At 60.8% G+C, this 47,863-nt stretch carries 44 protein-coding genes, 1 tRNA gene and 2 pseudogenes (1 of these 47 only partly in view); 18 read left to right on the top strand and 29 right to left on the bottom strand.

Translation table 11 applies throughout. The annotated features are described in order from the left end of the window. Positions 1-265 (bottom strand): annotated as a pseudogene (locus BP38_RS0113155) (IS481 family transposase); the annotation flags it as partial. Between the two features lie 199 nt (positions 266-464). On the opposite strand from BP38_RS0113155, the gene soxC reads away from it, so the two are divergent. Then, positions 465-1,847 carry a sulfite dehydrogenase gene (gene soxC / locus BP38_RS0113150; RefSeq protein WP_322098959.1) on the top strand — a complete coding sequence of 461 codons (1,383 nt, stop codon included), beginning with the start codon at positions 465-467 and terminating at the stop codon, positions 1,845-1,847. After that, a complete protein-coding gene (locus tag BP38_RS0113145; protein ID WP_211250317.1) occupies positions 1,834-2,523 on the top strand; it encodes a c-type cytochrome in 690 nt (229 codons plus the stop codon). Before soxC ends, BP38_RS0113145 begins: the two co-directional genes overlap by 14 nt. A gap of 212 nt (positions 2,524-2,735) precedes the next feature. Here the strand turns inward: BP38_RS0113145 and BP38_RS22315 are convergent, their stop codons facing one another. The 10 genes from BP38_RS22315 to BP38_RS0113100 form a co-directional block, all read right to left on the bottom strand. After that, a complete protein-coding gene (locus BP38_RS22315) occupies positions 2,736-3,653 on the bottom strand; it encodes an NAD-dependent epimerase/dehydratase family protein (protein ID WP_081816667.1) in 918 nt (305 codons plus the stop codon). Between the two features lie 156 nt (positions 3,654-3,809). Further along, on the bottom strand, positions 3,810-3,998 hold the full coding sequence (locus tag BP38_RS23340; RefSeq protein WP_281174418.1) for an oligopeptide/dipeptide ABC transporter ATP-binding protein: 189 nt from the start codon (positions 3,996-3,998) through the stop codon (positions 3,810-3,812). A gap of 633 nt (positions 3,999-4,631) precedes the next feature. After that, entirely contained in the window at positions 4,632-4,994 is a 363-nt protein-coding gene (locus tag BP38_RS0113135; protein ID WP_026988098.1) for a DUF5368 family protein, read from the bottom strand. Positions 4,995-5,009: 15 nt separating this feature from the next. Beyond that, the gene (locus tag BP38_RS0113130; RefSeq protein WP_026988097.1) at positions 5,010-6,305 is read right to left on the bottom strand and encodes an NAD(P)/FAD-dependent oxidoreductase; all 1,296 of its coding nucleotides are present in this window, start codon (positions 6,303-6,305) and stop codon (positions 5,010-5,012) included. Positions 6,306-6,483: 178 nt separating this feature from the next. Beyond that, positions 6,484-6,606: a cytochrome bd-I oxidase subunit CydX gene (gene cydX, locus BP38_RS22305; RefSeq protein WP_026988096.1), complete on the bottom strand. Its 123-nt coding sequence runs from the start codon at positions 6,604-6,606 to the stop codon at positions 6,484-6,486. Between the two features lie 21 nt (positions 6,607-6,627). Beyond that, the gene (cydB, locus tag BP38_RS0113120; protein WP_026988095.1) at positions 6,628-7,782 is read right to left on the bottom strand and encodes a cytochrome d ubiquinol oxidase subunit II; all 1,155 of its coding nucleotides are present in this window, start codon (positions 7,780-7,782) and stop codon (positions 6,628-6,630) included. 5 nt (positions 7,783-7,787) lie between these two features. Beyond that, positions 7,788-9,365: a cytochrome ubiquinol oxidase subunit I gene (locus BP38_RS0113115; protein ID WP_026988094.1), complete on the bottom strand. Its 1,578-nt coding sequence runs from the start codon at positions 9,363-9,365 to the stop codon at positions 7,788-7,790. Positions 9,366-9,448: 83 nt separating this feature from the next. Then, entirely contained in the window at positions 9,449-11,146 is a 1,698-nt protein-coding gene (gene cydC / locus BP38_RS0113110; protein WP_026988093.1) for a thiol reductant ABC exporter subunit CydC, read from the bottom strand. Next, complete coding sequence (cydD, locus tag BP38_RS0113105) at positions 11,143-12,834, bottom strand: thiol reductant ABC exporter subunit CydD (RefSeq protein ID WP_026988092.1); 1,692 nt, start codon at positions 12,832-12,834, stop codon at positions 11,143-11,145. The genes cydC and cydD overlap by 4 nt, the downstream gene beginning before the upstream one ends. Positions 12,835-13,110: 276 nt before the next feature. Beyond that, complete coding sequence (locus tag BP38_RS0113100; protein WP_051609346.1) at positions 13,111-13,431, bottom strand: hypothetical protein; 321 nt, start codon at positions 13,429-13,431, stop codon at positions 13,111-13,113. A 285-nt stretch (positions 13,432-13,716) separates the two neighbouring features. Here BP38_RS0113100 and BP38_RS0113090 point away from each other — a divergent pair, with 285 nt between their 5' ends. The 3 genes from BP38_RS0113090 to BP38_RS0113080 are packed head-to-tail and all read left to right on the top strand — an operon-like array spanning position 13,717 to position 18,695. Next, entirely contained in the window at positions 13,717-14,790 is a 1,074-nt protein-coding gene (locus BP38_RS0113090) for an HlyD family secretion protein (RefSeq protein ID WP_026988090.1), read from the top strand. Further along, positions 14,787-17,579, top strand: a complete 2,793-nt coding sequence (gene rbbA, locus BP38_RS0113085) for a ribosome-associated ATPase/putative transporter RbbA (RefSeq protein WP_051609345.1) — start codon at positions 14,787-14,789, stop codon at positions 17,577-17,579. The genes BP38_RS0113090 and rbbA overlap by 4 nt, the downstream gene beginning before the upstream one ends. A 3-nt stretch (positions 17,580-17,582) precedes the next feature. Further along, entirely contained in the window at positions 17,583-18,695 is a 1,113-nt protein-coding gene (locus BP38_RS0113080) for an ABC transporter permease (protein ID WP_026988088.1), read from the top strand. Positions 18,696-18,720: 25 nt separating this feature from the next. Here BP38_RS0113080 and ftsH read toward each other — a convergent pair whose 3' ends face one another. From ftsH to BP38_RS0113055, 5 genes are all read right to left on the bottom strand, one after another. Beyond that, a complete protein-coding gene (ftsH, locus tag BP38_RS20665) occupies positions 18,721-20,634 on the bottom strand; it encodes an ATP-dependent zinc metalloprotease FtsH (RefSeq protein WP_081816664.1) in 1,914 nt (637 codons plus the stop codon). A gap of 129 nt (positions 20,635-20,763) precedes the next feature. Next, positions 20,764-21,678: a carbamate kinase gene (gene arcC / locus BP38_RS0113070; RefSeq protein WP_026988087.1), complete on the bottom strand. Its 915-nt coding sequence runs from the start codon at positions 21,676-21,678 to the stop codon at positions 20,764-20,766. Positions 21,679-21,685: 7 nt separating this feature from the next. Beyond that, on the bottom strand, positions 21,686-22,687 hold the full coding sequence (argF, locus tag BP38_RS0113065) for an ornithine carbamoyltransferase (protein ID WP_026988086.1): 1,002 nt from the start codon (positions 22,685-22,687) through the stop codon (positions 21,686-21,688). 20 nt (positions 22,688-22,707) lie between these two features. Next, positions 22,708-23,937 carry an arginine deiminase gene (locus BP38_RS0113060; RefSeq protein WP_026988085.1) on the bottom strand — a complete coding sequence of 410 codons (1,230 nt, stop codon included), beginning with the start codon at positions 23,935-23,937 and terminating at the stop codon, positions 22,708-22,710. Between the two features lie 21 nt (positions 23,938-23,958). After that, complete coding sequence (locus BP38_RS0113055; RefSeq protein WP_026988084.1) at positions 23,959-25,425, bottom strand: YfcC family protein; 1,467 nt, start codon at positions 25,423-25,425, stop codon at positions 23,959-23,961. A gap of 309 nt (positions 25,426-25,734) precedes the next feature. Here BP38_RS0113055 and ectA point away from each other — a divergent pair, with 309 nt between their 5' ends. The 3 genes from ectA to BP38_RS0113040 all read left to right on the top strand — a co-directional run bounded on the left by ectA (position 25,735) and on the right by BP38_RS0113040 (position 29,111). Then, positions 25,735-26,307: a diaminobutyrate acetyltransferase gene (gene ectA, locus BP38_RS0113050; protein WP_051609353.1), complete on the top strand. Its 573-nt coding sequence runs from the start codon at positions 25,735-25,737 to the stop codon at positions 26,305-26,307. Positions 26,308-26,344: 37 nt separating this feature from the next. Next, positions 26,345-27,604 (top strand): diaminobutyrate--2-oxoglutarate transaminase, encoded by a 1,260-nt coding sequence (gene ectB / locus BP38_RS0113045; protein ID WP_026988082.1) that lies wholly within the window; start codon positions 26,345-26,347, stop codon positions 27,602-27,604. 73 nt (positions 27,605-27,677) lie between these two features. Beyond that, on the top strand, positions 27,678-29,111 hold the full coding sequence (locus BP38_RS0113040) for an aspartate kinase (protein WP_026988081.1): 1,434 nt from the start codon (positions 27,678-27,680) through the stop codon (positions 29,109-29,111). 673 nt (positions 29,112-29,784) lie between these two features. On the opposite strand, the gene BP38_RS0113035 is transcribed toward BP38_RS0113040, so the two are convergent. Genes BP38_RS0113035 through BP38_RS0113025 form a run of 3 tightly spaced genes read right to left on the bottom strand, consistent with a single transcriptional unit; the run spans position 29,785 to position 31,387 of the window. Continuing rightward, positions 29,785-30,021: a thioredoxin family protein gene (locus BP38_RS0113035; protein WP_026988080.1), complete on the bottom strand. Its 237-nt coding sequence runs from the start codon at positions 30,019-30,021 to the stop codon at positions 29,785-29,787. A gap of 11 nt (positions 30,022-30,032) precedes the next feature. Beyond that, on the bottom strand, positions 30,033-31,097 hold the full coding sequence (locus BP38_RS0113030) for a permease (RefSeq protein ID WP_026988079.1): 1,065 nt from the start codon (positions 31,095-31,097) through the stop codon (positions 30,033-30,035). Beyond that, on the bottom strand, positions 31,094-31,387 hold the full coding sequence (locus BP38_RS0113025; protein WP_035725179.1) for an ArsR/SmtB family transcription factor: 294 nt from the start codon (positions 31,385-31,387) through the stop codon (positions 31,094-31,096). The genes BP38_RS0113030 and BP38_RS0113025 overlap by 4 nt, the downstream gene beginning before the upstream one ends. A gap of 101 nt (positions 31,388-31,488) precedes the next feature. Here BP38_RS0113025 and BP38_RS20660 point away from each other — a divergent pair. After that, positions 31,489-32,199 (top strand): annotated as a pseudogene (locus BP38_RS20660) (ISL3 family transposase); the annotation flags it as partial. Between the two features lie 40 nt (positions 32,200-32,239). On the opposite strand, the gene BP38_RS0113015 reads toward BP38_RS20660, so the two are convergent. The 7 genes from BP38_RS0113015 to gatC all read right to left on the bottom strand — a co-directional run bounded on the left by BP38_RS0113015 (position 32,240) and on the right by gatC (position 38,805). Beyond that, positions 32,240-32,332, bottom strand: a tRNA-Ser gene (locus tag BP38_RS0113015). Positions 32,333-32,443: 111 nt separating this feature from the next. Then, positions 32,444-33,604: a trans-sulfuration enzyme family protein gene (locus BP38_RS0113010; protein ID WP_026988077.1), complete on the bottom strand. Its 1,161-nt coding sequence runs from the start codon at positions 33,602-33,604 to the stop codon at positions 32,444-32,446. A 32-nt stretch (positions 33,605-33,636) separates the two neighbouring features. After that, on the bottom strand, positions 33,637-34,332 hold the full coding sequence (locus BP38_RS0113005; RefSeq protein ID WP_026988076.1) for a glutathione S-transferase N-terminal domain-containing protein: 696 nt from the start codon (positions 34,330-34,332) through the stop codon (positions 33,637-33,639). Between the two features lie 155 nt (positions 34,333-34,487). Beyond that, a complete protein-coding gene (locus tag BP38_RS0113000; protein ID WP_026988075.1) occupies positions 34,488-35,390 on the bottom strand; it encodes a DMT family transporter in 903 nt (300 codons plus the stop codon). A 176-nt stretch (positions 35,391-35,566) separates the two neighbouring features. Beyond that, the gene (gene gatB, locus BP38_RS0112995) at positions 35,567-37,030 is read right to left on the bottom strand and encodes an Asp-tRNA(Asn)/Glu-tRNA(Gln) amidotransferase subunit GatB (protein WP_026988074.1); all 1,464 of its coding nucleotides are present in this window, start codon (positions 37,028-37,030) and stop codon (positions 35,567-35,569) included. Between the two features lie 12 nt (positions 37,031-37,042). Beyond that, the gene (gatA, locus tag BP38_RS0112990; protein WP_026988073.1) at positions 37,043-38,521 is read right to left on the bottom strand and encodes an Asp-tRNA(Asn)/Glu-tRNA(Gln) amidotransferase subunit GatA; all 1,479 of its coding nucleotides are present in this window, start codon (positions 38,519-38,521) and stop codon (positions 37,043-37,045) included. Further along, positions 38,518-38,805: an Asp-tRNA(Asn)/Glu-tRNA(Gln) amidotransferase subunit GatC gene (gene gatC / locus BP38_RS0112985; protein ID WP_022729524.1), complete on the bottom strand. Its 288-nt coding sequence runs from the start codon at positions 38,803-38,805 to the stop codon at positions 38,518-38,520. The genes gatA and gatC overlap by 4 nt, the downstream gene beginning before the upstream one ends. A gap of 181 nt (positions 38,806-38,986) precedes the next feature. Here gatC and BP38_RS0112980 point away from each other — a divergent pair, with 181 nt between their 5' ends. Continuing rightward, positions 38,987-39,223 carry a type II toxin-antitoxin system ParD family antitoxin gene (locus BP38_RS0112980; RefSeq protein WP_026988072.1) on the top strand — a complete coding sequence of 79 codons (237 nt, stop codon included), beginning with the start codon at positions 38,987-38,989 and terminating at the stop codon, positions 39,221-39,223. A 4-nt stretch (positions 39,224-39,227) separates the two neighbouring features. Further along, a complete protein-coding gene (locus BP38_RS0112975) occupies positions 39,228-39,518 on the top strand; it encodes a type II toxin-antitoxin system RelE/ParE family toxin (protein WP_026988071.1) in 291 nt (96 codons plus the stop codon). Positions 39,519-39,569: 51 nt separating this feature from the next. On the opposite strand, the gene BP38_RS0112970 is transcribed toward BP38_RS0112975, so the two are convergent. Together BP38_RS0112970 and BP38_RS0112965 are read right to left on the bottom strand one after the other, a co-directional pair. After that, positions 39,570-39,989, bottom strand: coding sequence for a type II toxin-antitoxin system VapC family toxin (locus BP38_RS0112970; protein ID WP_026988070.1), 420 nt, complete (start codon positions 39,987-39,989; stop codon positions 39,570-39,572). Continuing rightward, positions 39,986-40,240, bottom strand: a complete 255-nt coding sequence (locus BP38_RS0112965) for a type II toxin-antitoxin system Phd/YefM family antitoxin (RefSeq protein WP_026988069.1) — start codon at positions 40,238-40,240, stop codon at positions 39,986-39,988. The genes BP38_RS0112970 and BP38_RS0112965 overlap by 4 nt, the downstream gene beginning before the upstream one ends. Positions 40,241-40,319: 79 nt before the next feature. On the opposite strand from BP38_RS0112965, the gene ruvX reads away from it, so the two are divergent. From ruvX to BP38_RS20655, 5 genes are all read left to right on the top strand, one after another. After that, positions 40,320-40,817, top strand: a complete 498-nt coding sequence (gene ruvX, locus BP38_RS0112960) for a Holliday junction resolvase RuvX (protein WP_026988068.1) — start codon at positions 40,320-40,322, stop codon at positions 40,815-40,817. Between the two features lie 49 nt (positions 40,818-40,866). Then, the gene (locus BP38_RS0112955; protein WP_026988067.1) at positions 40,867-41,781 is read left to right on the top strand and encodes an AEC family transporter; all 915 of its coding nucleotides are present in this window, start codon (positions 40,867-40,869) and stop codon (positions 41,779-41,781) included. 86 nt (positions 41,782-41,867) lie between these two features. Further along, on the top strand, positions 41,868-43,082 hold the full coding sequence (locus BP38_RS0112950; RefSeq protein ID WP_035725172.1) for a CaiB/BaiF CoA transferase family protein: 1,215 nt from the start codon (positions 41,868-41,870) through the stop codon (positions 43,080-43,082). Positions 43,083-43,138: 56 nt separating this feature from the next. Then, the gene (locus tag BP38_RS0112945; RefSeq protein ID WP_026988065.1) at positions 43,139-44,779 is read left to right on the top strand and encodes an amidohydrolase; all 1,641 of its coding nucleotides are present in this window, start codon (positions 43,139-43,141) and stop codon (positions 44,777-44,779) included. A 16-nt stretch (positions 44,780-44,795) separates the two neighbouring features. Beyond that, complete coding sequence (locus BP38_RS20655; protein WP_051609344.1) at positions 44,796-45,752, top strand: CobW family GTP-binding protein; 957 nt, start codon at positions 44,796-44,798, stop codon at positions 45,750-45,752. Here the strand turns inward: BP38_RS20655 and mtgA are convergent. Beyond that, positions 45,749-46,501: a monofunctional biosynthetic peptidoglycan transglycosylase gene (gene mtgA / locus BP38_RS0112935; RefSeq protein WP_051609343.1), complete on the bottom strand. Its 753-nt coding sequence runs from the start codon at positions 46,499-46,501 to the stop codon at positions 45,749-45,751. The genes BP38_RS20655 and mtgA overlap by 4 nt on opposite strands. 51 nt (positions 46,502-46,552) lie before the next feature. On the opposite strand from mtgA, the gene BP38_RS0112930 reads away from it, so the two are divergent. Both BP38_RS0112930 and pyrC read left to right on the top strand, forming a co-directional pair. After that, the gene (locus tag BP38_RS0112930) at positions 46,553-47,521 is read left to right on the top strand and encodes an aspartate carbamoyltransferase catalytic subunit (protein ID WP_026988063.1); all 969 of its coding nucleotides are present in this window, start codon (positions 46,553-46,555) and stop codon (positions 47,519-47,521) included. Between the two features lie 4 nt (positions 47,522-47,525). After that, on the top strand, positions 47,526-47,863 hold the start of the coding sequence (gene pyrC, locus BP38_RS0112925) for a dihydroorotase (protein WP_026988062.1). Its footprint extends 970 nt past the window's final position; the window shows 338 of its 1,308 coding nt (coding positions 1-338); the start codon lies at positions 47,526-47,528; its stop codon lies beyond the right edge, outside the window.

Here is a 47,863-nt window from a genome sequence, read left to right as displayed (position 1 = left end):
CATAAAGGCAGTCATCCAATGGCAACAGGGTGTGCCGCCGAAAGGCAATGATCACGGCCTCTTCCTCGAGGCTGAGAACGCTTGATGCTGGTTCCTTGGGACCAGTCTGCCTGTCGGTGACCGTCGCCCGCTTGCGCCATTTGAGAACCGTCTTCGGATTGATCCCATAGGTCTGGCTCAACTCCGTGGCCGAAGCTTCCGATCGCTGTATTGCAGCTCTGATGGCGTGCGTGGTCGTGGCGCAGCTGTGTAGAACTTGGCCCATAGTGCCTCCTTCCAGTCCTCGGACAGAATCACACCATCAAAACCTGGGATCAAACATCTAGGCCTCAACGTCAAAGATGCTTCCCCCCAGAGAAGAAGCAAATTTGGGTCATCTATTTACAAGTCAACGAACAAGGGAGCATGGTTCTCGTTGTATGAGAAAGCTTGCCGTAATGATGCAAGCAACTAGGGAGGGAAGAATGCCCAATGATGAAAAATTTCCTGCATCGAGGTATGGACCCGCCGAACGCCACATGGCCGAGAGCCTGGTCGAAATCGAACGCCAGATGTTGGCTGACCCCCAGCAAGAAGACTGCGACTGCAAAGAGGGGATGTTCAATGGCCTGACCCGGCGCGGATTGCTGGCCGGCGGCCTCGCCCTTGGCGGTGGAGCCCTGATGAGCGGTCGCGCAGCGGCCGAGGCACCTCCGGGCGCGGTCGAATACTACGTGCAACCCGACCCCACCAAAGAGCAGGGGCGCCTAATCCTCCAAGACGATGGCTACGGCTCCCGTTCGCAGTTCGAAAGCGAGGTGCGCTGGCGTTATCCGACAGCGAGCATTGAGTCGAGCTGGTCCATGACGCCGCTTGCCTCGGGGCACGGCATCATTACGCCATCGGGCCTTCATTTCGAACGCCACCATGCCGGAATCCCGACGATCGACCCGCGCACCCACGAACTCATCCTGCACGGGATGGTCGATACACCGATGCGATTCACCATGGACGATCTGAAACGTTTGCCGGCCGTCAGCAAGATCCATTTCATTGAATGCTCCGGCAATGGCCTGACCGAATGGGATGAGCCGACGCTCAAGACCGTACAGGGCACCCATGGCCTGACCTCAACTTCGGAATGGACAGGTGTTCGGCTTTCCACGCTATTGGAGATGGCGGGTGTTTCGGATGGTGCGGCCTGGATTCTGGCCGAAGGCGCGGATGCCGCAGTCATGACCCGTTCGGTCCCGATCGACAAGGCAATGGATGACGCCATTCTCGCTTATGCCCAAAACGGTGAAGCGATCCGGCCGGAACAGGGCTATCCACTCCGCCTGCTACTCCCGGGTTACGAGGGCAATACCCATATCAAGTGGCTCCGGCGGCTGGAGGTAAGCGACAAACCCTTCATGACGCGCGAGGAGACGTCCAAATACACTGACCTCATGCCGGACGGCTCGGCGCGTCAATTCAGCCTCGAGATGGAGGCAAAATCTGTCATCACCTTCCCCTCAGGCGCGATGAAGCTGCCGCGTCCGGGTTTCTACGAGGTCACAGGTGTCGCCTGGTCCGGGCGAGGCAAGATAACCAAGGTCGAAGTGTCGGCCGATGGCGGCAAGACCTGGGAGGAGGCATCACTGGAAGGGCCCGTTCTGCCCATATGTCATACGCGCTTCCGTCTTCCGTGGAAATGGACGGGTGAGCAGGCGGTCCTGCAAAGCCGTGCAACTGATGACACCGGGTACGTACAACCCGCCTTGTCGGAACTCGTGGACGTGCGGGGCCTGAACTCCGTGTATCACCTGAATGCCATTCAAAGCTGGCACATTTCAGAGGACGGGGAGGTAACCAATGTTCATGCGTAATTTGACTGTTGTCTGTGCCATTGCACTGGCGACAAGCCCTCTGCTTGCCGAGGACTCAGGTGAAGAGAAAGCAACTGAGCGCACTTCAGCAACACTGCCGGAGAGGCTGGAGGAGACAGGCGAACGCGCGCCCATGGAACCACCAAGATCAAGTGCTGAAGAGGTAGGAGAAATAGACGTCTCGTCCAACGCTTTCGGTGTTGGCCAACCGGCCACGGAAGAGCAGATTTCGGCAATTGATATTGATGTGATGCCGGACGGCCAAGGCTTACCAGAAGGGAGCGGGACCTTTGCGGATGGCAAAACGGCCTATGACCAGGCCTGCGCCGCCTGCCATGGGTCGGACATGGAGGGCGTCAGCGAGCTCGGCGCCCCTGCGCTCCTGGGTGGCCGCGGAACTTTGGCAGATGACAGCCCCGTCAAGACGGTTGAAAGCTACTGGCCTTATGCCAGCACGCTTTACGACTATGTGCACCGCGCCATGCCGCTACAATCCCCTGGTTCCCTGTCACCGGACGAAGTCTACGCGATCAGCGCCTATATCCTGGGGCGGGCTGGCATTATTTCGGATGATCCAGATACCACGCTCGACGCGGACTCCATGGCCGAGATCAAGATGCCAAACGCAGATGGCTTCGTTGAAGACCCGCGTCCGGATGTCGGAGGCAACGAATAACAGATATCACTGACCTGCGATGCCACGCACCTGGAACCGGCAAGGGTCATCTCCGCTGCGTATAGCCGAAGGCTCCGCGGTGATGACCCTTGCACGTCTGCGCACAAGCGCGGTTATCAACCAACGATTCCAGCAGCATCTGGATGAAGCTTTGGGTCACATCACTTGATGCTCATCTTGAGTGGCCCCACAGATGAGAAAATCAGAAATTTTCAGTAGACATGCTCTTTGAGCCAATCGCGATATCGTATGACCCCTTCATACATTGATACTTGCGGCTTGAACTCGAGCTCATTCTTGATCCGCGAGGGGGCCAGTTGGCCCTGGTACTCATCGCCGGTATCCACCCTCTCATCGAGCACGACTTCACTGTCAGGCAAAGCCCTTTGGAGAGTTTTGCAGACATCCCTGAGCTGCAAAGCGCAATCATTGCTCAAGTTATAAACCAGCGACGGCGCGGACTTCACATCAAGAGCGGCGATAATGCCCCTAACAACATCGTCAACATACACGTAATGGCAAGGAAAGTTAGCCGGCCCAGGAATTACGATTTGCTCGCCCCTCAATCCACTCTTGAGGCTTTCACGGATCATGCATGCAGTCCGGCGTCCAGGGCCATAGACCCAACCTATGCGCAAAGCCAGGCCTTCGAGCCCATGCTGATAGCGATAACCCGCAAGCAGATGTTCACCAGCTGCCTTGCTGCCACCATAAACAGATGTGGGAAAGAGCGGGTATTCTTCTGTTATTGGCCCCTCGGAGGTTGGACCATAAGCAGCGATTGAGGAACAGTATATAAAGCGCCGCACTTCATGAATACGTGCCGCTTCCAAAAGATTTGCAGTTCCAGTAATATTAGTTTCACAGATCCAGAATGGATTTTCATTCGATACCATCGGACCGGATATTGCGCCGCAATGTATCAATGCATCAGCGTTACTGGACTTAAGTATTGCATGTGCTCGCGGTATATCAGTTAGCTCGGCAGCATAACTTTGGACGTTACCATGATTAAATTTTATTTCATCACGATCGAGGGCAATTACCCTAAAACCACGATCAACAAGTGTCCATATTAACGGTCTCCCTATCAAACCTCCGGCACCCGTAACTACTACTGTTTTAGTCATTTTTATTACCACTTATTATTAGCTGCGTACTTAGTAAGGGGGAAGCCAAATAAAGGGCTATCCGGCATGTTCCGTATCATGCTTATGACAAGCTCCTCCCCTCCATCAGACAGACACAGACGCTGCGGTCATACGGTGTTACGCGGCGAAAAACGTTTAGGGGCAGCGTGGATAAAATGAACACCCGCTTGGAGTATTCAACGGGCTTGGAACCTCACCAATGATTTCAATCTCCTCTAGTTGCTGCTCAGAATCTAAAGTTGGGGCTGCAAACAAGAGCAACTGAGTATATGGGCGTGCCGTTTGTTCAAAGTGCCTGCCCCCAAAAGAGTTGAGTGATTTCAGTCCCTTGTAATTCCTACGTTGTGCTAAGCAACCGATGGTGCCGCAATATGTAGACTAAACCGCTCGGCTGAAATATGAACGCAGTGTCCTGCGGTATGCAAGTGATGACATCAAATGCCGAATGGACACTGATCGCGCCGCAACTGTCCAAACCGTGCTTTCTTGGGCAGCTGCACGTTACCCCAAGACTTCAGTCAGGTACGACTGGGATCGTTGGTTGATTTGACCTTGCCCTCAAACTTGCGAGCAGGGTCAAAAATCGAGAATTCTCTCATTCCAAACGGTCCGGTTTTCGGGACGCAGGTCACAAGGAAGAGACAAACAATTAGGGGGGATTTGCTCATTCCGAACGCTTCTTCGCTGCAGTGAGAGTCCGCCATGTAATAAGCGCGTGGCAGCTTAAGATTCAGTTTTTCCCTGAGAAACCGGCTTTGTACCTCAAGTCGATATCATAGGGGTCTCTGGTTCAATGCCAGTCGCGCCACCATTGATTTTCCTGCTTTTTTCGCCTTTCCGGTCGGCGCGTTTTGGCGTTCTTCTGCGCTTTAGCGTGAAAATGTCTCATCACAGCCGGCAGCCCTTACGATAGCTGCCTGCACAGTCAGATGAACCCTCGGCTCCGGCCGAGTTTCATTAAAGGCGGCGCCTTCCGGTCGAGATGACGGCCACGAGCAGAAAGGCCAGAGCAGCGGCAGCCGCTCCTGGCACAAGCGCCAATGCGACGGCTGCCACGACATCGACGATGGAGCCCAGCGCCCCCAAGTCGGCATGGGTCCAGGCCGGAGCCAGCAGGGTTGCGATGAAGGTCGTTGTCGCCCCGACTGCGAGGGCGATCAGGACAGGCCGACCAAAAGCCAGGTCCTTGCGACGTATCAGGACGACGCTGGCGATAATACTCACCAGGAGCAGGCACGCCAGAATGACGGCTGGCCAGAACCAGACGCCGAAGCTTTCATAGAGAATGGCGAAGAGGCTAAGGGGGTCGAATTCGCTCATTGTTCCATCCTTCCTTCAGGCGCGCCCGCGCAGCATGGCCAGATAGGCGCCCTTCAGGCCCTTTTCCTCGATCAGCCAGGAGACCCAGCGTTCCTCCAGCGGTTCAATGAAGGGGAAGGACTGGATCAGGTTGCCTTCGTAATCGAACTCGATCAGCATGGCCGTGCCATAGGCCGTCACCATCGGGCAGGAGGTATAGCCGTTGTAAGCCGCCACCGGCTCCTCGCCCCGTGTTTCCGCCACGAAGTTGTCGGCCACCACCGGCACCTGCCATTTCACGCTGGCCGCCGTCTTGCCGCGTGGCACGCCGGCCACGTCCCCTAAGGCAAAGACATTCGGATAGCGGGGATGGCGCAGAGTTTCCCGTTCCGCCTCGATCCAGCCGTCGGCCGCAAGCGGCCCTTCCTGCCAGGGCAAGGGGCTGTTTCGCACCGGGTCGGGTGCCCGCATCGGTGGGACCACATGAATGAAGTCATAGTCCATCGTGACCTCGCCGTCCGCGGTCTCATAGACGGCCTGCCGGCTGCCCGGTTCCAGAGCTTTCAGGACATGTCCATGGTTCACCTTCACGCCACGTTCTGCGAAAAGCGTTTCCACCTTGTCGTTGACGGGCGGGATCGCGAAGACAGTGTCATTGTGGGCGTTATAGACCAACTCCACATTCTCCCTGCGCCCCTGACGCCGCGCCCTGTCCTCGGTGATGAAGGTCATCTTCAACGGTGCGCCGGCACACTTGATCTCCGTAGCCGGGCGTCCGAAGAGGCCTGTGCCGCCGGCCTCGAGGAAGCGATCCATTGCTCTCGATGAAGCCGCCGCGGCCTCTGGCCCGGCGTAGACACTGGCAATGCCCTCCTGGCCGATCAAAGAGGTTTCCATCCCCTCGATCGCGGCATAGTCCAGATTCAGGCCCGTCGTGACGAAGAGGTAATCATAGCCCAGCCGCTGACCGCCACTGGTGGTGATGCTGTTGGACTCGGGATCGAACTCGGCGACAGCCTCTTCCACCCAATCCACATCCCGCGGCATGAAGTCCGCGTTGCTTTCGGTCACGTCATCGGGCTGCCAGAGACCGGCCATGATCAGGGTGAAACCCGGTTGAAAGTAATGTTCACGCTTGGCATCGACGATCGTGATGCGCGCCTTGCTCATCCTGCGGCGCAATCTGGAGGCCAGCGAGAGACCGGCCGCCCCGGCACCAGCAATCACGATGTTGACCGGAGCATCGGAGGTCTGCGCCGTCGTTCCCGACACCCCCAGCGAAAGCGCTGCGAGCGCTGATGTCCCGCCCAGCAGGAATGTCCGTCGATTCATGGCAGCCTCATCCTTTCCAAGGTCCGCATTTCACAGCCACCCAGTGTAACTTACTGTATCCTGGGGATAAGCAGATGAACCTGCGCGAAATGTCGCGATTCAAGGGCACTCTGAAATGGCCACGGACCGAGGCGGGGAACCCGGCTATGCTGTAGCCGGAGTTTCCTGCAACAATACCCTATTGCCGTTTTTCCTCGGCCCGCTTTTCGGCCGCATCTTCCATCAATTCGAACCACATCGCATTGAGGATGGCAAAAGCCGCGGCCAGCGGAAGTCCCAACAACCAGGCGAAATACCACATGATAGGCTCCTTCACGCGCAGTCAGTAGGAATGACTGCTTTCGTTACGAATTTCCTCTTCGTCGACCTTGCCCCACAGGACCTTGTAGACCCAGCTGGTGTAGAGCGCGATGAGGGGCAGGAAGATGGCCGTCGAGATCAGCATGATGAACAGGGTCAAATGACTGGAGGAGGAATCCCACACCGTCAGACTGGCGTTTGGCTGAATCGAGGACGGCAGGATGAAGGGAAACATCGACAGGCCGACCGTCGAGATGACGCCGAAGATCGACAGCTTGCTGAGCAGCAGGGTCAGAACCTCGCGCCCTGCACGCATGGCCAGCAGGGCCCCAAAGGCCCCGAGAAAGCCGAACAGCGGCGCAAGCATCATCCAGGGATGTGCACCATAGTTTGCAAACCAGGCACTCCCGTCACGCACCACCTCTGACATCAATGGATTGGACGGCCCCGTAGTTTCGGGCACGGACACGAAGCGATAGCCATCGACGCCCAGCCAGAGTGCCAAACCGCCCAATGCAAACAGCAGGAGCGTCAGGACGGCCGCGATACTGCCGAACCGCTGGGCACGCGCCGCCACCGGGCCACTCGTCTTGAGGACAAGCCAGGCGGCCCCGTGCATCACCAGCATGGCGACCGACAATAGGCCACAGAGCAGTGCAAAGGGATTGAGCAGCGCAAGGAAACTGCCCTCGTAGAAAATGCGCAGGTCATCATCCAGCCGGAAGGGCACGCCCTGCAACACGTTTCCGACCGCCACGCCGAAGATCAGCGCCGGCACGAACCCACCGATGAACAGGGCCCAGTCCCAACTGCTGCGCCAGCTCGGATCTTCCAGTTTCGAGCGATACTTGAAGCCGACCGGACGCAGGATCAGGGCGGCCAGGATGGCGAACATCGCAAGATAGAAGCCCGAGAAGGAAACCGCGTATAGCTGTGGCCAGGCGGCAAAGATCGCCCCGCCTCCCAGTATCAGCCAGACTTGGTTGCCCTCCCAAACGGGACCGATGGTGTTGATGGCAACACGCCGTTCCACGTCGCTGCGCGCCACAAAGGGAAGCAGCGCACCGACGCCAAGGTCGAAACCGTCGGTGACAGCGAAAGCGATCAGCAGCACCCCCAGCAGCAGCCACCAGATCACGCGCAAGGTCTCGTAATCGATCAATTCATGCAGGATCATGGCTCTTACTCCGCCGGTACGATACGGGAGGAAATCAGTTCGGCTTCAGGCGCGTCGTCCGGATCCGGCCCCTTGCGGATCGCCCGAAGCATCAGTCCCATCTCGATGACAATCAGGACGGTGTAGATCAGCACGAAACCGATGATCGTCATCAGCACGGTCGAAGCCCCCAGGCTGGACACTGCCGCGGCCGTCGGAAGGATGCCCTCGATGATCCAGGGCTGCCGACCGAATTCGGCCACGATCCAGCCCAGCTCGGCCGCAATCCAGGGCAGTGGAATTGCGAAGACGGCTACACGCAGCAGGAAGGGATACCTATCCAGTGCGCGCCGCGCCGAAAGCACGAAGAAGGTGCCTGTCAGCAGGATGAAGAAGAAGCCCAGCCCCACCATGATCCGGAACGACCAGAAAAGCGTCGGGACGTGGGGAACGGTATCCCACGCTGCAGTCTCGATCTGCGAGTCCGTGGCCTCGCGCGGATCGTCGATGTAGCGCTGCAGCAGCAGGGCATAGCCCATGTTGGCGCCATCCTCCTCAAAGGTCTGGCGCACATCCTGGGGCACGTTCTCCATGCTGCCGGCACCACGAATTTCCAGCAACGCCTCATAGCCGCGAATGCCGCTGCGAATGCGTTCCTTGGCATTCTCGACCAGGTTCTCGATGCCCGGAATATCGGTGGTCAGCGAGCGGGTCCCGATCAGGCCCATGACCCAGGGAATCTTGACGGCGAAGTGTGTCTCGCGCGCCTCCTGGTCGGGAAAGCCGATGACGGTGAAGGGGGCCGGGGCCGGCTCGGTTTCCCACATGCCCTCCATGGCCGCGAGCTTCATCTTCTGGTGCTCGGTCGAGAGGTAGCCGCTTTCATCGCCCAGCACCACGACCGAAAGAGAGGCTGCAAGGCCGAACGAAGCAGCCACGGTCATCGAGCGCTTGGCCAGGGCGATATGACGCCCTTTCAGAAGGTACCAGGCCGAAACACCAAGCACGAAGACCGCGGCCGTGACATAGCCCGCGGAGACGGTATGCACAAACTTCGCCTGCGCCACGGGATTGAAGAGCACCTCAAAGAAGTTCGTGACCTCCATGCGCATGGTTTCCGGGTTGAAGGTCGAGCCAATCGGGTTCTGCATCCAGCCGTTGGCAATGAGAATCCACAGCGCCGAGAAGTTCGAACCGAGCGCAACGGCCCAGGTCGTGGCGAGGTGCCCTACCTTCGACAGCTTATCCCACCCGAAGAAGAAAAGACCGACAAAGGTCGCCTCCAGGAAAAAAGCCATCAGGCCTTCAATCGCCAGCGGCGCCCCGAAGATGTCGCCGACATAGTGGCTGTAATAGCTCCAGTTCATGCCGAACTGGAACTCCATCACTATGCCAGTGGCCACCCCGAGCACGAAGTTGATGCCGAACAGCACGCCCCAGAACTTGGTCATCTGTCGCCAGACCTGCCTGCCGGTCATGACATAGACTGTTTCCATGATGGCCAGCAGCATGGACAGGCCCAGCGTCAGCGGAACAAACAGGAAGTGATACAGAGCTGTTATCGCGAATTGCAGGCGAGACAGCGAAACGATATCGAGTTCCATTATTCTACCCCGGCCCTTTCAGGCCTCCTTCAGTTTTGCTCCCGAAAGGGAACAGCCTACATGGACAATCTCAGCAAGCAGCCTCAATCGGGCCGCAAGCCATCCAGTATTCCCGCAAAGGCCGCCGTTCCACGCTCAGCCGTGGCAACAATACGGCCCGCCTCCAGCACAACGAGACGGTCCGCCAGATCGGCCTCGCGCTTGATGTGCGTCGCGATGACAAGGGTTCGACCTTCCGCAGCTGTTCGGATCCGCCCCAAGACATCCCGCGCAGTTTCGCCATCAAGACCCTGGGTCGGTTCATCGAAGAGCCAGACCGACGTTTCGCGAAGCAGGACCCGTGCCAGCGCCAGCCGGCGTGCCTGTCCGCCTGAAAGACCGGCCCCTCCTTCGCCCAGAACCGTATCCAACCCACGCCCGAAAAGCTTATCATCTGCGCCCAACCCGGACTTCATGAGAACCTTTTCCAGACAATTGTCGCTGGCATCCGATTTGGCAAGGTGCAGATTGTCGCGCAAACTGCCGCGAAACAACTCGGTTCGCTGGGGCAGTAAACAGGTATCGCGCGTTTCAAGCTGTCCGTCGCTCGGTTGGAGTTCGCCGGCTATCGCTGCCAGCAGAGTCGATTTACCGGAACCGCTTGCACCCACCAGGGCCACATGCTCGCCCGGCCGAACCGCCAGGGAAACCTCCTCCAGGACAGGTGCACTGCTGCCCGGATGGCACAGCGTCACACCCTCGAGACGTATCGCCGAACCATCGCCGGGAGCGGCAAGCGGAGTATCATTGCTCTGATCTGTTTCCGACAGTCTGGGTGCCAAACGACGCGCAGCAAGCAGGGTCCGACCAAGCTCCACCGCACCGCGACGCAAAGCCGCAAATGGTTCCATGGCGGCAAGGACAACCAGCATGCCCAAGGCGGCCAGCGGGGCGGAAATGGTTCCGGCCTCCACAAGCCAGGCAACGCCCAGCAGCGTTCCTGCAAGCAGCAGGGCTGAGACAGCGCCAAGACCGGCATCAACTGACGTCTCGAGGCGATCCAGGCGGTCATCGGCCAGAGCTGCGTGCTGCTCCGCACGCTGCACTCTTGCGGTTTGCGCCGCAAGCTGTCCCGTCATGAGCAGCTCCGTCTGTCCCGAAAGCAGGTCCACGACACGTCCGCGAAGGCTTTCAAGAGCCTGGGCCCTGCGCTGGGCCGGCCTGAGCGCACGTCCCGCCGTCAGTGCCGGAAGGCCCAGGCCTGCGGTCAGCAACAGGAGTCCAACAGCAATCCCCAACCACGGCGCCATCAACCCCAGTGTGACAGCCGTGGCCAGCGCAGCGATAACGGCGACAGCCGCGGGAACGAGAAGTCGCAGATAAAGGCTGTCGAGCGCATCGACGTCGGATGTCAACCGGAACAGCAGCTTGGCGGGATGTTTCAGCAACAGGCGGGCCGCGCCGGGAGCCGCCCAGCCGCGAAACAGCCGCGTCCGCATGGCCGCGAGAACGCGCAAGGTTGCGTCATGGGTGACTACGCGTTCGCCATAGCGCGCAAAGGTCCGACCCAGCGCAAAGAACCGAATCCCCGCCGAGGGCGCAAAGACATCAAAGGCCAGAGCCGTGGCCATCGACAGGCCGGCGATTGCGGTCGCGGTTATGAACCAGCCCGAAAGCCCAAGCAGGGCAATGCCGAAGAGAACCGTTGCCGCCGCCAGGAGGGCGCCGCCCAAAAGCGCGGCCGGCCGCTCCTTGCGAAAGATGCTCAATACAGTCTTGAGATCCTGCACCCCCGAGCTCATTCGGCGGCCTCCCTTGCGACCAGCAGAGAAGTCAAGTCTACAATACGGTCCATGCGATGTGCCAGCCGTGGGTCATGGGTTGCAACGATCATTGTTCTGCCTTTCGCAAGCGCCATCAGTCCGTCACCGATATCCGCGGCCGTCGCCGCATCCAGATGCGCGGTCGGTTCGTCCGCAAGAACAATCCCAAACTCCGGTGATGCGACAGCGCGTGCCAGCGCCAGCCGCAGAACCTCGCCACCCGACAGGCCGACCCCGGCTTCCCCAAGACTTCCGGCATGGCTGCGTACAACGTCCTCGAGGCTGACGTGCCGAAAGGCTCTGTCGATCTCTGCCTCGCCCACACCGGGACGATCGAGACTGACATTTCGGGCCATGGTCCCTTGAAAGATGTGCGGGCGCTGACCCACCCAGGCCATCCGGCGACGCAAATCATCCGCAGTGCCATCCTCAAGCGGCACGCCGCCAATCAAGATACGGCCATGATCCGGAGCAACAAGACCGGCCATCAGGGCAAGCAGGGTGGATTTCCCGCTCCCGCTGGGCCCAAACAGGGCCAGGTGTTCGCCGGGGGAAACTCGAAGATCCAAGTTTTCGAAGACACGAACACCAGCCGCATGACTGAAATCCAGGCCTTCGATGGCTATACCGGGCGGCATGTCGCTCGTATCGACCTCCCCGCCCCCCCCTTCCTGGCGGGACGCCGGAAAAGTGCGCCCCTGCGTTGCCAGGTCCGCAAGCGCCTCTTCGGCTGCCTGCCCCGCCGCCCTGTCGTGCCAGGTCGCGGAAAGATCCCGCAGCGGTTCAAAGAAGGCCGGTGCAAGCAAAAGGATGAAAAGACCTTCCCCCAGGCTCAACTGTGTTCCCCAGGCACCAAAATTCAGGTGCCCCAACAGATGAAACCCAACGTAGACGGCAACCATCGCAACACCGAGCGCAGCAAAAAGTTCGAGCACGGCCGACGACAGGAAGGCGATGCGGAGTACGGCCATGGTCTTTCGGCGCAGGGTCTTCGCGTCGGCCTGAAACCTATCAGCAGTCTGATCGACTGCATCCAAGGCACGAATGGTCGCGAGGCCGCGCAGTCGATCCAGCAGGAAGGCATTCATGCTGCCCATCTCGTCCAACTGTTCCCGACTGGCCGCCCGGGCACGCCAGCCGATCAGGGCCATGAACAGCGGGATCAACGGCGCCGCCACCAACAGGATAACGGCAGAAATCCAGGAGAATGGCAGGACACAGGCAAGAATCGCCAAAGGGATCACCACAACTCGCAGACGGGTTGGATGATAGCGCGCCAGATAGGGTACCAGGGCCTCGGCCTGCTCGCCCAGAACGCTGGCAGCAGAACCGGAATCCGGACGGTTGATATCGACCGGCGAGCGCGCCGCCAGAACCGACGTTGCGCGTACCCGCATCTCGGACAGAGCCCGGCGCGCATTGCGGAAGGCCAAGCGCCGTCCCAGGGCATTGAGAGCCGCCTTCGCGAAACCCAAAGCCAGGAGAACAAGTGCAGGGACAATGACGGGCTCCAGCGTGCCCTCGCGGGCCAAATGATCGATGGCGTAGGCAATCGCGGCTGCCTGGGGCAGCCATAGCAAGGCAGCCACAGCCTGGAGTGCTGCGGGCAGTCGGCTGCCAGACAGAGCGGCCTCAGTCGAGCCTGTGTCAGCATAGGTCTTTGTCATGTCAGCTTTCGCAAGACTTGTTGTCTAGGCTCGCCGCCAAACACCAAAAGCAGCCTTTTTCCATGACAGAAGCAAGTCGTCCGGCGTTGTTCCCGCTGTATCCGCGGCTGATAAGCGGCTTCGATCTGCCATTCCCACCTTCCAAGTCTTGGACCTTGAAGCTTGCCATGCATGGTTAAATAGAAATTCTCTCACCATAAGCAATGTGGAGAACGATCCCGCCACATTGTCTCCAATGCTGGCTCCAAGAAATGCAAAGGTCACCAAATCCGAATGCTATTCGGATTTGGTGATGCTCGACCGTGTCAGTCCGTGCTGTTTGCTGGGGCTGACCTGCTCTGCATCGAAACCCTTGGTCAGCTTGTCAAGCGCCTGCAAAATCCGCTGAAGCAACCCATCCTCACCGTCAGGCATGCCCTCTTCCACTGCGACGTAATTTTCACTCGCGTCATACTCCCAGCGACGCAGAATTTCGATTTTCTCCTGCTGCGTCAGCATATCGTGATCAAGAAGCGCCTCCGGTGTACCAAAAATCGCTTGAGGATCCTGAAGAGCGCGGTCCAGATCGGGCTTTCTGGAGTCCTCTGGAGCAGTCATGAGATTCTTCCTTTCATATCGTCCCACCGCCACTCAAGAGGAGCGCAAACACATAATCATTCTACGTGTTTGAACGCGGGGGGTACGGCAACAAGAATACAGCATTGACGGCCAATTACCTATTGGAAGAATGGTCGCAGACCTGACACTGGCACGTCATCCGGACATCATCATAGGTGGCACAGGCGTGGCGATTGAACGCATGATGAGGGACAGAAACTCCTGTATCCTGTTTGAATTCAGCAAATCGCTTTCCTAGCGACATAGAACAGACTGGAAGTGGACATGCCCTTGCCCGGAAAGAGACCCTGGTACCTGGTGGCCCTCCTCCTGGTTGTGGCGACCGGCAGCTATTACACTTGGGATCACTTGCAAGGCGACGGGCTTCCCGACGGCATCGCCAGTGGCAATGGACGCATCGAGGCAGTCGAGATCGACATCTCCACAAAAACGGCCGGACGGATCAGCGAGATATTCGCCCAGGAGGGCGACTTCGTCGAAGCCGGTCAGGAATTGGCGCGCATGGACACCAGGCAATTGGAAGCCCGGCAGCGCGAAGCGGAAGCCCAGTTGCGCCGGGCGACCATCAGCATCGACACGGCCAACAGCCTTGTCGCCCAACGCCAGGCCGAACAGGAAGCGGCCCAAGCTGTAGTTGCCCAGCGCCAGGCTGAACTGGAAGCTGCTCAGAAACGACTTGAGCGCGCCGAACGTCTGTCACAATCCAATGCCGTCTCTCAGCAAGTCCTGGACGATGCCCGGGCAACTGCGCAGGCCGCAAGAGCAACCGTTAGCGCAGCGGTGGCACAGGTTGCTGCATCACAAGCGGCCATAACGGCATCACGGGCGCAAGTGGTGGATGCCGAAGCTGCCGTTGAAGCGGCCCAGGCCACCATCGACAGCATCAAAACCGAGATCGACGACAGCACCCTGACCTCTCCACGGAACGGACGTGTCCAGTACAGGATTGCGCAGCCCGGGGAAGTTCTTTCAGCAGGCGGTCGCGTCCTCAACCTGGTGGACCTGGAAGATGTGCACATGAGTTTCTTCCTGCCCACAGCGCAGGCCGGGCGCGTGGCCATTGGAGCGGATGTGCGCCTGGTCCTGGATGCTGCGCCCCAGTACATCATTCCTGCAGAGGTTTCCTTCGTTGCCGATACCGCACAGTTCACCCCCAGAACCGTCGAAACGCAGGAAGAGCGGCAAAAGTTGATGTTCCGGGTCAAAGCTCGGATTCCACCCGAACTCCTCCGCAAGCACATAGAACAGGTAAAGACCGGTCTGCCCGGCATGGCCTATGTCCGCCTTGACCCAGAGGCCGAATGGCCGGACAGCCTGCAGGGCACACTGGTAGAATGACCACACAGACAGCAGGCATATCACACTTTGCCTCCGACTCTGTGGCTCGTCTGGAAGCAGTCGCGCTCTCTTATCGCAAGACACGAGCTCTCGATGGAATCACCCTGGATCTGCCATCAGGCTGCATGGTTGGATTGATCGGTCCGGACGGTGTCGGCAAGTCCAGTCTGCTTTCCTTGGTCTCAGGAGCACGCACGATCCAGCAGGGCACCGTCCACGTCCTCGGCGGCGACATCAGCAAGGCAACACACCGTCGGAAGACCTATCCACGTATCGCCTATATGCCGCAAGGTCTTGGCAAGAATCTTTATCCTACGCTTTCGGTATACGAGAACGTTGATTTCTTTGGCCGCCTCTTCGGACATGACAGGCAAGAGCGAGAAAGGCGGATCGCCCAGCTACTCCAGGGAACCGGCCTGGCAGACTTCGCGGCGCGGCCGGCCGGCAAGCTGTCCGGCGGCATGAAGCAGAAGCTGGGGCTCTGCTGCGCCCTGATCCACGACCCTGACCTGCTCATCCTCGACGAGCCGACAACAGGTGTGGACCCCCTGTCCCGAAGGCAATTCTGGCAACTTATCGCCTCCATTCGTGCGAATCGTCCAGGAATGAGCGTTATTGTCGCCACGGCTTATATGGAGGAAGCGGCAGACTTCGACTGGCTGATCGCAATGGACGCCGGAAAGGTGCTGGCCACGGGACGGCCGGAAGATATTCTCGAGCGGACCGGAACTTCCAGTCTGGACGCTGCTTTCATTTCCCTGCTGCCCGAAGACAAGCGGGCAGGTCATAGCGCCGTGAATATCCCTCCCCTGAGCGAGCACGGAGATGAGCAGATTGCCATCGAGGCCGAGCACCTGACGATGCGCTTCGGCGACTTCACGGCTGTCGACGATGTGAGCTTTCGCATTCCGAAAGGGGAGATTTTTGGCTTTCTGGGCTCCAATGGCTGCGGCAAGACCACGACGATGAAGATGCTGACGGGACTGCTGCCTGCCAGTGAAGGCACGGCGCGTCTCTTCGGACATGAGGTTGATGCCGATGATCTGGAGACACGACAGCGTGTCGGCTACATGTCCCAGTCCTTCTCACTCTATGGCGAATTGACGGTCAGGCAGAACCTTGACCTCCATGCCCGCTTGTTCAGCCTGCCGGCCGATATTATCCCCGCACGCATTCAGGAGATGGCAAACCGCTTCGAACTGGCCGAAATTCTGGATACACTGCCGAACGCCCTTCCCCTTGGCATGCGCCAGCGTCTGTCACTCGCAGTGGCGATGATCCACGCCCCGGACATCCTGATCCTGGACGAACCAACCTCAGGTGTTGACCCCGTGGCGCGCGACGATTTCTGGCAGATCCTCTCCGACCTCTCCCGAGAGGACGAAGTCACGATCTTCGTTTCCACCCATTTCATGAACGAGGCCGAGTTCTGCGATCGCATCTCGCTCATGCATGCCGGCAAGGTCCTGATCAGCGACACGCCTGACAGCATCAAGGACAAGTGCTCTGCCGAAACCCTGGAAGAGGCCTTCATTGCCTATCTGGAAGATGCCATAGGCGAACAAGGCGGACCAAAACAAGAGGAAAGCCCAACAATCCAGCTATCAGAGATGGCCGAGACTCCCACAGAAAAATCGCGTCCTCCCCGGCGCAACGGGACCGTCCTCGATTTTCGACGCATGCTTGCCTATACGGGACGCGAGGCACTTGAACTGCGTCGAGATCCTATTCGCGCCACCCTTGCCCTGCTGGGCAGCATGATCCTGATGTTCGTCATGGGTTATGGGATCAATCTGGATGTCGAGAACCTGTCCTTTGCCGTGCTCGACCGCGATGACACAACCATAAGTCGGGACTATGTCCTGCAAATCTCAGGCTCGCGCTATTTTACTGAAAAGGCGGCGATCTCCGACTACGCGAACCTGGACCAACGGATGCGCAATGGGGACATCAGTCTGGCAATCGAGATACCACCCGGCTTTGCCCGCGATGTGGCCCGGGGGCGCAGCGTCGCGATCGGCGCGTGGATCGACGGAGCCATGCCGACCCGCGCAGAGACGATTCGCGGTTATGTCGAAGGCATGCATGCCGACTGGCTAACGCGAAAGGCACGCGAAATTTATGGGGATCAGGTTGGCCTGACTGATTTCGAACTGGAGGTCCGCTATCGCTACAATCCCGACGTTCAGAGCCTTGTCGCCATGGTGCCGGCTGTCATCCCCCTGCTGCTCATGCTGATCCCTGCCATGTTGACTGTCCTCAGCGTGGTGCGCGAGAAGGAACTCGGCTCGATCACCAACTTCTATGTGACCCCTGTCACACGCCTGGAATTCCTGCTCGGCAAGCAGCTTCCCTACGTCATCCTGGCAATGCTGAATGTCGCCCTGCTGACGGCTTTTGCCGTCTTCGTCTTCGGCGTCCCTTTCACGGGAAGCCTGTTGACTTATGCAACAGCCGCTTTTCTCTATGTGATTGTGGCCACGGCGATGGGCCTGGTCATTTCGACCTTCATGCGCAGTCAGATCGCGGCTATTTTCGGGACGGCCCTGATCACGCTGATACCGGCCGTGCAGTTCTCGGGCATGCTCGATCCTGTCTCCTCTCTCGAGGGAGCGGGGGCTCTCATCGGCCAAATCTATCCAACCAGCCATTTCGTGACGATTTCACGCGGAACCTTCTCCAAGGCACTGGGTTTCGGTGATCTCTGGAGTTCTTTCCTGCCCCTGTTGCTCGCCATTCCCATCCTGCTGGCCCTGGGCACGCTTCTTCTCAGAAAGCAGGCGCGCTGAGCCATGAAGACATCCAATATCCTGCATCTCGGCATGAAGGAGCTTCGCGGTCTGGCCCGGGATCCTATCCTGCTGATACTGATCTTCTACGCCTTCACGGCCTCGATCTATACTGCGGCCAACGCCATGCCGGAGACCCTCAACCGGGCGCCGATTGCCATAGTCGATGAAGATCACTCACCTGTGTCTTCGCGCATAATCACAGCCTTCTATCCCCCCTATTTCACGATACCGCAGCTGATCTCCCAAGGGGAAATGGACAGCCGAATGGATGCTGGTATCGACAGCTTCGCGCTCGATATACCTCCAAACTTCCAACGTGACCTGCTGGCTGGCAAGTCACCGGCAATCCAGCTCAACATCGATGCAACCCGCATGACCCAGGCCTTCACCGGTGGCGGCTATATTCAATCCATTGTCACCAGTGAGGTCCGGGAGTATCTGTCCGGCTATCGACACACACCGGACGTGCCGGTCGATCTCGCATTGCGCGCGCGCTTCAACCCGCAGCTCGATAAGGGATGGTTCGGATCCATCAACGAAGTGATCTCCACCATTACCATGCTGTCGATCATCCTGACTGGGGCAGCCCTGATCCGCGAGCGCGAGCATGGTACGCTTGAGCACTTGCTGGTCATGCCGGTTACGCCAACCGAGATCATGCTGAGCAAGATCTGGTCGATGGGGCTCGTTGTCCTCTTTGCCGCCAGTATTTCTCTGATACTGATCGTGCAGGGCCTGCTCTCGGTTCCGATTGAGGGCTCTATCCCCCTTTTCCTTTTCGCCACGGCTCTGCATCTTTTTGCTACCACCTGCATGGGTATCTTCCTTGCCACGGTGGCCGGCTCAATGCCTCAGTTCGGCTTGCTGCTGATGCTCGTTCTCTTGCCTCTCCAGGTACTTTCCGGGGGCATGACACCGCGCGAGAGTATGCCGGAGATGATCCAGGCAATCATGCTGGCGGCACCGAACACTCATTTCGTTATCCTGGCCCAGTCCGTTCTCTTCAGAGGGGCGGGGCTGGATGCCGTTTGGCCCCAGCTTGCTGCTCTCCTGGCGATAGGGGGGGTGCTGTTCATGCTTTCCTTGCGACGCTTCAGGGAATTCCTGAAATAGTTCGCAAGGGTGCTTAGCGCTCTCGTCAGTGTGTGGAGCGGTCTGCTTCAAGCGCCTTTCCAGACTGTTTCGCATAGCCTGAAGTGACTTCCTTGGGTCCCAGGCAGGCTGCAACAGCACTGCGGTCCAGCGTTTCCTGCTCTTCCAGTGCCGCAACCAGGCGCTCCACCTTCGGGCGGTGCGCCTGGAGAATCTCCACGGCCAAGGCTTCCGCTTGGGTCAAAATCTGCTGGACCGCCTTGTCGGCAATTGCGGCCGTGGCCTCCGAAAAGCTGCGAGGCTGTGCCATCTCGCGGCCCAGGAAGGGATGCTCATCGCTTTCACGAACATCGACCGGGCCCAACTCGTCCGACATGCCCCAGCGCCCCACCATGGCCCGCGCAAGCCGGGAGGCCATGCGGATATCCTCGTCCGCACCGGAACTGAGGCTCTCCAGGAACACCTTCTCGGACGCACGTCCGGCAAGCATTACAGCCAAACGCTCCTTCAGGTACTCCTCCGGTAGGGTATGCCGCTCCACTTCCGGCAATTGATGCGTCAAGCCGAGGGAGCGGCCGCGCGGTATGATCGTCACCTTGTGTATGGGATCGGCGTGCGGCAGATAATAGGCAACCGCCGTGTGGCCGGATTCATGAACCGCAAGCCGGTGGCGTTCCTCCGGATGAATGGCAAGTGTCCGCAGTGCCCCCATCATGATGCGATCGCGCATTTCCTCGAAATGGCGCGCCTTCACCTCCTTGCGGTTCTCGCGCGCGGCCGCCATGGCGGCCTCATTGACCAGGTTCTTCAGGTCCGCTCCGGAAAACCCCGGTGTTCCGGCGGCGACCTGCTCCAGGTCCACGTCATCGGCCAGGGGCACCCGGCTGCAATGCACCTCCAGGATCGCGACCCGCGCCTTCTGGTCGGGCAGTTCCAAGGTGATATGGCGGTCGAAGCGGCCGGGGCGCAGCAAGGCCGGGTCCAGGACGTCCGGCCGGTTGGTCGCCGCAAGCACCACCACGGCTTCATGCCCCTCGAAGCCATCCATTTCGGCAAGAATCTGATTGAGCGTCTGTTCCCGTTCATCATTGCCACCGCCCATCCCGGTGCCACGTACGCGACCGACGCTGTCCAGCTCATCTATGAAGATGATGCTGGGCGCATGCTTCTTGGCCTCCTCGAAAAGCTTGCGAACCCGTGAGGCCCCCACACCGACGAACATCTCGATGAATTCGGAAGCGGAGGTATGGAAGAAGGGGACCTGGGCTTCGCCCGCAAGCGCGCGCGCCAGCAAGGTTTTCCCCGTGCCCGGCGGGCCCTCCAGAAGAATACCGTGCGGAACTTCCGCACCCAGGCTCTGGTAACGCTCCGGGTTGCGCAGGAATTGCAGCAGCTCCGACACCTCGGCCTTGGCGTTGTCCTGCCCGGCCACATTGGCAAAGCGCACCTTGGGCGCAGTCGCCGGTTCCACCTTGCGGGTGCGCCCTTTCAGGAATCCGCCGGGACCATCCTTGCCCATGCCACCAGGCAAACCACCTGACATGCGACGGATCACGAAGACGTACCAGAACCCGAGGATCAGCACCCACGGCAGCAGCGCCAACAGCCAGTTCGGGATGGCACTCCCCCTGTCGGCGGAAACCTCAACATCCTGTTCATCCAGAAGGGCCATGAGGTTTGGGTCCTCGACAGCGGGAATGCGTGTCCGGAAAGCGCGGGCCATGTCACCGGACGGCATTTCCTGTGGACTCCGGAAGTCCCCCGAGATCGTTTGCTCTCCGATCACGACCGATTCAACATCGCCGGCTTCAAGGTGAGATCTGAAACTCGAGTAGGACAGGTCCGCCGGAAGCGGTTCGCTTTCGGTTTGAAAATAAAGGCTCAAGCCGGCCAGTATGACGAGACCCAGCACAAGCCAGACCATGAGGCTGGCCGGTGTCTTGTTCTGTTGATCACTCATGGGTCCATCCGTCCTGGTTTCATGTAGTAAAAGCCTGCAGGGCATACAGCCCAGTGCGGAGCCGATCCTGCTTTACCAGCCCCACCCCCTTCTGCCAGGGAACTTTTCCACGGTTCCACAGGGCGGGCCTCAGCCTTGCGTGGACACCACGGTCCCGGCACGTTGCTCAAGGATGGCAAGGGCATCGCTCAAGCGGCCAATGCCTGCAAAGCCATCTCCGGCACGGCTAAAGGCCACGGCTGATTCCACCTTGGGCCCCATGGACCCATCCGGCAAAACCAGCGCCTCCGCTTCGTCAGCCGATAGATGACGGATCGCTTCAGCCGTCTCGCTTCCGAAATCACGGTACACTGCATCCACGTCCGTCAGCATCAGGAGGGCATCGGCCTTCAGCCGCTCGGCCAGCAGCGCGCTGGCTGCATCTTTGTCGATTACGGCCTCGATGCCGATCATGGCGCCGTCGGCCCTTTCAATCACGGGAATGCCGCCGCCGCCCGTGCAGATGATCACCACGCCCTGGTCCAGCAGCAGCTGCAATACCCTCAGGTCCGGAATGTCCTTGGGTTTAGGAGAGGGCACGACGCGCCGCCAGTAAGTCCCGTCCTTCGCGATATCCCAATCCCGCTGGTCGGCAAGCTGCTTTGCTTCTTCCTCCGAATAGACGGGGCCCACGAATTTCGTCGGCTTCTTGAAGGCCGGGTCTGCCGGATCGACCAGAACCTGCGTCAAGAGGGTCGCTACCGGACGGTCATGACCCAGTTCGTTCTCGAGTTCCTGCTCGATCAGATAGCCGATCATGCCTTCCGTTTCGGCACCCAGTACGTCCAGCGGATAGAGCTCGTCCGGCTTGTAGGCCGCGCCCTGCAGGGCAAGGAGCCCGACCTGGGGGCCATTGCCGTGCGTGACGACCAGCGCATGCCCTGCGCGTACGATTTCCGCCAGGGAGCGCGCTGCTTCCTGTACGTTCCGGCGCTGATTCTCCGCTGTAAGCGGCTCCCCGCGCTTCAAAAGGGCATTTCCGCCAAGTGCTGCAACGACCAGCATCGCCCCTTCAGCTCCCAAGTGTGGCCACAAGGACCGCCTTGATCGTGTGCAGCCGGTTCTCCGCCTGTTCGAAAACGATCGAGGCTGGACCTTCGAAGACCTCTTCCGTCACCTCCATGGCCTCGATCCCGAAGCTCTCGGCAATTTCCTCTCCCACGCCGGTCTCCGTGTTATGGAATGCCGGCAGGCAGTGCATGAACTTCACGCGTGGATTGCCGCTTTTCGCCATGACTTCGGCATTGACCTGATAGGGCATGAGAAGCTTGATGCGTTCCGCCCACTTCTCCTTTGCCTCCCCCATCGATACCCAGACATCGGTATAGATGAAATCGACGCCATCGACGGCCTTGTCCAAGTCGTCTGTCACCGTGATCCGAGCATCGGTCTCCTTTGCAATGGCCCTGGCCTCTTCTTCGATTTCCTTGTGCGGCCAGCAGCTTTGCGGACCGCAAAGTCGTATATCCATGCCCATCTTTGCCGCCCCGATCATCAGGCTGTCGCCCATGTTGTTGGCGACATCTCCCAGGAATGCGAATGCGACGCGGCGCAAAGGTTTCTCGGAGTGCTCCTGCATGGTCAGGAAATCGGCCAGGATCTGGGTCGGATGGAATTCATCGGTCAGGCCGTTATAGACCGGAACACCCGCATACTGGGCCAGTTCCTCGACAACCTTCTGCCCGAAGCCTCTGTATTCGATGGCATCATAGACCCGGCCAAGGACCCGGGCCGTGTCCTTCACGGTTTCCTTGCGCCCCAAATGGGTTCCGGATGGTCCCAGATAGGTGACCAGCGCTCCCTGGTCATGGGCGGCGACTTCGAAGCCCACCCGCGTGCGGGTGGAATCCTTCTCGAAAATCAGCGCAATCTCCTTGCCCCGGAGTTGTGGGACCTCGGTGCCCGCATATTTCGCAGCCTTGAGATCCGTCGACAGCTTCAGGAGGAAAGCGATCTCCTGCGGCGTGAAATCCCGCAGGGTCAGGAAGTGGCGATTTCTGAGATTGAAGGCCATGGCTTTGTTCCCTCCAGGGTTTATGCAGGATCTCGCATGGTCGGACAGCTCATGCAGCGCCCTCCACCACGCCCGCGCCCCAATTCGGCACCAGGCACCTCCAGCACCTCGATACCTTCGGCGCGCAGCGCCGCGTTGGTATCGTCATTGCGGTCATAGCCGACGACAACACCAGGGCGCAGGGACAGGACATTGTTGCCGTCATTCCACTGCTCGCGCTCGCGCTCGAAGGGATCATTGCCGCCCGTTGGAATCACCCTCAGCGCCTTGTAGCCCATTGCCTCGGCCACGACCTCGAACATGGGGCGCTTGTCATGCCGGATGGACAGCGGGGCGCTGCCCTCGCCCGGCCGCAGGTCAAAGCAGGTCATCTCGTCCGCCACTTCCTTGAAGCTCGTCACGACATCCTCCCCGCAAAAGGTAAAGACCGTGTCGAGATGCATGGCAGCACGGGATTTCGGTATCTGGCAGGCCAGGACGCGCTCGGCCGCGCCCCGAGCAAAAAGCGCCTCGGCCAGCAGGCCAACACCCTGGGGCGATGTGCGCTCGCCCATGCCGATCAGGACCAGGCCATTGCCCACGGGCATGATGTCCCCGCCCTCCAGCGTGGCCAGGCCGTGGTCCTTTTCGGGATCACCCCAGAGAACATCGACCTTGCCGGCGAATTTCGGGTGGAAGCGATAGATTGCCGCCGTCAGTAGGGTCTCGTGGCGGCGGGCCTGCCAGTACATCGGGTTGAGGGTTACGCCTGAATAGATCCAGGCCGAGTTGTCCCGGGTGAAGAGGAAGTTCGGCAAGGGCGGCAGAATGAATCCGTGATGGCCGAGATAGCTTCCGAACATGCCGGTGGGATGAAAAGGCAGATCGGCGACGGACAGGCCGCCGATCAGGTATTCCGCCAGAGCTGGTCCCGAGAGTTCGGCCGCCCAGGCGCGCAACTCCTCCAGCATCCCGACACCGATGAAGTTCGGGGTGATCCTGTGGTCCAGCACCATCTTGCGGGCATCCGAAATATCGAGGGTCTCGCCCAGCAGTCTGTTGACATCCAGGACCTCGACCCCCTCCCGGCGCATGATGTCGGCGAAGACATCATGGTCCTTCTGCGCCTGCTTGACCCAGAAGACATCATCGAAAAGCAGGTCCGCGCAATTCGAGGGCGTCAGGCGGCGGTGCGCCAGTCCCGGTCGGCAGACGACCACCTGCCGCAGTCGACCGGTTTCGGAATGAACGCCAAGAGAAGACTCGGACATGATATCGCTTGCTCCCGGGAGCTATACCACTGTGCCAAGACTGAGCACGGCGGCTATGAAGACCAATAGGATCAGCAAAAGCGGCCAGATGAAGGCAATCCAGCGATCATAGGGCACTCGGCCAATGGCAAGGCCACCGACCACCACCGCAAATGTCGGATTGATCAGGTTCACCAGGCCGTTCGCCGACTGGTAGGCCGTTACGACCAGATCCCGTCCCACGCCCGCAAAATCGGCCAGTGGTGCCAGGATGGGCATCGACAGGACAGCCAGACCGGACGACGAGGGAACGAAGAAACTCATTCCCAGTTCGATCGCGAACATGGTGTTGATGAAGACCACGCTGGAGAGATCGGACAGAGCCTCGGCCGAGGCATGGAGGATGGTGTCGGCAATACGGCCCTGTTCCATGATCACGACGATGCCGCGCGCCAGCCCGATAATCAGGGCCACTCCAAGAAGCTCGCGCGCCCCGTCTATGAACGATCCTGTGAGCTTCTTCTCGCCCAGCCTGGCGATCAATCCCACAAGAATAGCGGAACCAAGGAACAGCGCCCCCATCCGCGCCATCCACCAGCCCTGCGAGGAAACGCCCCAGATCATCACGGCGAAAGTCGCGGCAAAGATCACCAGGATCACCTTCTGCGTGCCGCTAAGTCTGTCTATCGTGTTGGTGTCGGCTTGGCCCCCCAGAAAGATCTTCTCGTGCGCCGACCACTGCCGGGAAACCACCGACCGGCTGCGGTCCGCCTTGACCCTGGTGGCATAGCGCATGACATAGGCGATGCAGATTGCCAGGCCACCCAGCAGAATGATGAAGCGCAGGACGATCCCATCGGTAAAGGGAATTCCGGCGGCATTGGATGCGATAATCGTAGCGAAGGGATTGATCGTGGAACCGAGCACGCCGATCCCCGCTCCGACCAGGATGATGGCCACCCCTGTCACCGCATCGAATCCGGCGCGCAGCACGACCGGAAGCAGGATAATGTAGAAGGCCAGCGTCTCCTCGGCCATGCCATAGGTCGTCCCGCCGGCCGCGAAGAGGCACATCAGGATCGGAATCATCCAGACCTCCCGCCCCTTCATGGCCAGCATGGCCGATCGGATTCCGGTATCAATGGACCCCGTGGCATTCACGACCCCCAGGAACCCACCCAGCATCAGCACGAACAGAGCAACGTCGATGGCGTTGGCGGCATAGCTGTCTGGATCATAGAAGCCGCCAATGGGCGCCAGCAGAACATCGAAGGGCCCCTGCGGGTTCGACTCCACTTCGCTATAGGTATCGGCCACGGCAACTTCCCGGCCGACCTCCTCGTTCATCTCCCGCTCATATTCACCGGCGGGAATGATCCAGGTCAGCGCCGCCACCAGCACAATCAGAAGAAACAGGATCGTATAGGCGGTCGGAAAGCGCGACGCCAATTCCTGGGACGAATCGTCAGGAGGAGTCTGTCCTGGCGAAGCGGGCTTCTGGTCGCTCATTGTGGATCTCCTTGAACGCAATCAGCTGACCCGGTCTAACGGAAGCGCCGAAAAGCCAAAGCCGCCTGTGAAAAGAATCGCAGCGCAGGTACACAGCATCAAAATACAAAATTGAACAGTAGAGAATGCGGCGTATGGTAGCAACCAGAAATTGACATTCTATAATATGTCTTCGCCTTAATATCTCGTTGATTATTCCCGCCCGACTCCGCGCGTCAATGCCGCATCCCGGCGATAACCCACGACGTGGGGTGCAGAAAGGAGTAGGATGTCCACAAAGATATGGATGCTTTAGACAAGGATGGAATCATGGCCGAGCGTGACAAGACGAAAGACGGGGCAAGCGATGGGCTGACGCTTCGGGCGGCAACGTCGGAGGACGGCTCGGATGTGTGGCAGTTGATCCGCGAGAGCGGGCCGCTCGACGAGAATTCGATGTACTGCAACACACTGCAATGCGACCATTTCGGTGAAACCTGTGTGATCGCTGAACTTGACGGCCAGATCGTAGGCTGGGTTTCCGCCTTCATCTTGCCTAGCGATCCCGAAACGCTGTTCATCTGGCAGGTCGCCGTCGATTCCAAGGCCCGCGGCATGGGCGTGGCGCGACGGATGCTGGAGCATCTGCTGGCGCGCGACGTCTGCGCCGACATCAAGCGGCTGCAGACAACGATCACCGCCGACAACGAGGCGAGCTGGGCGCTGTTCAACTCCTTCGCCGACCATATGGACGCCACACTTGAGCGCGAACCTCACTACAAGCGCGACACGCATTTCGAGGGCCGACACGCCACTGAATACATGGTCACGATCAGCGAGATCGAGGCCAACGAAGCCCGCAAAACCGCCACGGAGGATGGCAAGGCCAAGGTCGCCCCTTGATCCGACACATGAGCCCACAGCCTTCAGGAGGCCCAGAATGAACCTTGCCAAGATCGACATTTTCGAGCGCCGCGAATCCATCGTGCGCAGCTATTGCCGCAGCTTTCCGGTTGTCTTCACCAGCGCGCAGAATGCAATCCTGCGCGACAGTGAGGGGCGCGAGTATATCGATTTTCTCGCCGGCTGCTCGGTGCTCAACTACGGTCACAACGACCCAGACATGAAGGCGGCGCTGATCGACCACATCACCGCGGATGGCATTGCCCACGGGCTCGACATGTATACCAGCATGAAGGGCGAGTTCCTGGAGGCCTTCGAGCGTTTGATTCTCAAGCCACGGAAGATGGGCCACAAGGTGATGATGACCGGTCCCACCGGCACCAACGCCGTGGAAGCGGCGTTGAAGCTCGCGCGCAAGGTGACGGGGCGCAGGAACGTCATCGCCTTCACCAACAGTTTTCATGGCATGACGCTGGGGGCGCTGGCTGCGACCGGCAGCGCCGACAAGCGCGCGGGCGGCGGCGTTTCACTGAACGACGTCACGCACATGCCCTTCGAGGGTTCCCTGGGCGAAGGCGTGGATACACTCGCAATCCTGCAGGCGATGCTCGACAATCCCTCCTCGGGCCTGGACGTCCCCGCTGCCTTCATCGTCGAGACGGTACAGGGCGAAGGCGGCTTGAACGCCTGCTCGGCCGAGTGGCTGCAGGGGGTCGAACGGCTGGCGCGCGCCCATGGCGCGCTGCTGATCGTCGACGACATCCAGGCTGGCTGCGGGCGGACCGGGCGCTACTTCTCGTTCGAGGAGATGGGCATCATGCCCGACCTGATTACCCAGGCCAAGTCGTTCTCGGGCTTCGGGCTGCCCTTCGCGGCACTGCTTATCAAGCCCGAGTACGACATCTGGAAGCCGGCCGAGCACAACGGCACCTTCCGCGGCAACACTCATGCCTTCGTCACCGGGCGCGTCGCGCTCGAGAAGTTCTGGGTCGACGACAGCTTCGCATCCGAGACCCGGCGCAAGGGCAACATTCTGAAACAGGGGCTGGAGGCGATCGCAGCGAAACTGCCAGGCGCGCGTACCAAGGGCCGCGGCATGATGCGCGGTATCGACGTGGGTTCTGGCGAACGGGCCGACAGCATCTGCGCGGCCTGCTTCGAACGCGGCCTGGTCATCGAGACCTCGGGCGCCTATGGCGAGGTGGTCAAGGTTCTGGCCCCGCTGACCATTCCGACCGAGCAACTCGAGGCCGGACTCGACATCCTCGACACGGCGGCGGGAACCGTGCGCAGTTGACTGTCTTGTACTCACCCTGCCCCGAAGGGTGGTCCAGCTCAAGCGAGCCCACCCAAGCGAGAAGGAGTCCATAATGGGCACGCACACGATCGAGAAGATCGGTGGCACGACAATGAGCCGTTCGGACGAGTTGGTAGAGTCGCTCTTCATCCGTGGGCGCGAGGGAGAGGCTTTGTATCAGCGTGTTTTCGTCGTTTCGGCCTATGGCGGCATCACCGATCTGCTTTTGGAAAACAAGAAGACCGGCACGCCGGGCGTCTACGGACAATTCGCATCCGAGGACAGCAGTATGGGCTGGAGCGACGCGCTCGACCGGGTCGCCGAGGCGATGGATGAAGTACATGGCCGGCTGCTTGAGCATCCTGGCGACCGCAGTTCAGCCGATAAGTTCGTCCGCGAACGGATTGAAGGTGCGCGCACCTGCCTGTTGGACCTGCAGCGATTGTGCTCCTACGGGCATTTCCGGCTCGACCAGCAGATGATAACGATCCGCGAACTGCTTTCGGGGCTTGGCGAGGCACATTCAGCCTACGTCACGGTGCTGCTGCTGGCCCGGTGCGGCGTCAACTCCCGCCTGATCGACCTGACCGGCTGGCGCGACGAAAGCCAGCCGTCACTGGCCACGCGGCTCGACAACGCCTTCGCCGATGTCGACTTGGCGCGCGAAATGCCCATCGTAACTGGATATGCCCAGTGCAGCGAGGGACTGATGAAGGAATTCGACCGCGGTTATTCCGAAGTCACCTTCGCCCATCTGGCCGCACGCACCGGCGCCCGTGAGGCGGTGATCCACAAGGAATTCCACCTGTCCAGTGCCGATCCCCGCCTGGTGGGCGAGGACCGGGTCATCAAGATCGGCCACACCAACTACGACATGGCCGACCAGCTCTCGAACCTCGGCATGGAGGCAATCCATCCCGCGGCGGCCAAGATCCTTCGGCAGGCCGAAATCCCGCTGCGGGTGGCCAATGCCTTCGACCCCGGCGATTCCGGCACGCTGATCGACTCCGACACCAGCGGCGCGGCGCGGGTCGAGATGGTCACCGGGCTGCCGCTGGTCGCGCTGCAGGTGTTCGAGCAGGACATGGTGGGCGTCAAGGGGTATGACGCTACGATCCTCAAGGCGCTGACGCGCCATGATGTCTGGATCGTCTCCAAGACCTCGAACGCCAACACGATCACCCACTACGTCATAGGCACACTCAAGGCAATGCAGGCGGTGGAGAAGGAAATCCTCTCCGCCTATCCGGCCGCTGTAATACAGGTGCGCAAGGTCGCCCTGGTCAGCGCGGTGGGCAGCAACATGGCCGGACTCCAGGTCGCCCGCCACGGCCTGAATGCATTGGCCAGAGCCGGGGTCGACCCGATCGCGGTGCAGGACACCGGCCGGCATGTAGACGTTCAGTTCATCGTCGGCACCGGCGAAATGACTGAGGCGGTCAAGGCGCTGCACGCCGCACTGATCGAAACCGGCGCTGCCAGAACCCAAAAGAACCGCGTCGCCTGAGCGGTTATTAGAGGTCGAGTGCCTTCCACGGCCGCCCGTTCATGGAGAAGAGCCCAAATTATTGATTCTAACAAAAAATGGCGGAGTCAAGGGACTCTTCCACTTAGTCTCTGATATGCGCAGGAGAATCCCCAACAACTCCCGCCCATTTCTTCGCATTTCGCCATATACGCAGCCCTACGCTGTTCGCAAAGGTGACGGCTAAGAGCGCTGAAGCAAACAGATCACGAAACCCTTCTGTGGGTTTTGCTACAGCCTTAAAGGTTTGCGAAAATAATCCGAGCTGTATTCAAGCGTATTCGTTGGAGCGTGTTCGGTTGCGCAGTATTATGTGCCAAATTATGACCTATGTGCCAATCGCGGGGGCCGATGTCCCATAATCGCCCCCCCCAATTGGACCGCGTCGGCAACAGTGTTCGAGATCATTCCGAACTGACGGACATTCTTGTGCAGAATATCGAGGCGGCCGGTCATCTTCATCCGTATCGACGGTGATTTCGTAATTGATCGAGACCATTATCGGCAGGCAATCCTGCCGATTGCCATGGAGCTTCAGCTCGGCCCCGCATAGCTCGAACTTCAACATCGGAATCACGCGCTCGATGCACTCGATCATGCAGGCCGCTACAGAAGCCAGGAACAATTCGGCGGGCCTGAACAAAGTATTCGAACATCATGCCTGCAGCCACTTCTGGAGCGCGTCCTCCTTCGGCAACCCGCCCGTGTGGACGAGCTTGCCGTCGATCGAGATACCAGGCGTGGAGATCACACCTGCCACGGCTATGGATTTCGGGTCGGTAACCTTCTCGATTTCGACATCGACACCGAGCTTCGCAGCAGCATCCTTGACCATGGCCTCGGTCGTTTCGCAGCGTTTGCAGCCTGGTCCGTAAACCTTGACAGTTTTCATATCAGTCTCCCTCAGAGAATTGCGTTGAACAGAAAGCCGGTGGCAAGGATACCGCTCGCAACGACGGCGACGAAAATCGCGATCAAGCGATAGGTCAATACCTGCTTGAGAATGATCATTTCCGGCAGCGACAATGCGATTACTGACATCATGAAAGCGAGTGTCGTCCCAAGGGCGGCCCCCTTGCCGAGCAGCGCCTCAACGACCGGGATAGCACCTGCTGCGTTGGTGTACATCGGAATGCCGACGACCACGGCAGCCGGGACAGACCACCATGCGTCGCCGCCCATGATCCGCAACATCATCGCTTCGGGGACGTAGCCGTGGATCAGCGCTCCGATCGCAATTCCAATGACCACCCAAATCCAGACCTTGCCGACGATATCGCGTACCTGATCAACGCCAACTTGCAAGCGATCAACGATATCGAATGTCTCATCCGAGACATCGCCGACGGGACCGGCATTAAGCTCTCGCACCCAGTCCTGCAGATATCTCTCAAGCCCCATGCGCCCCATCACCCAGCCCGCGACCGTCGCAATGGTGAAGCCAAAAACAAGGTAGATCAGGGCAACTTGCCAACCCACGAGGCCGAACAGAAGACCAAGCCCCACCGGACCGACCAAAGGCCCCGCGATCAGAAAAGCAAAGGTCACACCCAGCGGGATACCCGCCGAAACAAACCCGATGAAGAGTGGCACGGAAGAGCAGGAGCAAAAGGGTGTCAAAACCCCAAGCAGCGCCGCCAGAGGATACCCTATAATCTCGCGATTGCCGGCGAGGATGGCGCGTGTTTTCTCTGGGCTAAACCAGCTTCTCAAGACCCCTGTCACGAACACGATAAGTGCGAGCAGGAGCAGGACCTTGGGAACATCGTAAACGAAAAAGGCGATAGCCTCCCCCGTGTGGCTGTCCCGGGCGACTGGCAACAGCGATGTCACCCATTCGGAAAAGGGAACGAGTTGGCTGTAGGCGATTCCCCACGCAACGAGCGTCACGAGAAGGCCCGTTCCCCATTTCAGGATTCGGTTACGGTTTTTCTGGCGGTGACCCGCCGCAATGGTTTCGGCACTCATGCTGCCACCTTCTGATTTGCTGCTGCTGCGACGATGACGGCGTCGATAATGCACTCGACGCTTCGCGGCAGATCGGGATTGCGCCGATAGCGCACCCACTGGGCATCGCGCCGGTCAAGCACCAGACCGGCATCCCGAAGTGCCTTCATATGCCGCGACATTCGCGACTGGCTCGTGTTCAGGCGGTCCATCAATTCGCAGACACAGTGCTCACCTCCGTCCCAGATGATTTGCATCGCCGCAAGCCGGGTTGGCTCAGCTAAGGCCACCAAAATCCGAGGGATATCCATCAACTCATCCTCTCTCTTTTGCGCATATGCGCTTTAGCGCATATGCAATATACATCGATCAATCTCGCTGTCAATCGACGTGACCCCAAAGCTTCAGCCGCAAACAGGGCTACGCCACGAGCCTGGTGGATCTCAAGAACCACAAGGTGTTCGATGTGGTGCTGGGCCGCTCCGAGCCCAGCTTGAAGCGCTATCTCAGCCGCCTGCCGGGGCGCGCGCAGGTCAAGCTGGTGGTGATGGATCTCTCGGAGACCTACCGCGCACTCGTGCGCCGCTACTTCCCCAACGCCCGCATCGTGGCCGATCGCTTCCATGTCGTCCGCCTGGTCAACCAGCACTTCCTGAAACTGTGGCAGCAACAGGATCCCGAGGGCCGAAAGAACCGCGGACTGCTCAGCTTGATGCGGCGCCATCAGTGGACGCTGAAGACAGACCAGAAGCAGCGTCTGGCGCAGTATCTCGAAGCCTTTCCGGTACTCAAGGCCCTCTACGCGGCCAAGCAGCGCCTGATGAGGTTCCTGCTGATGAAGACCCTGAATGCCAAACGTGCCAGAAAAGTCCTGCCGCGTTTCCTGGCGCTCCTCGAGCAGTTTGCCAATAGCCCGGCCCAAGCCCTGGCCACTACGCTACGCGCCTGGCTCGAGCCAATTGTCCGGATGTGGCGCTTTTCCAAATCCAACGGCATCACAGAGGGCTTCCATACCAAGATGGAGATGATCTCGCGCCGCGCGTTTGGCTTCAGGAATTTCGAGAATTACCGTATGAGGGTCCTGGCCCTCTGCGGATGGAACGGTGTAATAAACCGGGTCTGATGAATGCCCATCCCCCGTTCATGGAGAAGAGCCCGGAAAATGGCGGAGGGAGGGGGATTCGAACCCCCGATAGGGCTATTAACCCTATAACGGTTTAGCAAACCGTCGCCTTCAGCCGCTCGGCCACCCCTCCGCAGGCCCCAGGTCGGGGCATTGCTCTGTCTGCAGGCTGTGCTTTCTAGTCAGTCGCTCCCCCGCTTGTCAATGACAGGACAGCGGAGAATTTGGCAAACAGGCCGGCGTGTCACTTCAGGGCCTGACGCAAGGCCTGATCCAGATCCACGAACAGGTCGCGGCGATCCTCCAGCCCGATGGACAGGCGGATCAGATTGCGCGGAATCGGGCTGTCGCCGCCCTCGATGGTCGGGCGATGCTCGATCAGGCTTTCGGTACTGCCAAGCGAGGTTGCCGGCACGAAGACGCGGCAGGCGCGCACCACGTCCACGGCCTGTTTCTCGCTGCCCTTGACCAACAGGCTCAGCATGGCGCCGAAACCATCCGGCATCTGCCGGCGCGCCAAGTCGTGCTGTGGGTGATCGGGCCGTCCCGGATAGAGAACCGCCTCGACCCCGGCATGCTTGGACAGCTGGTTGGCCAGCCAGCCGGCGGTGGCCGTGGCCTGGCGCACGCGCACGAACAGGGTGCGCAAACCACGATGCAGCAGCCAGGCCTCGAAGGGGCCCAGCGTGGCACCCGCCTGGCTGCGGTGGCGCTCGATGCGCTGCCAGAAATCATCCGCCTGCCGGGTCAGTAGCGCGCCAGCCAGCACGTCGCTGTGTCCGTTCAGGTACTTGGTGGCGGAATGCATGACGATATCGGCCCCATGCTCGAGGGGCCGCTGCAGAACAGGGGTCGCCATGGTGCTGTCCACGGCCAGCCGGGCGCCGGCCTCGTGCGCAATCCGGGCCAGACCAGCAATGTCCACCACCTGCATGACCGGATTGCCCGGCGTCTCGATCCAGACCAGCTTCGTCCTGCCCGGCCGGATCTTCGCTGCCACAGCGTCGGGATCGGTGGCGTCTATGGTCTCAAGCTCGATCCCCCAGTCGCGGCAGAAATCCAGCGCCCAGCCACGAAAGCCCCAGTAGAGCGGGTCCTGCAGCAACAGATGGTCGCCAGGCCTCAGGGCCATCACCACCGCCGTGGCCGCCGCCATGCCCGAAGCAAAGACCAGGCCGGCCTCCGCCCCCTCAAGGCGCACAAGCAAATCTTCCACATGGCGCCCCGTGGGGCTGGCGTTGCGCAGATAGTCCCCCTGGGGCGGCGGACCGTAGTCATCGCCCCGCCGGAAGGTGGTGGCCGCATGAACCGGCGGCACGACGGCCCCCGTCTCGAGGTCGCCCTCATAGCCGCCCTGGGCGGCCAGGCTCTCGGGCGTCACCCCTGAATTGCGCCGATCCCGCATTGGCCCAACCTCCTCTTTCCCAGGATTACCTGTCAGCGCCTCTTAAACTGGCCCTCACCGAACAGCAGATCCTTGGCCTTGTCGTCGAATTCCGGCAAACGCTCACTGGCCAGCACCTCGACACCCCGCTGAACGGCCGGACGCTGAGCAATCTCGTCATGCCAGCGCACGAAATTCGGGTATTCCTCACGAGTCACGTTCTGTCCATCAGGATTGCGCGTCCAGGGCCAGGCGGCAATATCCGCGATGGTGTAGTCATCCCCGGCCAGGTAGCGGCTCTCTGCCAGGCGCTTGTCCATTACATTGTACAGGCGATTGGCCTCGTTGCTGTAGCGCTTCTTGGCATAGGGCACCTCTTCAGGGGCGTATCTCAGGAAGTGGTGCGCCTGCCCCAGCATGGGACCCAGGCCACCCATCTGCCACATCACCCACTGCATGACCTCATAGCGTGCCTTGCCCTTGGTCGGCAGGAACTTCCCGTGCTTTTCCGCCAGGTAGAATAGAATGGCACCCGATTCAAACAGCGGCAGCGGCTGCCCGTCCGGTCCGTCGGGATCCAGGATGGCGGGAATCTTGTTGTTGGGACTGATCTTCAGGAACGCCGGGTCAAACTGATCGCCGGCACCGATATTCACGGCATGAACATTGTAGTCCAGGCCCAGCTCTTCCAGCAGGATGTGTACCTTGTGACCATTGGGCGTCGCCCAGCTGTAGAGTTCGATCGTCATGGGTCGAAAGTGTCCTTTCCCTGGCTTTCGGATGACGGCCGCCGCAAGAATAGGGGCGGCCTGATGGAAAATCTCTTTCAAAGGTGGCGCCCCCAGGCCGCCACGACAAGACCGTCGGCAGAGAACACAGGCAGACCGCCAAGCCTGGCCGGGTATCAGCCCCTGCGCGGACGCACCACCACCAGTGCCACGCCCAGGGCAGCCACCAGCATTCCTGCCAGGGCCACCGGTCCCAGCGTCTCGTCGAACAGAATCCAGGCGATCGTGCCGGTGACCGGCGGAACCAGGTAGAACAGGCTGGCCGTACGGCCGGCCTCGCCCAGACGGATCAGCAGCATCAGCAGGCTGACCGCACCGATAGAGAGAACCAGGACCAACCACCCCAGGGCAAAGAGGAACTCGCCGCTCCAGGTGATGTGATTGTCCTCGAAGGCCAGCGCGACGACCCCGGTTGCAAAGGTCGCGGCCGTGTACTGGATGGCAGCTCCGGCCCAGAGATCCAGGTCGGTGCAGAAGCGCTTCTGATAGACGACACCGAAGGTGATGGCCAGAAGGGCCAGAACGCTGAGCAGCACCGCCGGGGTGCCGAAACCTTCGAAGGGGGCGGCGCCGACGGCCAGGTCCATGCGTCCCGAGAGCACCATGACAACGCCCAGGAGGCCCAGCACCAGGCCGACAATCTGCCGCGGGCGCACCGTCTCGCCCAGCAGCGGCCCGACGACCGTGGCCGTCAGAATCGGCTGCAGGCAGACGATCAGGGCCGACAGTCCAGCCGGCAGTCCCTGCTCGATGGAAGCGAAGACGGCGCCCAGGTAGAGGGAGTGCACCACGACGCCAACCACGGCGGCATGCGCCACCTGCCGCGGATCGCGCGGCCACTGCGCCTTCATGACAAAGGCCAGCGGCACCACCAACAGGGTAACCAGCGCAAAGCGCAGCGCCAGGAAGGTCTGTGATTCGGCATAGGGCAGGCCCAGCTTGGCCCCGATGAAACCCGTGGCCCAGAGCACCACGAACAGCCCGGGCATCAGCCGCACGAAGAGGGAGGAAGATGACATGAAGCTCTTGTTCTGACGTTATTCAGGTCCCCGCAAGCGAGACCCAAGCCCTAACAGAGCGACAGGCCGTCAGGTAGTCCCCTGCGGGCAGGGCTCCTATGCATGCAGGCATGTCCCAGAAACCGGCAGCCTCCGCAGGCTCGACATGAACTCCATGCCCTGCCAGACCAAGCGGATCAGCCGCCTAGTTTGTCCTTGAGCAGCTGATTGACCATGCCGGGATTGGCCTTGCCCTGACTGGCCTTCATGACCTGGCCGACGAACCAGCCGATGACCTTGGGGTTGTCACCGCTGCGGAACTGCTCGGCCTGGTCGGGATTCTCGGCGATCACCTTGTCGACAATGGCCTCGATCTCGCCGGTGTCGGTGATCTGCTTCAGGCCCTTTTCCTCGACGATCGTGGCGGCGTCCTTGCCGGTGGCCCACATCTCCTCGAAGACCTCCTTGGCAATACGTCCAGAGATCGTGCCGTCGGCGATCAGGTCGATCAGGCCGCCCAGCTGCTCTGCGCTGACCGGAGCGTCCCCAAGGTCCAGGCCCGAGGCATTGAGCGCGCCGAAGAAGTTCACCGTCACCCAGTTGGAGACGAGCTTGGGATCACGCTTTCCGCCATCGCCCAATACCGTCTCGAAGAAGGCCGCATTGGCCTGCTCGGCCACCAGCACGCTGGCGTCATAGGGCGTCAGGCCATAGTCCTTGATGAAGCGTGCCTTCTTCTCGTCGGGCAGTTCCGGCAGGTTGGCGCCCAACTCGTCCACCCAGGCCTGCTCGATCTCCAGGGGCAGCAGGTCGGGATCGGGGAAATAGCGATAGTCGTGCGCCTCTTCCTTGCTGCGCATGGACCGGCTTTCGCCCTTGCGCGCATCGAACAGGCGGGTTTCCAGGATCACGCGGCCGCCGCTCTCCAGCAGCTCCACCTGTCGGCGGGCCTCGTAGTCGATGGCCTGCTGCACGAAGCGTACGGAGTTCACGTTCTTTGTTTCCGTACGCGTACCCAGTTCTTCACCGGGCCGGCGCACCGAGAGGTTGACGTCACAGCGCATGGACCCCTCGTCCATGTTGCCGTCACAGGTTCCCAGGTAGCGCAGGATGGAGCGCAGCTTGCGGATATAGGCGCCTGCCTCCTCGGCCGAACGCATGTCGGGCTTGGAGACAATCTCCATCAGCGCGACGCCCGAGCGGTTAAGGTCGACGAAGGTCTTGTTCGGATCCTGGTCGTGCAGGGACTTGCCGGCGTCCTGTTCCATGTGCAGGCGCTCGATGCCGATGTCGCGTGAAGAGCCATCGGGCAGGTCGATGGTGATCACGCCCTCGCCGACCACCGGAGTCTGGTACTGGCTGATCTGATAGCCCTGGGGCAGATCGGGATAGAAGTAGTTCTTGCGCTCGAAGACCGAAACCAGATTGATGTGCGCCTTCAGTCCCAAGCCCGTACGTACGGCCTGGGCCACGCATTCCCGATTGAGCACCGGCAGCATACCGGGCATGGCGGCATCCACCAGGGACACCTGGCTATTCGGCGCGGAGCCGAATGCTGTGGAGGCGCCGGAGAAGAGCTTGGAGCGTGAGATGATCTGGGCATGGATTTCCAGCCCGATGATGACTTCCCAGTCGCCTGTTTCACCCTGAATCAAACTCATGCTGTATTCCTATTACGACAGGCTGGCCGGCTCGGCCGTGAAGGCGGCGGCTTCTTCCAGAACCCCGGCGCTGCGCAGCACCGTTTCCTCGTCAAAGGGCCTGCCCAGCAGCTGCAGGCCCAGCGGCAGGCCGTCCGACGACAGTCCCGCCGGCAGCGAGACCCCCGGCAGGCCGGCCAGGCTGGCCGGCACGGTGAAGACGTCATTGAGATACATAGCCACCGGATCATCCATCTTGTCGCCCATGGCAAAAGCCGCCGAGGGTGCCGTGGGCGTCAGGATCACATCCACCGCTTCATAGGCCTTCGTGAAGTCCTGGGCGATCAGGCTGCGCACCTGGCGGGCCTTGTTGTAGTAGGCGTCATAGTAACCGGCTGACAGCACGTAGGTGCCGATCAACAGGCGGCGCTTCACCTCGTCGCCGAAGCCGGTGCCGCGCGTGGCCTCGTACATCTGTTCCAGATTGTCGTAGCCTTCACCGCGCTGGCCGTAGCGCACACCGTCATAGCGCGCCAGGTTCGAGGAGGCCTCGGCCGGAGCGATGATGTAATAGGTCGGCAGGGCATACTGCGTGTGTGGCAGCGAGATGTCGTGGACTTCGGCACCCGCGGCCTTCAGCCAGTCGATGCCCTGCTGCCAGAGGCTGTCGATTTCCTCCGACATGCCGTCGACACGGTATTCCTTGGGGATGCCGACCCTGAGGCCGCGCACGTCGCCCGTCAGGGCCGCCTCAAAATCCGGCACAGGCATGTCCACCGAGGTGGAGTCCTTGGGATCGTGCCCGCACATGGACCTGAGCAACAGGGCGCAGTCACGTACCGAGCGCGCCATGGGGCCGGCCTGGTCCAGGGACGAGGCAAAGGCAACGATGCCCCAGCGTGAACAGCGCCCATAGGTGGGCTTCATGCCTGTGATGCCGGTGAAGGCTGCCGGTTGGCGGATCGAACCGCCGGTGTCGGTGCCGGTGGCGCCCAGTGCCAGGCGCCCGGCCACCGCCGTCGCCGAGCCGCCGGAGGAACCGCCGGGCACCAGCTTGTGGTTGTCGCCCTCGCGCTTCCAGGGATTTTCGACGCCGCCGTAATAGCTGGTCATGTTGGACGAACCCATGGCGAACTCGTCCAGGTTGGTCTTGCCCAGCATCAGCGCGCCATCGTCCCAAAGCTTTTGCGTCACTGTGGATTCATAGGGCGGCGCGAAGCCTTCCAGGATACGGCTGCCGGCCGTGGTCTGGACATCGCGCGTGCAGAACAGGTCCTTGATCGCCAAGGGCAGCCCCTCGAGCGTTCGCGCCTCACCCTTGGCACGGCGTTTGTCAGCCTCGTCCGCACCCTCAAGAGCCTTCTCGGGCGTCTCCACGATGAAGCTGTTGAGATCGCGCGCCGCCTCCATGGCCGAGACATGGGCCTCGGTCAGCTCGCGTGCGCTGAAGTCCCCTTTGGCCAGTGCGTCGCGCGCCTCGGCCAGGGTCAGTCGGGTCAGTTCGCTGGTCATTCCACCACCTTCGGCACGACATAGAAGCCCTGCAGGCTCTCGGGCGCGTTGCGCAGGACGTCCTCGGGATAGCCTCCGTCGGTCACCTCGTCCTCGCGCAGCGGCAGCTTCATCTGAGCCACCGAAGTCATGGGCGCGACACCTTCCGTGTCGACCTCCTGCAGCTGTTCGATCCATCCGAGAATCTGGCTCAGCTCACCGGCCATGGCCTCCGTCTTCTCGGGGTCCATGCGCAGCCGTGCCAGCTTGGCGATATGCGCCACGGTATCCTTGTCAACCGACATGCTTCATCCGACTGGTTTGTTGCTCTGAGAAATGCGCGCGGACCCTAGCACCGGCCCCCCAAGGCGGCAAGATGCGTGAGAGGTGCAAAAGCCGGGAGTTTGCACCCAGCATGCGAGAATATTCGACAGCCTTGGACCCTATACCGAAAATTGGTATATTGTTTTCAAGAGGAGACTGGCCATGTCACGCAACACTTCAATCTCGCTTGGAGACCATTTTGACCACTTCATCAGTGAACGGGTCGATTCCGGGCGTTACAGCTCGGCAAGTGACGTCGTGCGGGCAGGACTTCGCCTGCTTGAGGAACAAGAAGTCAAAGCAGAGGCCCTCCGAAAGGCATTGATTCAAGGCGAGCAATCCGGTCCGGCCGAAGAGTTCGATTTCGAGGCCTTCATTACAGACAGGAAATCCGCCTGATCGGATGACAACTTACAAGCTGCTACCGGCCGCCCGAGCCGACCTTGAAGGTATCTGGGATTACACACAGCGACACTGGGGCACAGTTCAGGCTGAACGCTACATACGCGGTATCCAGGCAACCTGTGAGGCACTCGCCAGCGGCACCCAGATCAGTCGCTCGGCCGAAGACATTCGACCCGGCTATCGCAAGGCAGCAGCAGGTTCGCATATGCTGTATTTTCGCACCCAATCGGATTGTCTGGAAATTGTCCGCATCCTGCACCAAGCCATGGATGCGAAGAGGAACCTTTGAATAACCCTACTTCAAGTCATAAGCTTGAAGCGTAGCCATAGCCCACAAAAATCAAGTCCAGGGATTCAGGAGCGAAACACCTGTCGATTCGAAATCAGCCACGTTCCGTGTGACCACGGTCATACCGTGAACAATGGCCGTTGCCGCGATGTAGGCGTCCCGGTCCGGGCAAGGATCAGGCACATGCAGTTTGGCACAGCGCAGTGCGACAGCAGTATCGAGCGGCAAGGTTCGTTCCGCAAACTCAGGCAGAACATGAAATTGCATCCAGGACCGCAGGAGCGCGCCCTGCCCGGCATCCTTCCTTTCAAGTTGCAGAATCCCCAGCTCGAGCTCCTTCAGCGTAATGACCGACAGATAAAGCTCGGAGGCATCCACAGATTCCGCCCAGGCCGCAACCTTGGGATTGGCCTTCCCGGCGCGCACCTTGCGCAATTCGGAAACGACGTTGGTATCCAGCAAAAGCATCATTCAAGATCGGCTGCACGCGGAAGTTCGCGCGACCGAGGAAACTCGATCTCGATATCGGAAATGCCCGGCATCGCAAGCGCATCCGCAATGTTGCGTCGTTTTCCTGTAAGTTTCTGATACTCTTCGTAACTCATCAGGACATGAGCAGGTTTTCCACGATCCGTGATAAACACAGGTCCTTGCTTGGCCGCCTTCTTCGCACGACCAATGTCCTGGTTCAGCTCCCGGCTGGAAAAGGTCTTGATTGACATGCGGCCCTCCAAAAGCGTTTAACGTAGTTACGTTACTACATAGAGAGTCTTCCCACAACGTCAACGGCCGGATTCATCCATGAACTTCGTCGACCTCCACGACCTGCCGACTCACCTGCCTCCGCGCACACGCCTGCTGGGCCTGGACCTGGGGGAGAAGACCATCGGCCTGGCGATCTCGGACTCGGCCTTCAGTCTCGCCTCGCCGCTGGAGACCATTGCACGGAAGAAGTTCACGAAGGATGCCGAGACCCTGAAGGCTATCTGCCATGAACGCGAGGTGGGCGGGCTGGTCTTCGGCCTGCCGGTGCACATGGACGGCAGCGAGGGCACACGGGCACGTTCGACACGTCAATTCGCGCGCAACCTCTCGGAAATTGCCGGGCTGGACCTGCCCACGGCCTTCTGGGACGAGCGCCTGTCCACCGCCGCGGTGGAGCGCTTCCTGGTCGACGAGGCCGACATGAGCCGGGCGAAACGCGGCAAGGTCGTGGACAAGATGGCCGCAGGCTATATCCTGCAGGGCGCGCTGGATGCCCTGCGCGCTTCGCCCACCGGAGGGGACAGCCCCTCCTGACCTTCCCCGTCATGCACTTGCGGATGCCGCCAGGTATTCCATTCTCCCTATGCTCGATATCATCCTGGTCATCATCCCGATCTTTCTGCTGATCTTCCTGGGCCACGTCCTGCGCAAGAAGCAGTTTCCCGGTGACGGTTTCTGGGAACCGGCGGAACGCCTGACCTATTACGTCTTCTTCCCGGCGCTGTTGATCAGCTCGCTGGCCCAGGCCGACTTCACCGAAGTGGAGGCCGCGCCGATGATCGGTGTGCTGGCGCTTTCGATCGGGCTCATGAGCCTGCTGGCCCTGGGCCTGAAGCGCCTGCTGAGCATCGACGGGCCCAGTTTCAGCAGCCTCTACCAGAGTGTGATCCGCTTCAACACCTACATCGGCTTTTCGGTGGCGGCGGCCTATTACGGCGCGCCCGGAATGACCGCCGCCGCCCTGGTCGTTGCCTTCCTGGCCCCGCTGGTGAACATCCTGACCGTCGTGGCCCTGGCCCGCTACGGCAAGGCTGGGCGCCCTGGCCTGCTGCGCATCACGAAACAGGTGCTCTCCAACCCGCTGATTCTGGGCTGTCTAATCGGCCTGGCGCTGAACCTGACGGGTCTGGGCCTGCCACCCGTGATCGGGCCATTCCTGGAGATCATGGGCCAGGCCTCTCTGCCCATCGGCCTGCTGGCCGTGGGCGCCAGCCTGCAGCTGCGTGCCCTGAAATCAGCCGGCAGCCTGCCCCTGGCAGCGGCCGGCCTGAAGCTGTTCCTCTTGCCACTGATCACCTTCGGCATCCTGCAGGCCTGGGGCGTCACCGGCATCACCGCCGCCATCCCCATCCTGTTCAATGCCCTGCCGGCCGCGCCGGTTTCCTATATCATGGCCCGTCACCTGGGCGGGAATGCCGAGCTGATGGCGGGCCTGATCACGCTTCACACCCTGCTGTCGATGGCCACCGTGCCCATCATACTGAGCCTTCTGGCCTGAAAAGACGCCTGTAGGGTCTTGACGATCGGGGTCCGGGCGGGCGTCATGCCGGGCAGTTGATGGATGAACCAAGAACGAACGGGATCATGACTGGACCACTTGCCGGACTGCGCGTTTTCGACCTGACCCGAATCCTTGCCGGACCCACCTGCACCCAGCTGCTGGGCGACCTGGGCGCCGATGTCATCAAGATCGAGCGCCCCGGCGAGGGCGACGACACCCGCCGCTGGGGCCCGCCCTACGTGCGCAACGCGGACGGCAGCGACAGTGATGCCAGCGCCTACTACCTGTCCTCGAACCGCAACAAGCGCTCGCTGACCATCGATATCGCCAAGCCTGAGGGACAGGAACTGGCCAAGCGCCTGATCGCCGACTGCGATATCCTGGTGGAGAACTTCAAGGCGGGCGGCCTGAAGAAGTACGGCCTGGACTACGACAGCGTGAAGCAGGTCCGCCCCGACATCATCTACTGCTCGATCACGGGTTTCGGCCAGAGCGGCCCCTATTCTTCACGCGCCGGCTATGACTATCTGGCCCAGGGCATGGGCGGCATGATGAGCCTGACCGGCGACCCGGAGGGCGAGCCCATGAAGGTGGGCGTGGGCATCTCGGACATCATGTGCGGCATGTACGCCTCGTCTGCCATCTTGGCGGCCCTTCACCACCGCACGAAGAGCGGCGAAGGCCAGCATATCGACCTGGCGCTGCTGGACACGCAGGTCGCCTGGCTGGTGAACGAGGGCCTGAACTACCTGGTTTCCGGCAAGGTGCCGAAACGCCTGGGCAACGAACACGCCAACATCGTTCCCTACAAGGTGATGCCCTGCCAGGACGGCTATTTCATCCTGGCCGTGGGCAACGACCGGCAGTTCCAGCGCTTCTGCGAATTCGCCGGCGCCCCCGAGTTGGCAAGCGATCCGCGCTTTGTCACCAATTCGCTGCGCATCGCCAACCGCGAAGCGCTCTACGAGATCCTGCCGGAGTACACAAAGCAGAAGTCCATTGATGAATGGGTCGAGGGCTTGAGCGAACTGGGTGTGCCCTGCGGACCGGTCAACACCCTGGATCGCGTTTTCGAGGATCCGCAGATCCAGCATCGCGAGATGAAGATCTCCATGCCCTATCCGGGCAGCGAGAAGGGCGAGGTGGACCTGATCGGCAATCCCGTGAAGATGAGCGCCACCCCCGTGGAATACCGCGTTGCACCGCCGCATGTGGGTGAGCATACAGAAACCGTGTTGAAAGAATTCGGGCTGGACGAGGCGGAGATCGAACGCCTGCGCGGTGACGAGGTGATCTAGCCGCGCCACCGCGCCATTTCCCGCCTTATATCTCCCGCACGCCAAGAAGGTCCGCCATGAGAGAACCTGCCACGATCTACCCGGCCCGCAAGATCATTACCATGAGCCGCCACCGCCCCTTTGCCGAGGCCATTGCCGTCTCGGAAGGCCGCCTGCTGGGCGTCGGCTCGGTGGAGGAATTGAAAGCCTGGGGCGAACACCGCATCGACGACAGCCTGCGCGACAAGGTCCTGCTGCCCGGCTTCGTGGAGGGCCACTGTCATGCCCTGGAAGGTGGCATGTGGGCGCATGTCTACACCGGCTTCTACGACCGCATGGATCCGAACGGAAAGGTCTGGCCGGGCCTGAAGTCCATCGACGAGGTGGTTGAGCGCCTGCAGGAAGCCGACCGGGCCATGGAAGACCCCGATACGCCCTTGACGGCCTGGGGCCTGGACCCGGTCTTCTTCGACGGGCGACGCATGACGGCCGAGGACCTGGACCGCGTTTCCACGACACGGCCGATCTTCATCCTGCATGCAAACGTCCATGTCCTGAACGTCAACTCGATCGTGCTGGAGAAAGCGGGCATCACGGCTGACAGCGCCGTCGAGGGCATCATGACCGGTCCCGACGGCAAACCCAATGGCGAGTTGCAGGAATTCGCCGCCATGTTCCTGGCCCAGCAGCCCTTCAATGTGGACTACTTCGCCCGCATCTCGCAGGCCGACGCCCTGCGTGACTTCGGCCGCATGGCCGTGCTGACGGGCACCACCACCGCCACCGACCTCTACAACGAGTTGCCCCAGAACGTGGTGGACAACTTCCGCAGCGTCACGGCCGAAGCGGACTATCCCCTGCGTCTCGTCTCGGCCTATACGGCCACCGCCGATACACCTGAACGCGGCGTGGAGAAGGTCAACGACCTGGTGCGCCTCAACACGGACCGCCTGCGCTTCGGACTCATCAAGGTGATGACCGACGGCACACTGCAGTCCTTCACGGCACGCCTCAACTGGCCGGGCTATTACGGCAGCGACGCCCAGGGAATCTGGAACCTGACGCCGCAGCAGTTCCTGGAATCGGCACGCGCCTTTCACAAGGCCGGGCACCTGATCCACATGCACACCAACGGGGACCAGGCCTCGGACCTGGCGCTCGACACCATCGGGCAGGTCCTGGCCGAACACCCACGGCCCGACCACCGCCATACCATCCAACATGGGCAGATGCTCTCGACCGCCCAGTTCCGCCGTATCGGTGCGCTGGGCATGTGCGCGAACCTCTTCAGCAACCACATCTACTACTGGGGCGACATTCACCATCGCCTGACCCTGGGTCCCGAGCGTGCCGAGCGCATGAATGCCGCGGCCACGGCCGCCAAACTGGGCATCAACTTCGCCATTCACTCCGATGCCCCTGTGACCCCGCTGGGGCCGCTGTTCACCGCCTGGTGTGCCGTCAATCGACTGACCTCGGGCGGGCGCATCCTGGGCGAAGGTGAACGCATCACCGTGCCCGAGGCGCTCTATGCCATCACCATGGGTGCGGCCTATACCCTGAAACTGGATCACGAGATCGGCAGCCTGGAGGCCGGCAAGCGCGCCGACGTGGCCATCCTGGAGGACGACCCCCTGGAGGTGTCGCGCGAGCAGCTGAAGGACTTGCGCATCCACGGGACCATGCAGGGCGGCCGCATCTTCAAGGCGGAAAAGTGACTGGGAAGCCCCGCCCATGACCGCGCGAAGCTCCGCCATCCCGCTCAGCGTGATCGGGGGCTTCCTGGGTTCGGGCAAGACAACCCTGATCAACAGCCTGCTGCAGCAGAACGAAGGGCGCCGCCTGGCCGTCCTGGTCAACGATTTTGGCGACATCAACATCGACGCCGAACTCATTTCCGCGCACGACGGCCAGACCCTGCAGCTCAGCAACGGCTGCATCTGCTGTACAATCGGCGATTCTCTGACCCGCAGCCTGATGGACATGGCGGCGCTGGAAGAGCCGCCCGATCACCTGGTGATCGAGGCAAGCGGCGTTTCCGACCCTGGCCGCATCGCCCAGATTGGCCTGGCTGGCGGCGCCTATCGCCTGCAGGCCGTCTGCGTCCTGGCCGATGCCGCAAACCTGCTTGAGCATGCACAAGACCGTTATGTCGGCGACAGTGTGATCCACCAGTTGCGCCGAGCTGACTTTCTGGCCCTCAACAAGTGCGACCTGGTTACGGAAACCGAACGCCAGACGGTGCGCCAACAGCTCATTTCCTGGGGCATAAAGGCTCCTGTGATGGAAACGACACAGGGACAGGTACCACTGTCACTGCTGCTCTCACCGCAGGAAGCATCCGACAGGGACTTTTCCTTCGATGCGGCAGCAGAGGCTCGGTCCTGGCACAGCTCTCATGCCGAAGGCCTGAGAAGCTGGAGTCTCAGCGCAAGCCAGCCCCTGGACCGCACCGCCTTTGAAAAGGCCTTCACCCAGGTCCAAGGCCGCGTCCTGCGCGCCAAGGGACTGCTCCGCTTCGCAGATCGTCCGCAGAACCTGGAGGTTCTGCAGTTGGTGGGGCGGCGCCTCGATCTGACGGAAAGCATGCCGGAAGCCAGTTCCACGAACTCCAGGCTGGTCTTGATCGCGCCATCGGATTACGAGCCACCGGGGGCCCTGGTCCGGCTGTTTGCCGACTGCCCCCCCTAACGGGCACAGTCGAGCAGCGGGCCAAGTTGATGGATGCGTCGCTGCAGGGTGGAAGCACGGCCTGCAATATAGTTGGTGGGCTGACCGGCGGACCAGCGCCTGGGATTGGGCAGGACAGCGGCAATCAGGGCGGCCTCGCGCTCGCTCAATTGGGCCGCGGTCTTGCCGAAATGGTGCTGGGCGGCAGCTTCGGCTCCATAGACGCCAGGCGCCATTTCGGCAATGTTCAGGTAGATTTCCAGGATGCGCGGCTTGGAGAGCAGGATTTCCAGGTAGACCGTCAGGTAGGCCTCGATCCCCTTGCGCAAGAGACTGCGCATGGGCAGCAGGTAAAGATTCTTCGCCGTCTGCATGGAAATCGTGCTTGCACCACGTGTGCCCTGCCCTGCCTGCCATTCCTGCCAGGCCGCCTGCAGCGATTCGAAATCGAACCCGTTGTGGGCACAGTACAGGTTGTCTTCACCGGCAATGACGGCGAAGCGCAGGGACGGCGAAATTTCCTCAAGCGGCACCCAGTCGTGCGACCAGCCTTCGCCCTCGACCAGCCGCGCCACCATCAGCGGCGTCGCCGGAACGGGCAGCACGCTATAGAGCAGCGTGAAGGTCAAGGGCATCCCGACCAGGATCACAAGCCCCACCACGGCAACACGCTGGGCCCAGCGTGTCCGGAACAGTTTTCGCCAGCCAACCCCCGCCCGGCTGCCGGACTTGGACGGCTTCGCCGCCTTCTTCGATGACTTCCGCGCCACGGCTGCTAGCGTCTTGCACGCTGTGGCGCGGAGTGCCATAAGACCCGCGTCATGTGTTCAGATCGCCCCCTCGACGACAGCAAAACGGGTTACGCGCACAGACATCTCCTCGGGATCGAGGGGCTGCAGCGTTCGGAAATTGCCGCGCTCCTCGATCTGGCAGATGACTATGCCCGTCAGGACCCCCGAGCCCACCGCCCCAACACTTTGCTTTCGGGCTATACGGTAATCAACCTCTTCTTCGAGAATTCGACCCGTACCCGCACTTCCTTCGAACTTGCCGCCAAGCGTCTGGGTGCACAGGTCATCAACATGTCGGTGGCCTGGTCCTCGATCAAGAAGGGCGAGACCCTGATCGACACCGCCATGACCTTGACCGCGATGCGTCCGGATGTCCTGGTCGTACGGCATCCGGACTCGGGGGCGGTCAAGCTATTGAGTGAAAAGGTTGATTGTGCCGTCATCAACGGTGGTGACGGCAGCCATGAACATCCAACCCAGGCGCTGCTGGACGCATTGACGATTCGCCAGCGCAAGGGAACCCTGCAGGGCCTGACAGTCGCCATCTGCGGCGACATCCTGCACAGTCGCGTGGCCAGGTCGAACATCCACCTGCTCAACATCATGGGTGCCCAGGTACGGGTGATTGCCCCACCGACCCTGATGCCCTCAAAAATCGAGCGCCTTGGTGTCACCGCCTTCCATGACATGAAGAAGGGCCTGCAGGATGTGGACATCGTCATGATGCTGCGCCTGCAGACCGAGCGCATGCAGGGCAGCTACGTCCCCTCCGTGCGCGAGTACTTCCGCTTCTATGGCCTGGACCGGGAGAAACTGTCCCATGCCAAGCCGGATGCGCTGATCATGCATCCGGGTCCGATGAACCGGGGCGTGGAGATCGACACCGAGGTGGCCGACGATATCGACCGCTCCGTCATTCGCCAGCAGGTGGAAATGGGCGTGGCCGTACGCATGGCCTGCCTCGACATCCTGACCCGAGGCCAGGAACAGGAGGCCTGAGGGCATGTCCGTGAAAGCTCCTGAACGCACCGCCTACATCAACGCCCGGCTGATCGATCCGGACAGCGACCTCGATTCACCAGGCGGCCTGCTGACCGAGGGCGAGGAGATCCTGGACGTGGGTGCCGGGCTTTTTACCGACGGCGCGCCGGAGGGTATCGCGGTCATCGATTGCGCCGGCGCCGTGCTGGCTCCCGGCGCGGTCGATCTGCGCACCCAGCTGCGCGAGCCGGGCGAAGAGCACAAGGAAACCATCGCCAGCGCCGGGCGTGCGGCTGTGGCCGGGGGTATTACCTCCCTGGTGGCCCTACCCAACACCGACCCCATCGTTGACGACGTGGC

The sequence above is a fragment of the Fodinicurvata fenggangensis DSM 21160 genome (assembly GCF_000686045.1).
GTDB lineage: Bacteria > Pseudomonadota > Alphaproteobacteria > Kiloniellales > DSM-21159 > Fodinicurvata > Fodinicurvata fenggangensis.
This window is presented reverse-complemented; position numbering and strand designations above follow the sequence as displayed.

Bases quoted from the DNA above. Each gene is read 5' to 3' on its own strand.
- soxC (WP_322098959.1), top strand. From the start codon at position 465: ATGCCCAATGATGAAAAATTTCCTGCATCGAGGTATGGACCCGCCGAA.
- BP38_RS0113145 (WP_211250317.1), top strand. From the start codon at position 1,834: ATGTTCATGCGTAATTTGACTGTTGTCTGTGCCATTGCACTGGCGACA.
- BP38_RS22315 (WP_081816667.1), bottom strand. From the start codon at position 3,653: ATGACTAAAACAGTAGTAGTTACGGGTGCCGGAGGTTTGATAGGGAGA.
- BP38_RS0113135 (WP_026988098.1), bottom strand. From the start codon at position 4,994: ATGAGCGAATTCGACCCCCTTAGCCTCTTCGCCATTCTCTATGAAAGC.
- BP38_RS0113130 (WP_026988097.1), bottom strand. From the start codon at position 6,305: ATGAATCGACGGACATTCCTGCTGGGCGGGACATCAGCGCTCGCAGCG.
- cydX (WP_026988096.1), bottom strand. From the start codon at position 6,606: ATGTGGTATTTCGCCTGGTTGTTGGGACTTCCGCTGGCCGCGGCTTTT.
- cydB (WP_026988095.1), bottom strand. From the start codon at position 7,782: ATGATCCTGCATGAATTGATCGATTACGAGACCTTGCGCGTGATCTGG.
- BP38_RS0113115 (WP_026988094.1), bottom strand. From the start codon at position 9,365: ATGGAACTCGATATCGTTTCGCTGTCTCGCCTGCAATTCGCGATAACA.
- cydC (WP_026988093.1), bottom strand. From the start codon at position 11,146: ATGAGCTCGGGGGTGCAGGATCTCAAGACTGTATTGAGCATCTTTCGC.
- cydD (WP_026988092.1), bottom strand. From the start codon at position 12,834: ATGACAAAGACCTATGCTGACACAGGCTCGACTGAGGCCGCTCTGTCT.
- BP38_RS0113100 (WP_051609346.1), bottom strand. From the start codon at position 13,431: ATGACTGCTCCAGAGGACTCCAGAAAGCCCGATCTGGACCGCGCTCTT.
- BP38_RS0113090 (WP_026988090.1), top strand. From the start codon at position 13,717: ATGCCCTTGCCCGGAAAGAGACCCTGGTACCTGGTGGCCCTCCTCCTG.
- rbbA (WP_051609345.1), top strand. From the start codon at position 14,787: ATGACCACACAGACAGCAGGCATATCACACTTTGCCTCCGACTCTGTG.
- BP38_RS0113080 (WP_026988088.1), top strand. From the start codon at position 17,583: ATGAAGACATCCAATATCCTGCATCTCGGCATGAAGGAGCTTCGCGGT.
- ftsH (WP_081816664.1), bottom strand. From the start codon at position 20,634: ATGAGTGATCAACAGAACAAGACACCGGCCAGCCTCATGGTCTGGCTT.
- arcC (WP_026988087.1), bottom strand. From the start codon at position 21,678: ATGCTGGTCGTTGCAGCACTTGGCGGAAATGCCCTTTTGAAGCGCGGG.
- argF (WP_026988086.1), bottom strand. From the start codon at position 22,687: ATGGCCTTCAATCTCAGAAATCGCCACTTCCTGACCCTGCGGGATTTC.
- BP38_RS0113060 (WP_026988085.1), bottom strand. From the start codon at position 23,937: ATGTCCGAGTCTTCTCTTGGCGTTCATTCCGAAACCGGTCGACTGCGG.
- BP38_RS0113055 (WP_026988084.1), bottom strand. From the start codon at position 25,425: ATGAGCGACCAGAAGCCCGCTTCGCCAGGACAGACTCCTCCTGACGAT.
- ectA (WP_051609353.1), top strand. From the start codon at position 25,735: ATGGCCGAGCGTGACAAGACGAAAGACGGGGCAAGCGATGGGCTGACG.
- ectB (WP_026988082.1), top strand. From the start codon at position 26,345: ATGAACCTTGCCAAGATCGACATTTTCGAGCGCCGCGAATCCATCGTG.
- BP38_RS0113040 (WP_026988081.1), top strand. From the start codon at position 27,678: ATGGGCACGCACACGATCGAGAAGATCGGTGGCACGACAATGAGCCGT.
- BP38_RS0113035 (WP_026988080.1), bottom strand. From the start codon at position 30,021: ATGAAAACTGTCAAGGTTTACGGACCAGGCTGCAAACGCTGCGAAACG.
- BP38_RS0113030 (WP_026988079.1), bottom strand. From the start codon at position 31,097: ATGAGTGCCGAAACCATTGCGGCGGGTCACCGCCAGAAAAACCGTAAC.
- BP38_RS0113025 (WP_035725179.1), bottom strand. From the start codon at position 31,387: ATGGATATCCCTCGGATTTTGGTGGCCTTAGCTGAGCCAACCCGGCTT.
- BP38_RS0113010 (WP_026988077.1), bottom strand. From the start codon at position 33,604: ATGCGGGATCGGCGCAATTCAGGGGTGACGCCCGAGAGCCTGGCCGCC.
- BP38_RS0113005 (WP_026988076.1), bottom strand. From the start codon at position 34,332: ATGACGATCGAACTCTACAGCTGGGCGACGCCCAATGGTCACAAGGTA.
- BP38_RS0113000 (WP_026988075.1), bottom strand. From the start codon at position 35,390: ATGTCATCTTCCTCCCTCTTCGTGCGGCTGATGCCCGGGCTGTTCGTG.
- gatB (WP_026988074.1), bottom strand. From the start codon at position 37,030: ATGAGTTTGATTCAGGGTGAAACAGGCGACTGGGAAGTCATCATCGGG.
- gatA (WP_026988073.1), bottom strand. From the start codon at position 38,521: ATGACCAGCGAACTGACCCGACTGACCCTGGCCGAGGCGCGCGACGCA.
- gatC (WP_022729524.1), bottom strand. From the start codon at position 38,805: ATGTCGGTTGACAAGGATACCGTGGCGCATATCGCCAAGCTGGCACGG.
- BP38_RS0112980 (WP_026988072.1), top strand. From the start codon at position 38,987: ATGTCACGCAACACTTCAATCTCGCTTGGAGACCATTTTGACCACTTC.
- BP38_RS0112975 (WP_026988071.1), top strand. From the start codon at position 39,228: ATGACAACTTACAAGCTGCTACCGGCCGCCCGAGCCGACCTTGAAGGT.
- BP38_RS0112970 (WP_026988070.1), bottom strand. From the start codon at position 39,989: ATGATGCTTTTGCTGGATACCAACGTCGTTTCCGAATTGCGCAAGGTG.
- BP38_RS0112965 (WP_026988069.1), bottom strand. From the start codon at position 40,240: ATGTCAATCAAGACCTTTTCCAGCCGGGAGCTGAACCAGGACATTGGT.
- ruvX (WP_026988068.1), top strand. From the start codon at position 40,320: ATGAACTTCGTCGACCTCCACGACCTGCCGACTCACCTGCCTCCGCGC.
- BP38_RS0112955 (WP_026988067.1), top strand. From the start codon at position 40,867: ATGCTCGATATCATCCTGGTCATCATCCCGATCTTTCTGCTGATCTTC.
- BP38_RS0112950 (WP_035725172.1), top strand. From the start codon at position 41,868: ATGACTGGACCACTTGCCGGACTGCGCGTTTTCGACCTGACCCGAATC.
- BP38_RS0112945 (WP_026988065.1), top strand. From the start codon at position 43,139: ATGAGAGAACCTGCCACGATCTACCCGGCCCGCAAGATCATTACCATG.
- BP38_RS20655 (WP_051609344.1), top strand. From the start codon at position 44,796: ATGACCGCGCGAAGCTCCGCCATCCCGCTCAGCGTGATCGGGGGCTTC.
- BP38_RS0112930 (WP_026988063.1), top strand. From the start codon at position 46,553: ATGTGTTCAGATCGCCCCCTCGACGACAGCAAAACGGGTTACGCGCAC.